Annotated in this window: 55 protein-coding genes and 1 pseudogene (2 of these 56 running past the window's edge); 27 read left to right on the top strand and 29 right to left on the bottom strand. The window is 69.6% G+C overall.

All coding sequences use genetic code 11. From position 1 onward, the window contains the following. Positions 1–189, bottom strand: the 5' portion of a protein-coding gene (locus OG331_RS43975; protein ID WP_406207859.1) for a snapalysin family zinc-dependent metalloprotease. It extends 375 nt beyond the left edge of the window; 189 of the gene's 564 nt are visible here — the first part of the coding sequence; its start codon is at positions 187–189; its stop codon lies off the left edge, out of view. Positions 190–425: 236 nt separating this feature from the next. Here OG331_RS43975 and OG331_RS43970 point away from each other — a divergent pair, with 236 nt between their 5' ends. Continuing rightward, on the top strand, positions 426–1,004 hold the full coding sequence (locus OG331_RS43970; protein ID WP_406207856.1) for a dihydrofolate reductase family protein: 579 nt from the start codon (positions 426–428) through the stop codon (positions 1,002–1,004). Between the two features lie 48 nt (positions 1,005–1,052). Here OG331_RS43970 and OG331_RS43965 read toward each other — a convergent pair whose 3' ends face one another. Further along, positions 1,053–1,616: an HD domain-containing protein gene (locus tag OG331_RS43965; protein WP_406207854.1), complete on the bottom strand. Its 564-nt coding sequence runs from the start codon at positions 1,614–1,616 to the stop codon at positions 1,053–1,055. An 11-nt stretch (positions 1,617–1,627) separates the two neighbouring features. On the opposite strand from OG331_RS43965, the gene OG331_RS43960 reads away from it, so the two are divergent. From OG331_RS43960 to OG331_RS43950, 3 genes and pseudogenes are all read left to right on the top strand, one after another. Continuing rightward, positions 1,628–1,939 (top strand): helix-turn-helix domain-containing protein, encoded by a 312-nt coding sequence (locus OG331_RS43960; protein WP_406207851.1) that lies wholly within the window; start codon positions 1,628–1,630, stop codon positions 1,937–1,939. 64 nt (positions 1,940–2,003) lie between these two features. Beyond that, entirely contained in the window at positions 2,004–2,972 is a 969-nt protein-coding gene (locus OG331_RS43955; RefSeq protein WP_406207848.1) for an alpha/beta fold hydrolase, read from the top strand. 16 nt (positions 2,973–2,988) lie between these two features. After that, positions 2,989–3,372, top strand: a pseudogene (locus OG331_RS43950) (maleylpyruvate isomerase N-terminal domain-containing protein); the annotation flags it as partial. Positions 3,373–3,482: 110 nt separating this feature from the next. Here the strand turns inward: OG331_RS43950 and OG331_RS43945 are convergent. Continuing rightward, positions 3,483–3,962, bottom strand: a complete 480-nt coding sequence (locus tag OG331_RS43945; protein ID WP_406207845.1) for a potassium channel family protein — start codon at positions 3,960–3,962, stop codon at positions 3,483–3,485. 326 nt (positions 3,963–4,288) lie between these two features. Here OG331_RS43945 and OG331_RS43940 point away from each other — a divergent pair, with 326 nt between their 5' ends. From OG331_RS43940 to OG331_RS43930, 3 genes are all read left to right on the top strand, one after another. Then, positions 4,289–5,650 carry a glutamate decarboxylase gene (locus OG331_RS43940; protein ID WP_406207843.1) on the top strand — a complete coding sequence of 454 codons (1,362 nt, stop codon included), beginning with the start codon at positions 4,289–4,291 and terminating at the stop codon, positions 5,648–5,650. A gap of 44 nt (positions 5,651–5,694) precedes the next feature. Next, positions 5,695–6,219 (top strand): hypothetical protein, encoded by a 525-nt coding sequence (locus OG331_RS43935; RefSeq protein ID WP_406207840.1) that lies wholly within the window; start codon positions 5,695–5,697, stop codon positions 6,217–6,219. 270 nt (positions 6,220–6,489) lie between these two features. After that, positions 6,490–7,626, top strand: a complete 1,137-nt coding sequence (locus OG331_RS43930; protein WP_406207838.1) for a PQQ-dependent sugar dehydrogenase — start codon at positions 6,490–6,492, stop codon at positions 7,624–7,626. A 78-nt stretch (positions 7,627–7,704) separates the two neighbouring features. Here OG331_RS43930 and OG331_RS43925 read toward each other — a convergent pair whose 3' ends face one another. The 3 genes from OG331_RS43925 to OG331_RS43915 all read right to left on the bottom strand — a co-directional run bounded on the left by OG331_RS43925 (position 7,705) and on the right by OG331_RS43915 (position 10,337). Further along, complete coding sequence (locus tag OG331_RS43925) at positions 7,705–8,187, bottom strand: GntR family transcriptional regulator (RefSeq protein WP_406207835.1); 483 nt, start codon at positions 8,185–8,187, stop codon at positions 7,705–7,707. Next, on the bottom strand, positions 8,180–8,974 hold the full coding sequence (locus OG331_RS43920; RefSeq protein WP_406207832.1) for a hypothetical protein: 795 nt from the start codon (positions 8,972–8,974) through the stop codon (positions 8,180–8,182). The genes OG331_RS43925 and OG331_RS43920 overlap by 8 nt, the downstream gene beginning before the upstream one ends. 109 nt (positions 8,975–9,083) lie before the next feature. After that, positions 9,084–10,337 (bottom strand): low temperature requirement protein A, encoded by a 1,254-nt coding sequence (locus tag OG331_RS43915; RefSeq protein ID WP_406207830.1) that lies wholly within the window; start codon positions 10,335–10,337, stop codon positions 9,084–9,086. Positions 10,338–10,568: 231 nt separating this feature from the next. Between OG331_RS43915 and OG331_RS43910 the strand changes: the two genes are divergently transcribed. After that, complete coding sequence (locus tag OG331_RS43910) at positions 10,569–12,212, top strand: protein kinase domain-containing protein (RefSeq protein WP_406207827.1); 1,644 nt, start codon at positions 10,569–10,571, stop codon at positions 12,210–12,212. Positions 12,213–12,286: 74 nt separating this feature from the next. Here OG331_RS43910 and OG331_RS43905 read toward each other — a convergent pair whose 3' ends face one another. Then, on the bottom strand, positions 12,287–13,132 hold the full coding sequence (locus OG331_RS43905; RefSeq protein WP_406207823.1) for a GntR family transcriptional regulator: 846 nt from the start codon (positions 13,130–13,132) through the stop codon (positions 12,287–12,289). Between the two features lie 277 nt (positions 13,133–13,409). Here OG331_RS43905 and OG331_RS43900 point away from each other — a divergent pair, with 277 nt between their 5' ends. From OG331_RS43900 to OG331_RS43880, 5 genes are all read left to right on the top strand, one after another. Next, on the top strand, positions 13,410–14,666 hold the full coding sequence (locus OG331_RS43900) for an extracellular solute-binding protein (RefSeq protein ID WP_406207820.1): 1,257 nt from the start codon (positions 13,410–13,412) through the stop codon (positions 14,664–14,666). A gap of 102 nt (positions 14,667–14,768) precedes the next feature. Then, positions 14,769–15,755 carry a carbohydrate ABC transporter permease gene (locus OG331_RS43895; RefSeq protein ID WP_406207817.1) on the top strand — a complete coding sequence of 329 codons (987 nt, stop codon included), beginning with the start codon at positions 14,769–14,771 and terminating at the stop codon, positions 15,753–15,755. Between the two features lie 74 nt (positions 15,756–15,829). After that, entirely contained in the window at positions 15,830–16,639 is an 810-nt protein-coding gene (locus tag OG331_RS43890; RefSeq protein ID WP_406207815.1) for a carbohydrate ABC transporter permease, read from the top strand. A 44-nt stretch (positions 16,640–16,683) separates the two neighbouring features. Then, on the top strand, positions 16,684–18,216 hold the full coding sequence (locus tag OG331_RS43885; protein ID WP_406207813.1) for a beta-N-acetylhexosaminidase: 1,533 nt from the start codon (positions 16,684–16,686) through the stop codon (positions 18,214–18,216). A 71-nt stretch (positions 18,217–18,287) separates the two neighbouring features. Then, entirely contained in the window at positions 18,288–19,721 is a 1,434-nt protein-coding gene (locus OG331_RS43880; protein ID WP_406207810.1) for a cellulose binding domain-containing protein, read from the top strand. Positions 19,722–19,798: 77 nt separating this feature from the next. Here OG331_RS43880 and OG331_RS43875 read toward each other — a convergent pair whose 3' ends face one another. Beyond that, on the bottom strand, positions 19,799–20,743 hold the full coding sequence (locus tag OG331_RS43875; protein ID WP_406207808.1) for an LLM class F420-dependent oxidoreductase: 945 nt from the start codon (positions 20,741–20,743) through the stop codon (positions 19,799–19,801). Then, positions 20,740–21,525, bottom strand: coding sequence for an ABC transporter ATP-binding protein (locus tag OG331_RS43870; protein WP_406207806.1), 786 nt, complete (start codon positions 21,523–21,525; stop codon positions 20,740–20,742). Before OG331_RS43870 ends, OG331_RS43875 begins: the two co-directional genes overlap by 4 nt. 220 nt (positions 21,526–21,745) lie before the next feature. Here OG331_RS43870 and OG331_RS43865 point away from each other — a divergent pair, with 220 nt between their 5' ends. From OG331_RS43865 to OG331_RS43850, 4 genes are all read left to right on the top strand, one after another. Further along, on the top strand, positions 21,746–22,771 hold the full coding sequence (locus OG331_RS43865) for an ABC transporter substrate-binding protein (protein WP_406207803.1): 1,026 nt from the start codon (positions 21,746–21,748) through the stop codon (positions 22,769–22,771). A gap of 38 nt (positions 22,772–22,809) precedes the next feature. After that, entirely contained in the window at positions 22,810–23,676 is an 867-nt protein-coding gene (locus OG331_RS43860; protein WP_406207801.1) for an ABC transporter permease, read from the top strand. A gap of 242 nt (positions 23,677–23,918) precedes the next feature. Further along, positions 23,919–25,040: a PP2C family protein-serine/threonine phosphatase gene (locus tag OG331_RS43855; protein ID WP_406210708.1), complete on the top strand. Its 1,122-nt coding sequence runs from the start codon at positions 23,919–23,921 to the stop codon at positions 25,038–25,040. Positions 25,041–25,133: 93 nt separating this feature from the next. Then, on the top strand, positions 25,134–25,376 hold the full coding sequence (locus OG331_RS43850; protein ID WP_406207798.1) for a hypothetical protein: 243 nt from the start codon (positions 25,134–25,136) through the stop codon (positions 25,374–25,376). Positions 25,377–25,517: 141 nt separating this feature from the next. On the opposite strand, the gene infA is transcribed toward OG331_RS43850, so the two are convergent. The 3 genes from infA to OG331_RS43835 all read right to left on the bottom strand — a co-directional run bounded on the left by infA (position 25,518) and on the right by OG331_RS43835 (position 27,960). Beyond that, the gene (gene infA, locus OG331_RS43845; RefSeq protein WP_406207795.1) at positions 25,518–25,742 is read right to left on the bottom strand and encodes a translation initiation factor IF-1; all 225 of its coding nucleotides are present in this window, start codon (positions 25,740–25,742) and stop codon (positions 25,518–25,520) included. Then, positions 25,739–26,530: a GNAT family N-acetyltransferase gene (locus OG331_RS43840; protein ID WP_406207792.1), complete on the bottom strand. Its 792-nt coding sequence runs from the start codon at positions 26,528–26,530 to the stop codon at positions 25,739–25,741. Before OG331_RS43840 ends, infA begins: the two co-directional genes overlap by 4 nt. Before the next feature lie 191 nt (positions 26,531–26,721). Further along, entirely contained in the window at positions 26,722–27,960 is a 1,239-nt protein-coding gene (locus tag OG331_RS43835; RefSeq protein WP_406207789.1) for an NlpC/P60 family protein, read from the bottom strand. Between the two features lie 244 nt (positions 27,961–28,204). Here OG331_RS43835 and OG331_RS43830 point away from each other — a divergent pair, with 244 nt between their 5' ends. From OG331_RS43830 to OG331_RS43815, 4 genes are all read left to right on the top strand, one after another. Continuing rightward, entirely contained in the window at positions 28,205–28,579 is a 375-nt protein-coding gene (locus OG331_RS43830) for a hypothetical protein (protein WP_406207787.1), read from the top strand. Positions 28,580–28,800: 221 nt separating this feature from the next. After that, a complete protein-coding gene (locus OG331_RS43825) occupies positions 28,801–31,296 on the top strand; it encodes a CHAT domain-containing protein (RefSeq protein ID WP_406207785.1) in 2,496 nt (831 codons plus the stop codon). 99 nt (positions 31,297–31,395) lie between these two features. After that, the gene (locus OG331_RS43820; RefSeq protein WP_406207782.1) at positions 31,396–31,617 is read left to right on the top strand and encodes a hypothetical protein; all 222 of its coding nucleotides are present in this window, start codon (positions 31,396–31,398) and stop codon (positions 31,615–31,617) included. Further along, positions 31,607–32,356, top strand: coding sequence for a DUF6338 family protein (locus OG331_RS43815; RefSeq protein ID WP_406207779.1), 750 nt, complete (start codon positions 31,607–31,609; stop codon positions 32,354–32,356). Before OG331_RS43820 ends, OG331_RS43815 begins: the two co-directional genes overlap by 11 nt. Before the next feature lie 68 nt (positions 32,357–32,424). Here OG331_RS43815 and OG331_RS43810 read toward each other — a convergent pair whose 3' ends face one another. The 4 genes from OG331_RS43810 to OG331_RS43795 all read right to left on the bottom strand — a co-directional run bounded on the left by OG331_RS43810 (position 32,425) and on the right by OG331_RS43795 (position 36,011). Then, positions 32,425–33,063, bottom strand: a complete 639-nt coding sequence (locus OG331_RS43810; RefSeq protein WP_406207776.1) for a flavodoxin — start codon at positions 33,061–33,063, stop codon at positions 32,425–32,427. Next, positions 33,060–33,911: an aldo/keto reductase gene (locus tag OG331_RS43805; RefSeq protein ID WP_406207773.1), complete on the bottom strand. Its 852-nt coding sequence runs from the start codon at positions 33,909–33,911 to the stop codon at positions 33,060–33,062. Before OG331_RS43805 ends, OG331_RS43810 begins: the two co-directional genes overlap by 4 nt. Positions 33,912–33,943: 32 nt before the next feature. Next, positions 33,944–34,972 carry a zinc-binding dehydrogenase gene (locus tag OG331_RS43800; protein ID WP_406207770.1) on the bottom strand — a complete coding sequence of 343 codons (1,029 nt, stop codon included), beginning with the start codon at positions 34,970–34,972 and terminating at the stop codon, positions 33,944–33,946. Positions 34,973–35,033: 61 nt separating this feature from the next. Beyond that, positions 35,034–36,011 carry an aldo/keto reductase gene (locus OG331_RS43795; protein WP_406207767.1) on the bottom strand — a complete coding sequence of 326 codons (978 nt, stop codon included), beginning with the start codon at positions 36,009–36,011 and terminating at the stop codon, positions 35,034–35,036. A gap of 218 nt (positions 36,012–36,229) precedes the next feature. On the opposite strand from OG331_RS43795, the gene OG331_RS43790 reads away from it, so the two are divergent. Beyond that, positions 36,230–37,138, top strand: coding sequence for a helix-turn-helix transcriptional regulator (locus tag OG331_RS43790; RefSeq protein WP_406207765.1), 909 nt, complete (start codon positions 36,230–36,232; stop codon positions 37,136–37,138). A gap of 24 nt (positions 37,139–37,162) precedes the next feature. Here OG331_RS43790 and OG331_RS43785 read toward each other — a convergent pair whose 3' ends face one another. Then, complete coding sequence (locus OG331_RS43785) at positions 37,163–37,384, bottom strand: helix-turn-helix domain-containing protein (protein WP_406207762.1); 222 nt, start codon at positions 37,382–37,384, stop codon at positions 37,163–37,165. After that, positions 37,384–37,875 carry a DUF2975 domain-containing protein gene (locus tag OG331_RS43780; RefSeq protein WP_406207760.1) on the bottom strand — a complete coding sequence of 164 codons (492 nt, stop codon included), beginning with the start codon at positions 37,873–37,875 and terminating at the stop codon, positions 37,384–37,386. Before OG331_RS43780 ends, OG331_RS43785 begins: the two co-directional genes overlap by 1 nt. 189 nt (positions 37,876–38,064) lie before the next feature. Between OG331_RS43780 and OG331_RS43775 the strand changes: the two genes are divergently transcribed. Together OG331_RS43775 and OG331_RS43770 are read left to right on the top strand one after the other, a co-directional pair. After that, positions 38,065–39,063 (top strand): RNA polymerase subunit sigma-70, encoded by a 999-nt coding sequence (locus OG331_RS43775; RefSeq protein WP_406207758.1) that lies wholly within the window; start codon positions 38,065–38,067, stop codon positions 39,061–39,063. A gap of 313 nt (positions 39,064–39,376) precedes the next feature. Continuing rightward, entirely contained in the window at positions 39,377–40,039 is a 663-nt protein-coding gene (locus OG331_RS43770) for a pyridoxamine 5'-phosphate oxidase family protein (protein ID WP_406207755.1), read from the top strand. A 100-nt stretch (positions 40,040–40,139) separates the two neighbouring features. Here the strand turns inward: OG331_RS43770 and OG331_RS43765 are convergent, their stop codons facing one another. Then, positions 40,140–41,258, bottom strand: a complete 1,119-nt coding sequence (locus tag OG331_RS43765) for an AI-2E family transporter (protein WP_406207752.1) — start codon at positions 41,256–41,258, stop codon at positions 40,140–40,142. Positions 41,259–41,499: 241 nt separating this feature from the next. On the opposite strand from OG331_RS43765, the gene OG331_RS43760 reads away from it, so the two are divergent. After that, positions 41,500–42,264, top strand: coding sequence for a dienelactone hydrolase family protein (locus OG331_RS43760; protein ID WP_406207749.1), 765 nt, complete (start codon positions 41,500–41,502; stop codon positions 42,262–42,264). Between the two features lie 12 nt (positions 42,265–42,276). Here OG331_RS43760 and OG331_RS43755 read toward each other — a convergent pair whose 3' ends face one another. From OG331_RS43755 to OG331_RS43720, 8 genes are all read right to left on the bottom strand, one after another. Beyond that, positions 42,277–42,861, bottom strand: coding sequence for a TetR family transcriptional regulator (locus OG331_RS43755; protein WP_363032063.1), 585 nt, complete (start codon positions 42,859–42,861; stop codon positions 42,277–42,279). Then, entirely contained in the window at positions 42,858–44,348 is a 1,491-nt protein-coding gene (locus tag OG331_RS43750; protein WP_406207746.1) for an MFS transporter, read from the bottom strand. The genes OG331_RS43755 and OG331_RS43750 overlap by 4 nt, the downstream gene beginning before the upstream one ends. A 127-nt stretch (positions 44,349–44,475) precedes the next feature. Continuing rightward, on the bottom strand, positions 44,476–44,910 hold the full coding sequence (locus OG331_RS43745) for a VOC family protein (protein ID WP_406207744.1): 435 nt from the start codon (positions 44,908–44,910) through the stop codon (positions 44,476–44,478). Between the two features lie 29 nt (positions 44,911–44,939). Beyond that, positions 44,940–46,361, bottom strand: a complete 1,422-nt coding sequence (locus OG331_RS43740; RefSeq protein WP_406207742.1) for a glucoamylase family protein — start codon at positions 46,359–46,361, stop codon at positions 44,940–44,942. Between the two features lie 134 nt (positions 46,362–46,495). Beyond that, entirely contained in the window at positions 46,496–47,701 is a 1,206-nt protein-coding gene (locus OG331_RS43735) for a glycoside hydrolase family 1 protein (protein ID WP_406207740.1), read from the bottom strand. A 104-nt stretch (positions 47,702–47,805) separates the two neighbouring features. Then, a complete protein-coding gene (locus tag OG331_RS43730; RefSeq protein ID WP_406207738.1) occupies positions 47,806–48,675 on the bottom strand; it encodes a carbohydrate ABC transporter permease in 870 nt (289 codons plus the stop codon). Then, positions 48,672–49,640, bottom strand: a complete 969-nt coding sequence (locus OG331_RS43725; protein ID WP_406207736.1) for a carbohydrate ABC transporter permease — start codon at positions 49,638–49,640, stop codon at positions 48,672–48,674. The genes OG331_RS43730 and OG331_RS43725 overlap by 4 nt, the downstream gene beginning before the upstream one ends. A 17-nt stretch (positions 49,641–49,657) precedes the next feature. Beyond that, the gene (locus OG331_RS43720; protein WP_406207734.1) at positions 49,658–50,902 is read right to left on the bottom strand and encodes a sugar ABC transporter substrate-binding protein; all 1,245 of its coding nucleotides are present in this window, start codon (positions 50,900–50,902) and stop codon (positions 49,658–49,660) included. 850 nt (positions 50,903–51,752) lie between these two features. Between OG331_RS43720 and OG331_RS43715 the strand changes: the two genes are divergently transcribed. Then, a complete protein-coding gene (locus OG331_RS43715) occupies positions 51,753–52,055 on the top strand; it encodes a hypothetical protein (protein ID WP_406207732.1) in 303 nt (100 codons plus the stop codon). A gap of 145 nt (positions 52,056–52,200) precedes the next feature. Here the strand turns inward: OG331_RS43715 and OG331_RS43710 are convergent, their stop codons facing one another. Then, complete coding sequence (locus OG331_RS43710) at positions 52,201–53,766, bottom strand: oxidoreductase (RefSeq protein ID WP_406207730.1); 1,566 nt, start codon at positions 53,764–53,766, stop codon at positions 52,201–52,203. 71 nt (positions 53,767–53,837) lie between these two features. After that, positions 53,838–54,923 (bottom strand): LacI family DNA-binding transcriptional regulator, encoded by a 1,086-nt coding sequence (locus OG331_RS43705; RefSeq protein WP_406207728.1) that lies wholly within the window; start codon positions 54,921–54,923, stop codon positions 53,838–53,840. A gap of 766 nt (positions 54,924–55,689) precedes the next feature. Here OG331_RS43705 and OG331_RS43700 point away from each other — a divergent pair. Beyond that, positions 55,690–56,061: the 5' portion of a hypothetical protein gene (locus OG331_RS43700; RefSeq protein ID WP_406207726.1), read on the top strand. Its footprint extends 438 nt past the window's final position; the window shows 372 of its 810 coding nt (coding positions 1–372); it begins with the start codon at positions 55,690–55,692; the stop codon falls past the right edge of the window.

The raw sequence follows: 56,061 nt of genomic DNA, 5'->3' as shown, positions 1-56,061 counted from the left end.
CCAGATCGCCGCGCCCCGGTCGACGGCGCTCCTGAACTCCGCGGAGCCGCCGGCGTCGTAGGTGAGGACACGGGCGGCCAGAGGGGTGTCCGCCTCGTCGAGCGGACCGGCCACCGCCTGGCCACCCATCAGGGACAGGGACACCACACAGGCAGCGGCCAGGCCGCCGGTCATCCTGCGTACGTGCATGATCGACCTCCTTGTGGGGGAAGAGGAGTCGTGCTCATGACATTCCCTGACCCATTGCCCGGCGGGAGTGGACGTGAATCCGTCAATCCGAGGCGGTCTCCGACCTGTTTCCGGCGCGTGCGGGTCACGCTCTTCTTCTCGCCCGCCGTGTCGCGTCGCCGGTCACGCGATGAGTGTCGTCCTGGTTGCCAGTCTGTATTTCCAGCAGGCGATCACCCGCACGCAAGGAGGGCATCATGACCGCGACGTACACCTTCGACGTCTTTTCCAGCCTCGACGGCTACGGCGCCGCCGGCGGCGACTGGACCGGCTACTGGGGCAAGCAGGGCCCCGAACTCCTCGACCACCGCCTCGCCCTGTACGGCGAGGAGCAACGGATGATCTTCGGGGCCAACACGTATCGGCTGTTCGCGCAGATGCTGGCGGCGAGCACCGAGGAGTCCGAGGTACGTGACCCCTGGGTCACGCGGATGCGGAACATGCCGACGACGGTCGTGTCGACCAGCCTGGAAGGACCCCTCGACTGGCCGGACGCGACCGTTGCGAGCGGCGACGCCGTCGACGTCGTCGCCCGGATGAGGGAGGAGTCCGACGTACCGTTGCGCTCGCACGGCAGCCTGTCGATGAACCGTGCGCTGATGGCCGCCGGCCTGGTCGACCGCGTCCAGGTGACGCTCTTCCCTGTGATCACCGGCCGTACCGGGCTGGACCCGATCTTCCAGGGTGCGGCCGACTTCGACCTCGAACTGATCGAGCACCGGACACTCGACGGCCACATCCAGGAGCTCATCTATCGCCCCACGCTGCATGCCTGAGCGCGTCCAGGCACCCCAGCCCCGCCGCGCTGCCGGGCGCACACCCGGCTACTCGGGCCACTCCGAGTTCTGGATGACCTCCACGAAGTCACCGCGTACGAAGCCGGGCGAGAAGTGGGCCAGCACGTCCGCCTTGACGTTGCCGAACGTCGTTTCGGGGCGGTCCTCGATGCCCCCGGTGAAAGCGGCGAGGATCTCGTTCTTGAAGTCGGGCCTGGGGTGGGCCGCGACCACGGCCGCGCGTTGCTCGTCGGAGACGGCGTGGTAGCCGATGCCCAGGACGTCCAGCTCCACACCCCGGGTGACCAGGGCCACTTCGGGTGCCATGTGCAGGGGGATCTCCGGGGTGGTGTGCAGGGCGATGGCCGTCCAGACCCGGTCGGCCGGCCCGCCCGTCACACCGTGGGCCCGCAAAAAGCGGCGGGCCTCGTCGGCACCGTCGATCTCGAAACGCCGGTCGGTGCGCCGGAAGCGCTCGGTCAGCCCCAGGTCGTGGAACATCGCCCCCACGTACAGCAGTTCAGGGTCGAAGCGGAGCCCCTGCTCCCGCCCGCGCGCAGTTCTCCACAGCCCTGGCCACCCCACCGGCCCGCAGCGACCTGCTGAACTCACTGACCGCGTCCGTGCTCGCGGACCCGGCCGCCGACCACAGCCTGCCCGCCATGGCCGCAGCGGCCACCGTCAGCACCCGGCACCTGACCCGGCTGTTCCGGACCGAACTGCACACCACACCCGCCCGCTGGGTCGAACGCGTCCGCCTCAACCGCGCACAGCAACTCCTCCTCGACGGCCACAGCGTGACCTCGGCGGCGCACCACAGCGGACTCGGCACGGACGAAACCCTCCGCCGCGCCTTCGCCCGCCACCTGGGCACGACCCCGACGGACTACCGACGGCGCTTCGCCACCACGCGCCCGCCGCACACCCCCGCGTGACCTCGCGTATCTCGCCCGGGACCGGGACAACTGCCCGAACAACACGGCACGTACGCTCGTGCACATGGTTGCGCACCGCATGATCGACGTGAACGGGATCCAGCTCCACATCGCCGAGCAAGGCGAAGGCCCCTTGGTGGTACTGCTGCACGGCTTCCCCGAGTCGTGGCACTCCTGGCGCCACCAGTTCGGCCCCCTGGCCGACGCGGGCTTCCGCGTGGTCGCCCCCGATCAGCGTGGCTACGGCCGCAGCGACCACCCCGACGCCGTCGACGCGTACACCATCCTCCACCTGGTCGGCGACGTCGTCGGCCTGATACACGCCCTCGGCGAGGAGCAGGCGTTCGTCGTCGGGCACGACTGGGGCGCGCCGGTCGCCTGGCACACCGCACTGCTTCGGCCTGACGTGGTCCGCGCAGTGGCCGGCCTCAGTGTGCCGCCCCCGTCCCGCGGGGTCGAGCCACCGCTGGCCGCCATGGACAAGAGGTTCGGCGGACGCTTCTACTGGAACTACTTCAACCGTCCCGGTGCAGCCGACGCCGAGTTCGCCAAGGACACGCGCACCGCGTTGCGGAAGTTCTTCTACTCGGCTTCCGGCGACGCTCCCGGCGCCGTTTCCGGCGAGATGAAGCAGCCGCTGGTCGACCCGGACCGGGGCTGGCTCGCAGCCATGCCGGACCCGGAGGTACTGCCGGACTGGTTCACCGAGGAGGACCTCGACGCACTGACCGACAGCTTCTCCCAGGGCTTCACCGGCGCCCTCAACTGGTACCGCAACCTCGACCGCAACTGGGAACTGACCGCACCGTGGCACGGCGCGGTCGTCACCCCGCCCGCTCTGTACATCTACGGCGACCGCGACCTGGTCCCCGCTTTCCCCGGCACCCCCGAATTCATCGCAAGCCTCCCCGACCGGATGCCCAACCTCCGACGCGAGCCCCTCAAGCTGGCGGGCTGCGGACACTGGACACAGCAGGAACGCCCGGCGGAAGTGAACGCGGCGCTCATCGAGTTCCTCAAGGCCTGTTCCTGACGGTCGCGCGTCCGCCGTGGCGGCTGTGCAAGTCGCCCCGGCTGCACCTCGGGAGCGCGAGGCCCTGCCGGCCTGGCCGGCCGCATCGACGCAGCGGCTGCCGGACGCCCTACGGGAGGCCGGCCCGGATCGCGGTTGCTGGACGTGGTCCACCTGCTGCGCGGGGACGGCCGCCTGGCCGCACGAGCCCACCGTCGTCGACCACCACGCCGCCGAGGGCCGCTCCTGGCGCCTGACGCTCTCCGCCGACGGCACACGGGTCACCCGTCTCCCGATGCCCACCGCAGCCGGCGAGGCCCCGGACGCGGCCGCCGCCTCCGCCCGCGGCACGGCCGGTGAACTGGTCCTCGCCCTGTACGGCCGTATCCCGGTGGACTCGCTGAAGCTCGACGGCGACCGACGTGTGTTCGACCTGCTCCTGGCCTGGGCGCCGGAGGACCAGGACGTGCCGATGCGCCGGCTACTCGTCTGCTTGGCCGACGGACGTCGATCACCGTATGGAGGGTGCAGTCACGGCCTCCTGCCGTCGCCCTCCAGCATTCGTTCGAGGCGATCGAAACGCTCGTGCACCGCGTGGGTCACCTCCGCATACGTCTGCTCCACCGCTTGCTCCGCCTCGTGCATGCGTCGGTGTCGGCGTTCCTCGTCCCGTCCCACGAACCAGGTGGCCAGGGCCGCGGTGACCATCCCGTAGGCCGTGATCCCGACGACCATCACCACCACCGCGATCAGCCGCCCCGACAACGTCACCGGATAGAAGTCGCCGTACCCGACCGTCGTCGCGGTCTCCACCGACCACCACAGCGCCCGCGGATACGAGGTCAGCCGCGCCCCGGGCGCACCCCGCTCGGCGGACACCACGAGGCCCGAACCCACCAGGATCACGACCGCGAGGACGACCGTCGCGGCTCCGGCCGCCCTCACATGCAGCGAACGCCCCTGACGGCCCGACAGGAGCTCGACCACCCGGGCCAGGAAACCGGGAAACATACCCCGCATCCTGCGCCACCCCCCAAGCCGGCCCCACGAGAACGCGCCGCGCGGCAGGAACCCCGACCCGAACAGCGGCCCCGGTCGACGGACAGGAGACACAGCCGGACCTGAACGGCGCCACGGCCCCGGAGCGACTGACGTATCGCCGCCGAGGAGGGCCACCGCGTTCCGGCGACGCCAGCAGTATGCACAAGGGAAAATCCAGTTCATCAGTCTGCAAATCGGTCACCGGATCGGTGTAATCGGCACGGATGGCGGGCCGCCCATGGATCTAGCGTCGGAGTGCACGGGGTCACACAGGCCAGAAAGGCATCCACGTACTCATGTCCATCCCGCAAGCCGACGCCCTCCCCGCAAGCGAGTCCGACACCTCCACCTCTTCGCCCCACCCCGGCCACCCATCCACCGACACCCTCGTGCTGCCGGTCGACGAACTCCCCGAGTCGGCGTCGTCACCGGAACTGGTCGGCCGCCGCGTGCGGGACGAGCTGATGCTCGACGGCAATGCCCGGCTGAACCTCGCCACGTTCGTGACGACATGGATGGAGCCACAGGCTCAGCAGTTGATGGCGGAGACCGCGGAGAAGAACCTCGCCGACCGCGCGGAGTACCCGCAGATCACGGCGATGGAGGAGCGCTGCGTGCGGATGCTGGCCCGGCTCTGGCACGCGCCCTACCCGGAGCAGGTCCGCGGCTGCTCCACCACCGGTTCCAGCGAGGCAGCCATGCTCGGCGGACTGGCTCTCAAACGCCGCTGGCAGGACCGGCGGCGCACCCAGGGCAAGGACACGGCCCGCCCGAACATCGTCATGGGCGCGAACGTCCAGGTCTGCTGGAAGAAGTTCGCCAACTACTTCGAGGTCGAGCCCCGTTTCGTCCCCATGGAACCGGGCCGCTACCACCTCACCCCCGACACCCTCACCGCCCACTGCGACGACAACACGATCGGCGTCGTGACCGTCCTCGGGTCCACCTTCGACGGCTCCTACGAGCCCGTTGCCGACATCTGCGTGGCCCTCGACGGGTACCAGGCCGCCACCGGCACCGACATCCCCGTCCATGTCGACGGGGCGTCCGGCGCCATGGTGGCCCCATTCCTCGACCCGGGGCTCATGTGGGACTTCCAGCTCGAGCGCGTCGCCTCCATCAACACCTCGGGCCACAAGTTCGGGCACGTCTTTCCCGGCCTCGGGTGGGCCCTGTGGCGCAATGCCGAAGCCCTCCCCGACGACCTGGTCTTCGAGGTCGACTACCTCGGCGGCCGCTCCCCCAGCTTCACCCTCAACTTCTCCCGCCCGGGCGCCCACGTCGTCGCGCAGTACTACAGCTTCCTCAGGTACGGCTTCGAAGGACTGCGCAACCTGGCAGCGAAGAACCGCACGACGGCCCGCCTGCTCGCCACCCGCATCCAGGCCATCTCCCCCTACGAACTGCTCACGGACGGCTCCGAACTCCCGGCCTTCGCCTTCCGCCTGACACCCGGCACGCCGGGCTTCACGGTCTTCGACGTCGCCCAGGCGATGCGAGCACGAGGCTGGCATCTGCCCGCCTATGCCTTCCCCGCCCCCTGCCAGGACATCTCCGTCCTGCGCCTGGTGGTACGCACCGGGTTCACCGCCGAACTCGCCGCAATGTTCATCGCCGACCTGACCGAAGTCACCAAGCAACTCCACACCACGTACTGACACCCGACCGGTCCGGTGCGGAACGTGCATGAGGGTGTCGTGCGATGCTCGGCCCGGCATCCGAGCTGTGCCGGGATACTTCTGGGGTGCTGTTGACATGGATCGCCGAGGTGGCGGACGAGCCGGTGGTGCTGGAGCCGAACGACCGGCGGGTGGAGTGGGAAACCAACACCTGGTCGCTGAGTGCGGAAGCTGAGGACGGAGAGGCGTTGTCCGTGCCGGAGGTGGTCTCCGCCTTCGAGCGGACCGCCGACGGCATCCGGCGCCGTATCCGCGAGATGGGCTTCGCGGGCGTGGCGACGTTCTACGTGTGGCACGACGAGCAGGCTGGGCAGCTCCGGTGCTCAACCGGGTCGGTGACCACTGACGAGCTGCCTTTTGGCGGCGCCTACGTGCCTTGCGGCGATCTCAGTGCTGTCGTTGAGGGCTTCCTTTGCCACCGGGAGCCGGGGGTGGTTGCCTGGTCGGACCTTGCGGAGGCGCGCGACCAGTCCGAGCAGACCGTGCCGGAGCCGGAGGCCGCACCCTTCCCCGTGTGGGTGCGCCGCGTCGGACCGGTCTCACGCTGACCGGCCCCGCCCGCCGATGCGGGTGAGGCGGGGTGAGCGGGAGTTGTCATCACGGCCCGCCAATCGAGACACCGTCTTCGCGGCGACTTCTGACGCAGCTGGTCTATACCAAGCGGTGCTGTCTCAGTATCCTCATCCGTAGCGAGCCAGTAAGCACACCGTTCTCTCCCCCCACCCCCCCACCAGGTTGCGTGCTGACGCGAGCGGCGCCCCACGACACGCCCCGGCAGCCGCGTGACCTGCCGATTCACCGCCTCTAGGAGGATCTCGGTGAGAGTTCGCACCAGAAGCACGGCGATCATCGGCACCGTCTGTCTCGTCGCTACCCTCGCCTTGACCGCGGCGTCGGCCGACGAGCCCACCTCGCCACAGCAAGCGGCGAAGGTCACCCTCAAGAACGTGACCACGGCCCAGAATCCGACGGCCGGCGCCGCCGGTCCCGGCGGGAAACTCTGGATCGCCGAACGCCCCGGCACCGTAAGGGTCCTGGACAGCAACGGACTCAGCCAGCCCGTCCTCGACATATCCGCCGAGACCACCACCGACGGCGAACGCGGGCTGCTGGGCATCGCGTTCGACAAGAGGTTCGCGCACTTCTACATCTCGTTCACGAACCTCGAAGGCACCAGCACCGTGGACGAGTTCGCCGTACGGAACGGCAAGGTCCAGCCGCAGACCCGGCGTACGGTCATCACCCAGACGCAGCCCTATGCCAACCACAACGGCGGCGACATCAAGTTCGGCCCCGACGGCTACCTCTACATCGCGCTCGGCGACGGCGGCTCGGGCGGCGACCCGCACGGCAACGGGCAGAACCTCGACACACTGCTCGGCAAGCTCCTGCGGATCGACCCGAGGGGCGGCAAGCCGTACGCCATCCCGTCGGACAACCCGTTCGTGAACGACCCGAACGCGAAGGACGAGATCTGGGCGTACGGGCTGCGCAACCCGTGGCGGTTCTCCTTCGACTCGGGAACCGGCGACCTCTTCATCGGTGACGTCGGCCAGAACGACTGGGAGGAGATCGACTGGGCGCCGGCGAGCAGCAAGGGCGGAGAGAACTACGGCTGGGCCCAGATGGAGGGCACCCATCCCTTCCGTGGCGGCACGGAACCCGCGAACCACGTGCCGCCGGTCCATGAGTACGACCGCGCCAACTTCGGCTGCTCCGTGACCGGCGGCTTCGTCTACCGGGGCAAGGCGATCCCGGCGCTCAAGGGTCAGTACGTGTACAGCGACTACTGCGACGGCACCGTCCGCTCCCTGCAGTTGAAGAACGGCAAGGTGACCGCCGTGAACGACCTCGGTGTCAACGGCGGTGAGGTCATCTCCTTCGCGCAGGGCGGCAACGGCGAACTGTACGTGCTCGCGATCGGCGGCAGCGTCTTCCGTATCGACCCGGCGTAACGGCTACCGGGAGGAGCGCTCAGCCCGCGGACGCAGAAGCCGCCGCGGCTTGCGGCGTTCGTCGGCTACGGCTGTCGCTCAAGCCTGTGCCTCACGCCTGCGACTCACGCCGGTGACTTTCACCGACGCCTCGGTCGTCCTGTGGCCGCCCGCCCCGCTGTCGGTGGCCGAAGCGGAGGCGGGTTCCGAGCCGAGGGCGTCGCGGACGGCGGTCAGGATGTCCTCGGTGTCGGCTCCCAGTGCTCGGGCGGCGGAGGTGAAGTCCCGGGCCAGAGTGCCGAGTTCGGGGGCATCATGGGTCTGCGGCCCGGACGGCGGTGCCGCCACCCTGGTGCCCGCCCCTCGGCGGGTGCGGATCAGCTCGACGGCCTCCAGCTCGCGGTAGGCGCGGGCCACGGTGCCCGGTGCCAGACCGAGGTCGGCAGCGAGCTGTCGCACGGTCGGCAGGCGCTCGCCCTCGGTCAGCCGGCCGGTGCGAATGAGCGCGGCCAGCTGGGCACGGATCTGCTCGTACGGCGCTACCTGGCTGGTGGTGTCGACGCGAACGGTGCGGTCACTCATCGGCGAAAGTCCCATCGTCTGCTACCTCGTCGTCAACCGCCCGCGGTGCCACCACGGTTACCAGGGACCACCCGAACGTGAACAGGCTCAGCAGACCCAGGGGGCAGATCACCACGACGGTGGCGGCGCCGAGCGGGCCTGCGCAGGTCGTTTCCGTGAGCGCGACGAGCAGCATCAGGACGACGAGCAGGACCTGACTCGACACCAACAGCCCCCAGGCTCCCGTGATCGCCCACGCGCGGTCGCGGCGCTGCTGGTAGTCGCCCGGCCCGTAGGCGATACGGCGCAGGGCCCAGAAGCAGGCGGGGGTTCCGACCGCGAGGGCGGCGAACATCGGGCCGCTGTAGTACAGGCCGGGCCAGGGACCGAGGGATGCGCCCATCCCTTGGCAGGCGACGTTGATGACACGGCCCGCTCCGCCTGTCCGGTCGGGGCCGGAGGAGGCCGTGAGGGCGCCCATGACCAGCAGAGCGACGAGGGAGGCGGCCTGCAGGAGAAGCAACGGCGCCATGCGGGGCGGTACGTGGTTTCTGACCAGACGCGGGGCGAGGCTCGCGGTGCGTACCGCTTCCTGGGGACGCAGGGTCAGGGCGTCACCGAGCAGGACACCGACCACGGCGCACAGGCCGAAGGCCGTGATGGCGAACACGAGAGGGATCGTGATGTCGCCGCTCTCCATCATGACCAACTGCTGTGCGGCCACGATGCCGATGGCCAGGCCGGACCAGCGGGCGTAGTGGTCGGCGTGGTCGAGGAGCCGGGACTGGAGCGGGACGGTGTCGAGCACGTGGAGATCCCCCAGGGCATCTTGTACCAAACGGTGGGTACAAGATGCCCTGGTCGGAATCTTGTGTCAAACAGTCGATACAAGAAGACGCCGAACAGGCGGAGCGGTGTCAGTCGGCTGGGATCTCGTTGATCAGGGAGCCTTGTCTCAGCCATCGAACGAATGCGAAAACCCAGGTCGCGGAAAGGAGGAGCAGCAGGATGAGGGCCAGGAGCCAGGGGGCGGGACGGGACCAGCCGGCAAGGAGGGCGCCGACGGCCGCTGTGACGAGCACGGCTTGCACCGACTTGTAGACGGCGGGGAAGCGGTCGTAGTCCGCCAGGGTGGGCAGAAGCACCACGGTGGTGATCAGCATGACGGCTACGGACCCGCCCATCAGCCAGCTCAGGGCGACTGGCGTCCGGTGATCGGTGGCGTGGTCCACGAGCCCGACCATGCCCGCGCCGGCTGCCGCCACGGCCATGGCCATCGGCAGGTGCGTGAAGATCCACGTCGCCAGCGAGTGGCCGGACTCGCGAGGCAGTCGTCGGGACACCAAGTCGGCGTAGTTCCACCAGAAGCCGAAGCCGATGGCGAGCCCGAGCAGGCCCGCCGTCGTGACGAGTGTGCTGCGTTCGGTGTCCGTCAGGCCGTTCACGACACCGATGACGACTTCGCCGAGCACGATGATGATGAAGAGTCCGAAGCGTTCGACCATGGGTTCGGTCACGACGTCATAACTCGGCGCTCTGCGCCAGAAGATGAGAATGACGCACTCCACGCTGCACCACGCGACAACGAACACCGCCCAGAGAACGAGACGGCCGTCGGCCGACAGAGGTGCCGATGCAGCGATCAGGACGATGCCCGCGACCATGACGGTCAGATAGCGACGGGGCGTCCTGCGCAGCTCCGGTTCGTCCTGTCGATACACGGAATACCACTGGTAACTCAGCAGGGCCAGCAGCAGTGCGTAGAGTGCCGCCAGGGTGCGGCCGTCGTCGCCGTCGGCGTGGCCGACGTAGACCGCCATGAGGGACAGCAGCAGCATCTGCACGAAGATCAGCGAGCGGGTGTGACCGTCTTCGCGGCCGTGCAGTTCGTAGAAGAGCGTGCCGTTCAGCCAGGCGATCCAGATCAGCCCGAAGACCACGGCGAACGTTGCCGTACCCCGCCAGGAGAAGTCCTCGGCGAAGGTGTGGGCCGCCTGCCCGACCAGGACGACGTAGACGAGGTCGTAGAAGAGCTCGAGGAAGCTGACGCTGCGACTGGTGTCGACCTCGCCGTGGCGCCGGGGCGGGCGGAAGAGCCATCGGCGGGTGCCGGTGCCCAGGGGGACTGCGGCTGCGGTGACAGGACGGGGCTCGGGGGCACTGTCGGGCATGTGAGGCTCCTGTATGGCGCGGCCGAACGTGTGACGCAGTGCTGGTGACGGCTGCACTCGGGGACGTTCATGCCGCGGGCGGCAGAGCCGTGGAGCCGGGCTCCGCTGCCGCTGCCGCGGTCCCGTCCCGCCAGGTACTCAGCATATGAACTGATATGAATGCATCGCGTGCAGGACAGACCCGCGTGTCACACGGGCGATGTCCGTCCCCAGCAGTGCCCGGAGAGGTTCATGCGACGTCTGGATCCCACCGATCCGCCGGCCATCGGCGGCTACCCCCTGCTGGCGAGACTCGGCGCCGGCGGCATGGGGCAGGTGTTTCTCTCCCGGACCGCGTCCGGTCGTCCGCTGGCCCTCAAAACCGTACGGCCCGAGTTCGGCCTCGACCCCGCGTTCGAGCAGCGCTTCGCCCGCGAGATCGCCAGCAGCGACCAGGTGCGCTCGCCGTGGACGGTGTCGGTCGTCGACTACAGCCCCGCGGGGCACCGGCCGCAATGGCTGGCCACGGAGTACGTGGCCGCGCCCTCCCTCGCGGACTGGGTGACGTCCGACGGCCCGCTGCCCGAGTCCGCCGTCCGGGCTCTGGCGGCGGAACTCGCCGAGGGGCTACGGGCCGTTCACCGGGCGGGGCTCGCGCACCGCGACGTGAAGCCGTCCAACGTGCTGCTCGCCCGCCGCCATCCGCTGCTCATCGACTTCGGAATCGCCCGAGCGACCGACGACACCCGGCACACCCGCACCGGCGGTGTCATCGGCTCCCCCGGTTACATGGCACCCGAGCAGGTCACCGGGGGCATATCGGCCGAGCCCGGCGACATCTTCGCGCTGGGCGCGGTCCTGGTGTACGCCGCCACCGGGAACGGGCCTTTTCTGCACCCGGGCGAGGATCCGTCCGCCGCCCAACTGCTCTACCGCATCGCACACGAGGAGCCCGCGCTCGACGGCGTGCCGCAGCCGCTCGCGCCGTTGCTGAGGGCCTGCCTGGAGAAGTCACCCCAGGACCGTCCCTCCGCGGACGAGTTGCTGAAGGGGCTCGAGGCCGAACCCGGCGTCTGGGCCTCGGCACGGCCGCCGGGCCTGGAGGCGGACATCACCGCGCGGGAAGCCGAGCTGGCGGCCCTGCTGGAACACTCGGCACCGCTCCCCCCGGAGTCACAACCAGCGCCGAACCCGGCACCGCAGACCGGGTTCGGGCCACCGACCGACTACGGCTCCCCGATCGTGTACGGCCCTCCACGCGCCCTCCCGTCGGGTCCCGCTCCCGGCCTCGTGCCGGACGCCCCGTCCGGTGCCGGTGCCACGCCCGGCCGGCGGTCGGCGCGGGCGTGGACGGCCGCCGTGGCCGCGGGCACGGTGGTGACCGCGGCCGTCATCACGGCGCTGGCCTGGGCCAACGGCGCTGATGACGCGGCGGGCGGGAACGGTCGTACGACCCCGCCCGCCTCCACCTCTCCTTCCGCCACCGCTGCCGGGAACGCTCTGCCCGTGTCCTGGGTGGGCACTTGGAAGGGCACAGGACCCGGCAGCCCCGCCGGCGACGGCATCGTCAACGCGCGCACGACGCGGGTGGCCGTGACCGTCACCCTCCATGCTGCGGAACGGGGCGAGATCGTGGGCAGACAGATCAGCCACGTGACCGAGGACGGCACAGGCCGGGACCTCGGGTGCACCGAGACGCTGCGCCTGCGGGAGACGCATCGAACGTCCATGGTCTTCGAGGCGGTCACCAGCGCACCCACGGATCCGTCGGCCGGCGTCCTGTGCACGCGAGGCAACCTCTACACCCTGGCGAAGACCGGCGCCGACACCTTGGCCCTGAAGGACGAGGGCAGTCAGACGACGGGGTCGCCCTCCCGGCTGACCCGCTCCTCCTGACACCTGACCGGCCGCACATCCAATCGGCTGCATACCTGATCGGGTGCAGGTGAGGGCGAGATGGACCTCGCCCGTCACCGGTCGGCATGGACGTCTCCCTGAGCCGTGAGAACGACGGCTTCTTGCTGAGGGAAGGCACCGGGCGGGATGCCCGGGATGGATTCCGTCCGGGTCGCCTGCTCATCGCCGGCCGACGGACCCCCCAGGGTCAGGCGGGTGACGATGCGGTAGCGGTCGCCGCGGTAGATGGAGTGGACGTACTCGACGGCCCGGCCGTTGGTGTCGCTGGTGAGGCGCTCGAACAGGAGCGCCGGCGACAGATGCGGCACCCCGAGGATCTTGGCCTCGGCCTGGCTGACGACGGTCGGCTCGATCGTCTGCACGGCTTCGCTCACCCGGACTCCATGGCGGTCGTGCAGGTGCTCGTACAGGTCGCCCGTTTCGAGTTCCTGCGCGGTCAGCGTGGGCACCAGGCTCGCGGGGATGTGCAGGTGCTCGATGGCGATGGGGACGCCGTCGACGAGCCGTAGCCGCGCCACGTAGACGATGTCGGCGGCGGGAGACAGGTGCAGTTTGCGGCCGACCCGGGCCCCGGCGGCGATGGTGGTGAACTCCAGCAGGCGGCTCGTCCAGGCGCCGGATGCCCTGGGGACGACCATGGTCCGGTGGTCCGACACCAGCTCCTGTGTGATCTTCTCCGGTGCCACGAACATGCCTCGGCCGTGCTCGCGCACAAGGAGTCCTGCGGCGACCAGTTCGTCGACGGCTGCCCGCAGGGTTGGCCTGGAGACGTGCAGATCAGCGCACAGGGACCGTTCGGAGGGGATGGCGTCGCCGGGGTTGAGCGATTCCATGAGTTCGAGGATGTGGTCCCGGACGCGTTCTCGCTTGAGAACCGTCCCCGACTCGTCAGCGTTCATGCTGCTGCTCCCGCCCCGCGTCCGTGACTTCACCTGACCAGTCTTCATTCCTTCTTACCACTGGTCGGGTACTGGTCAGGCGGAGTGTAGCCATCAACCGTCCACCACGGCACGGCTCAGCGTGAATCGTTCCACCAACAGCCAGGCCAGCGCGGAGGGTTGACGCCTCGATTGGTCTATGCCACCTTCATCGACCAACAAGAGGTCACCTGACCAGTCGATGAACTGGTCAGGTGGCGTGGTGCTTTCCTCCCAGGGGTGAACTGTGAAGCTCCGCATGCTTGCTGGTGTTTCCGCGCTGATGCTCGCCGGCGGCCTCAGTGCCTGCGGCGGCGACTCGGACTCGTCCGGTGAATCCGCCGACGGCCGGACGACCATCGATGTCTGGCTCATGCGCGACAGCGTCTCGGCGCAGTTCCAGAAGGAGTTCGTCGCGGGCTTCGAGGCAGCCCACGCGGACATCGACGTGAAGGTCCAGATCCAGGAGTGGGACGGCATCGGCGAGAAGGTGACCGCCGCCCTCGCGAGCAATGACGCCCCGGACGTCATCGAGACGGGCAACACCCAGGTCGCCCAGTTCGCGCAGAGCGGCGGGCTGCTCGACCTCAGCGGCAGGGTCGACGAGCTCGGCGGCGGCAACTGGCTCAAGGGGCTGGCCGAACCGGGCGCCTACGAGGGCAAGCAGTACGGCATCCCGTACTACGCGGCCAACCGGGTCGTGATCTACCGGACCGACCTGTTCGAGAAAGCCGGCATCGACCCCGCCGCCATCAAGACCCGCGACCAGTGGATCACCGCGACCGAGAAGCTGAACAAGGGCGGGACTCAGGGCATCTACCTGCCGGGCCAGATGTGGTACGCGCTGGCCGGGTTCATCTGGGACGAGGGCGGCGACCTCGCCACGCGGTCCGGCGACACCTGGACAGGCGCGCTCGACAGCCCTGAGGCCGTACGCGGCATGAGCTTCTACGAGCAGTTGCAAGCCCTCGGCAAGGGCCCCAAGGACTCCGACGAGGCAGAGCCCCCGCAGGCCGAGGTCATGGCCAAGGGGCAGGTGGCGCAGATCATTTCGACGCCCGGCGGGGCCAGCGTCGTCCTCTCGAACAATCCCGAACTCAAGGGCAAGCTCGGCTTCTTCCCGATCCCCGGCAAGACGGCCGAACGGCCCGGTTCGGTGTTCATCGGCGGTTCCGACCTGATCATCCCGGTGGCATCGGGCAAGCAGGACGCCGCCTTCACGTTCATCAAGGCACTCACCGGTGACGCCTGGCAGCGCAAGCTCGCCGCAGCCATGAGCTACGTACCGAACAAGACGACCCTGGCCGACGCGGTCGCCGCCGACCCGGGTGCCTCCGCGATGGCCGTGGGCGCCGCCGTCGGCCGGGCGACACCCAACACCCCCGGCTGGGCCGCCGTCGAGGCGAAGAACCCCATCAAGGACTACATGACCGCCGTGCTCACCGGCGCCGATGCCCGGGCCGAGGCCGCGAAGGCGTCCGCGTCGATCACTGCGGCCATGGCGACCGGATCCTGAGCCGTCGTCGCCGCCGCGTTCGCAACGCCGCCCGTACCCCTGGACCCGCCGCCACAGCGCGAGTCGCACAGAGCGAGCCGCACACCGAGAGGAGAGGACATCGTGACGGTCGCCCGTGAAGCCGGTGCGCCACCCACCTCGCTCCCCCGACCGGCAGGCGGCTCCGCCCGGCCGGGCCGCGGGGGCAGGCGCGGGCCCGTCGGGAGCGGAGCCTGGCCCTATCTGCTCGTCGCCCCCGCGATCCTGGGCATGCTGTATCTGCTCGCGTACCCCCTGGTCCGCACGGTGCTGATATCGCTCCAGGACTTCCAGCTGCGTCAACTCATCCAAGGCGACGCCCGGTTCGTGGGCCTGCGGAACTACGAGACCCTGCTCACGGACGCCCACTTCTGGCAGGTGGTGCGCCGCACGTTTCTCTTCATGGCCGTCAACGTCACCCTGATCATGCTGCTCGCCACCCTCGTCGCCCTGGTGATCGAGCGGCTGGGCCGGGTGGGCCGTGTCACCGTACTCAGCGCGCTCGTGCTGACCTGGGCCATGCCGGTGATCGCGGCCACGACGGTCTTCCAGTGGCTGTTCCACTCGGAGTTCGGCATCGTCAACTGGGCCTTGCAACAGCTGGGGTTCACGTCGTTCGACCGCTATCCCTGGCTCGCCCACGGTCCGGCCGCCTTTACGATCCTGGTCGCGCTGATCGTCTGGCAGTCGGTGCCGTTCGCGGCCATCACCCTGTACTCGGCCCTGGTCACCGTGCCGACGGAGTTGTACGAGTCGGCACGCATCGACGGCGCCTCGGCACGGCGCATCTTCCGCGCCATCACGTTTCCCATGATCCGGCCGATCTTCATGCTGGTGTTCTCGCTGGAGGTCATCTGGACCTTCAAGGCGTTCGTGCAGATCTGGGTGATGACCAACGGCGGCCCCGGCGACGCCACCACCATCCTGCCCGTCTACGCCGTGCAGACCGCTCTGTCGAGTCAGCGCTACGACCTCGGCTCGGCCGCCTCGATGGTCACCGTGCTGATGCTGGCCTGCGTGCTCGTCTTCTACTTCCGCCAGATGTTCCGCCAGGAGGGCGAGGCCCTATGAGCGTCCCGCGAGGCGTCACCAGCGGCACGGCGGGCCCCCGCTCCCGGCTTCGGCTTCGGCTTCGGCTTCGGCGCATGCCGTTGCACATCGCCGCCGGAGTGATCGTCGTGGTCTGTCTCTTCCCCGTGTACTGGATGGTCGCGACCGCGTTCAAGCCCAACCGGGACATCCAGTCCGACAGTCCCCAACTGCTGCCCCGGACCTGGACGTTGGACCACTTCCGTGCCGCTGTGGACGCCGAAGGCTTCGGACTGTTCTGGCGCAACAGCATCCTCGTGACCCTGGGCGCCGTCCTGCTCTCCCTGCTCGTCGCGCTGGGTGCGTCGTTCGCCGTGGCGCGCATGCGGTGGCGCGGCAGACGCCAGTTCATGCTGATGGTGTTCATCGCGCAGATGGCGCCGTGGGAGGCGCTGATCATCCCGGTGTACATCGTCTCCCGCGACACCGGCATGCTCGACCGGCTGCCCACCCTGACGCTGGTCTACTTCATGATGACGCTGCCGTTCACCATCGTGGTGCTGCGCGGGTTCATCGCCGCCATCCCTCCGGAGCTGGAGGAGGCGGCACAGGTCGACGGCTGCACGCGACTGAGGGCCTTTCGGCACATCGCCTTCCCCCTGCTCGCTCCCGGGCTGATGGCCACTTCGCTGTTCGGCTACATCACCGCCTGGAACGAGTTCACCTACGCCAACTTCCTGATCATCAAGCACCAGGACAGCCGCACCCTGCCCGTCTGGCTGTCCTCCTTCCAGAACGTCTTCGGCACGGACTGGGGCGCCACCATGGCCGCTTCCACGCTCTTCGCCCTCCCCGCGCTGGCCGTGTTCCTGCTGCTCCAACGCCATGTGACGGCCGGCTTCGCCGCCGGCGCCGTCAAGGGCTGACGCTCCCCTGCCCGGTCCCGCACCCCCGACCCCCGGAGACAGCTGTGCCCGCCCCCCTGCCCGTGGCCTTCTCCCTGCTCCCCCACCCCACCAAGGCGCATGCCAGAGCCGGACACTTCACCTTCGGCCCCGATACTTGCCTGCGCATCAGCAGCGGTGCCGAACCCGCCGCCCAGTTGCTGCGCACCCTGCTCGCCCCTGCCACCGGCCTGCCGTTGCGCTCCGCCGAGGACGCAGCCGTCGTCCTGGCCCTCGATCCGGCCCTGACCGGACTCGGCAGCGAGGGATACGGGCTGACGGTCGGACCGCACTCCGTGCTGCTGCGCGCCGCACAGACCACCGGCCTGCTGCGCGGAGTGCAGACGATCCGTCAGCTCCTGCCCCCGCAGGCCTTGGCGGCTTCGCCGCAGCGCGGTGCGCGTTGGTCACTGCCCTGTGTGGAGATCACGGACATCCCCCGGCACCGCTGGCGCGGAGCGATGCTCGACGTGGCCCGCCACTTCCAGCCGGTGTCCTACCTGCGCCGTTACGTCGACCTCCTCGCCCTGCACAAGATCAATGTCTTTCATCTGCATCTGACCGACGACCAGGGGTGGCGGATGCCGGTCGCGGCCTACCCCAAGCTCACCGAGATCGGCTCCCATCGTGCCCAGTCCATGACCGGTGCCGGCGGCGACGACCAAGACGGTGTGCCGCACGGCGGCGCCTACACCCGCGCCGAGTTGGCCGACCTGGTGCGGTACGCGGCTGCCCGAGGCATCACCGTGCTGCCCGAGATCGAAATGCCCGGCCACGTCCGTGCCGCCCTGGCCGCGTATCCGCACCTGGGCAACCGTCCCGACCGGGTGCTGGACGTGTGGACCCGGTGGGGAGTCTGCGACACCGTCCTCGGGGTCCACGAGGAGGTCTTCGACTTCTGCCGCACCGTGCTGGAGGAGGTCATGGACGTCTTCCCCTCCCCCTACATCCACATCGGTGGCGACGAGTGCCCCACCACCGAATGGGAGCAGAGCCCGGAAGCCAGGGCGCGCGCCCGCGCCGCGAGGCTGAGTGGTCCGGACGCACTGCACGGGTGGTTCCTGGGCCGCGTCGGAGTGTTCCTGGCCCGGAACGGACGCCGGCCGGTCGGCTGGGCCGAGTCCGGCACCGAGCTGTCCGACGACTTCACCGTGATGGCCTGGCGCGACCCTGCGCATGCCCTTGCGGCCGCAGGGCGCGGCCACGACGTGATCAACGCCCATTACCGCGCCACCTACTTCGACTATCCGCAGAGCGGCGGAACCCAGGAGCAGCCGGCACAGCCAGGAGCCGTCGTGGCGCTCAGGGACGTACACGCGCACGATCCCGTCCCCGCGGGTGCCGCACCCGAAGTCGCCGCCCGAATCCTCGGCAGTCAGGCGCAACTGTGGACCGAGTACGCCGAGACGCCCGCCCGCCTCGAGTACCTCACGTATCCGCGCCTGTGCGCCCTGGCGGACCGAGCCTGGAGCGGTCCCACCCCGTGGGAGGGGTTCCGCTCCCGTCTGGCCCGGCACACTCCGCGCCTCGACGCCCTCGGCGTCAGCCGCCGTCCCTGAAGCCGCACCACAGCACAGCCCTGATCCCCCGAGCACGACGAACCCCACATCCCGTCCCGGAAGGATTCAGCATGAAGTCCCGAACCACGCCGAACAGGCTGCGCGTCGCCGCAGCCGCCGCTGTCGCCATGGCCATGGGCACCGCCGGTCTCACCGCCCTGACGGGCACCGCGAGCGCCGCGGCGGCCGGCGTGACCGTCCAGTACCGGACCAGCGCCACGGGCGCCACGGCGGACCAGGCCGAACCCTGGCTCAAGGTCAGGAACACCGGCGACAGCGCCCTCCCGCTCAGCACCGTCAAGGTGCGCTACTACTTCAAGGCCGACTCGGCCGGCGCCGCCTACCGTTTCGCCTGCTCCTGGGCGGTCAAGGGCTGCGCCGACACCACCGGTACCTTCGGCACGCTTGCCAACCCCACGGCCACGGCCGACCGTTACCTGGACATCGGCTTCACCGCGGGGGCCGGCACCCTCGCTCCGGGTGCCGACACCGGGGACATGCAACTGCGCTTCCACCGGGCCGACTGGCAGCCCCTCAACCAGAGTGACGACTACTCCTTCAGCGCTTCCCGGTCGTCGTACGCGGACTGGCCGAAGATCACCGCCCAGGTGTCCGGCAGCACGGTGTGGGGCACTGCCCCCGAGGGTAACGAGCCGACCGATCCCCCGACCGACCCGCCCACCGATCCTCCGGCAGGCGGACAGAGCCTGTTCGACGACTTCAACTACACCGGCTCCAGCGACCCGAGGATCTCGGCGAACGGCTGGAGCGTTCGCTCGAACTCCGGCGGGCCCGGAGTGCCCGGTGCCACATGGTCCCCGGAGAACGTCACCTTCGCCGGTTCCGGCGGCAACTCGGTGATGAACCTGCGGACCTCGACCGCGGGAACGCCCGAGAGCACCAAGCAGACCGAAGTCCTCACCAAGAGCATGAAGTTCAAGAACGGCACCTACGCCGCCCGGGTCAAGTTCTCCGACGCGCCCGTGTCAGGACCGGACGGTGACCGCCTCGTCCAGACGTTCTTCACCATCAACGACCTCAAGGCGCCCATGGCCGACGACTACGCGGAGTACGACTTCGAGTACCTGCCCAACGGCGGCTGGGGCGAGCCCGCCAACATCCTGTACACGACGTCCTGGGAGACCTACAACCCCGATCCCTGGCAGGCCGTCAACCAGCACACCGAGTCCCGGCAGAGCTGGGCGGGCTGGCACGACCTGGTGCTCACCATCGACAACAGCACCATCAAGTACTACGTCGACGGCCGGCTCTTCGGCACGCACGACGCCGCCTACCTGCCCGAGCGCCCCATGTCCATCAACTTCAACCAGTGGCTGATCGACCTCGCGGGCCAGACCAGCACGACTCCGCGGTCCTACGACGAACAGGTCGACTACGTCCTGCACGTCAAGGACCAGGTCCTGAGCCCTGCTGAGGTCACGGCCAGGATCAGCGCCTACCGCACAGCCGGCACCACGTTCGAGGACACCGTCCCCAACAGCTAGGCCGCTTCCGTGGGCAGCAGGACTCAGGGGGTCGAACCGAGGGCCGGAGCCCTGCTGCCTGCCTCGGCACTCACGTGCTACAGCTGCGGAAGCACCTCGCCGGCGATGAGTTCCAGGTGGTCGAGGTCGGTGAAGTCGACCAGTCGGAGATGGAAACGCTCGGCACCGATGGCGCAGAACTCGCCCAGCCGCTCCACGAGTTGGGCCGGAGATCCGATCACCGGGTCCTCCGGCGGCAGGGCGCTCTTGATGTGCAGGGGGGCGGCACGCCGTTGCGCCTCCGCGGCGGTGCGGCCGATCGCGACCACGACGCCGGTCGAGAGCACCAGCGGTGGCCGGCCGGCGGCGGCCCGGCCGGTCCGTTCGCAAGCCTCGGCGACTCGTCGGTAGGCCCGGGCAGTCTCTGCCACCGACTTGAAGGGCATGTTGAACTCGTCGGCATACCGAGCGGCCAGCTGCGGGGTGCGCTTGGGCCCGCGGCCCCCGACGATGATCGGCGGCGTCGGCACCTGTACGGGCTTCGGCAGGGCGGGCGCGTCGAGCAGTCGGTAGTGGTCACCGTGGTGGCTGAAGTGCTCGCCGGCCGGCGTTCGCCACAGGCCGGTGATCACGGCCAGCTGCTCCTCCAGCCGATCGAAACGCTCCGGGGCGGGCGGGAACGGGATGCCGTACGAGGTGTGCTCGCGTTCGTACCAACCGGCGCCGAGGCCCAGCTCGACCCGCCCCCCGCTCATCCGGTCCACCTGCGCCACCGTCACGGCCAGCGGGCCCGGTAGCCGGAAGGTGGCAGAGGTGACCAGGGTGCCCAGCCGGATCCGGGAGGTCTCGCGGGCGAGCGCGCCCAGCGTGAGCCAGGCGTCGGTCGGGCCGGGCAGCCCGGGATCGGCACCCATCGCCTGGTAGTGATCGGCCCGGAAGAACCCCTCGAACCCGCAGGCTTCGACGTGTTGCACGAAGCGCAGCTGATCGTCGTAGTCGGCGCCGCGGTGCGGCTCGGTGAAGACGCAGATCCGCGCGGTCATCGCCCCTCCGTTTCGAGCGACGTGGATATGTCCCGTTCCATCAGCAGCTCGTGCAGATCGGCGGTGCAGCGGGCCACTTCGTCCAGGTGCGCAGTTCGGCCCAGGGTCCTCGGCCGGGGAATGGCGATGTCGACGGTCTTGCGGATCCGGCCCGGGCGCGGGCTGAGCACGACCACGCGGTCGGCGAGCAGCACGGCCTCGTCTATCGAGTGGGTGACGAAGACGACGGTGGATGCGTTCTCGATGTGGATGCGTTGCAGCTCCACCGCGAGGTCCGCGCGGGTCAGCGCGTCGAGTGCGGAGAACGGCTCGTCCATGAGCAGCACCCGGGGCTCGCCCATCAGCGACCGGCACAGTGCGACGCGTTGCTGCATGCCGCCGGACAGCTCGTGCGGCCGGTGCTTCTCGAAGCCGCTCAGTCCGGCCGTCTCCAGCAGCCGGTACGCCCGGTCGCGGTGCTCGGACTTGCGCCAGCCGAAGATCTCCACGGGCAGCAGGACATTGTCGAGGACGGAACGCCAGGGCAGCAGGGCCGGCCGTTGGAACAGCATGGCGACATCCCGCCTGGCTCCCTCGACCTGTTCGCCGCCGATCGTGATCTCGCCCTCGGTGACCGGCAGCAGCCCTGCGATCAGCCTGAGCAGTGTGGACTTGCCGCACCCGGACCGGCCCACCACCGCCACGAATTCGCCCTCGGCGATGTGCAGGCCGATGTCCTGGAGCGCCACCGTCGAACCGGACCGGCTGGTGAAGCTCCGGGACACACCGGTGAGTCTGATCATCCGGCGGTCTCCCCATCCACTGGCGATCGTCGTGCCGGCCGGTTCGTGACGCCCGGTCAGGCTACCCGTGGCGGGCCGCTCAGCGGTACCTGTCGTCCGTCTCTGAATGCCCCACTGCCGCACACCTGGCCCACAACTGCCGTGCACTCGTAGGCTGTTGCCTGCCCCAAGTGTCATGCCCTCGCCACGGTTGGCGGTCGGAAAGGACAACACTGTGCGCATGAACAGGTTCGCCCGTACGGTCGCGGCGACGGCCCTGGCCACAGCGCTGGCACTGGTCTCGGGGTGTGGCGGCTCGGATTCCGGCACAGGTGACGGTGACGACGACAAGGCACTCAAGAAGGTCACCTATCTGACTTCGTTCGGCAACTTCGGCCGGGACGCGTACGCCTGGGTCGCAAAGGACAAGGGGTACTTCGAAGAGGCCGGCTTCGACGTGGACATCAAGCCTGGCCAGGGCACCGGCGGCATCATCCCGGCCGTGGTGGGCGGGCAGGCGCAGTTCGGCCCCATCGACCTCACGGGCGGTCTGCTGCACATGGGCAGCGGCCAGGCGAAGGACTTCGTCGCGGTGGCCGCCATCCAGCAGCACACCATGGCCGCGATCGCCACCACCGAGGGCAACGGCATCGCCGCACCGAAGGACCTCGAGGGCAAGCGGCTCGCAGACACGCCCGGCTCCGTCGTACGCAACCTCTTCCCGACCTACGCCCGACTGGCCGGAGTGGACGCCGGCAAGGTGACCTGGGTCAATGGCGAGGCACAGACGCTGATGGGGACGCTCGCCAGCGGCGCGGTGGACGGCATCGGCCAGTTCGTGGTGGGTAGGCCGACCATCGAGACGGTGACCAGGAAGAAGGCCGTCCTGCTGCCGTACAGCGACGTGATACCCGATCTCTACGGGAACGTGCTGATCACGTCCACGAAGATCGCCGAGCAGGACCCGGAGATGGTGAAGCGGTTCAGCAATGCGCTGCTCAAGGGTTTGGAGTACAGCCTCGCCCACACGAAGGAGGCCTCCGAGATCCTCAAGCGGAACGTGGACGCCACGAACCCGGCCGCCGCGGCCGCCGAGTTGGAGTTGATGGCCGAGTACGTCACGCCGGACGGTGCCGGCACGGCGGTCGGGACGCTGAACTCCGCGCGGGTCGCGAGGAGCATCGCGATCCTGGAGGACGCGGGCGCGCTGCCCAAGGGGATGACCCCTGATCGGATCATCGACTTCGACCTCGTGCCGAAGGGCTGATCGCGCCGCGCGGGGAGCAGGACGGGGAGAAGGATGGGATGACCGACCTCTCGAAGCCGCCGCCCGCCCCGGCGGCGGGCCCGGAGCCGGTGCCGGTGCCGGTGCCGGTGCCGCGAGTCGGACCGGGAGCGCAGCGCAGAACCGGCATCGACGCCGTACTGCTGCCGTTGGCCGGGCTGCTGGTCGCGCTCGGCGTGTGGTGGCTGCTCACGTCGGCGCTGGAGGTGATCCACCCGGCAGTACTGCCTCCGCCGGGTGCCGTGCTCTCGGCGTTCACCGCAGCGCCGGGCCGGTTCCTGGAACACACCGGCGACACCACGGTGGAGACCGTCGTCGGGTTCGTTCTCTCCAGCGTCTGCGGGGTTCTGATCGGACTGTCACTGGCGGGCTCGCGGGTACTGGAGCGGATGTTCATGCCGCTGCTGGTCGCCGTCAACGCGGTTCCGAAGATCGCGCTCGGGCCGCTGCTGGTGGGGGCGCTCGGCTGGGGGCAGAAACCGGTCCTGACCATGGTCTTCCTGCTCTGCTTCTTCCCGATCGTGCTGTCCACCGCGACCGGCCTCACGTCGACCCCCGCGGACCTGGCCGAGTTGGCGCGCTCGCTGGACGCCTCCCGCTGGCAGGCGTTCCGGAAAGTACGGTTGCCCGCCGCACTGCCGCAGATCTTCGTCGGGCTGAAGGTGGCCATGCCGCTCGCCGCCATCGGCGCGGTCATCGGCGAGTTCCAGGCCGGTGAGAGCGGGCTGGGCTTTCTGATCGTGCAGGCAGGCGGGGTCGGCGACACCGCCACCGCCTGGGCCGCGATCATCCTGATCGGGCTGATGAGCATCCTGCTCTACTTCGCTCTGGTGGTGTTGGAACGGTTCGCGCTGCCCTGGGTCAGGGAAACCACCTCGCGCGGCTGACGTGTTCGCGGTTCTCGTTCTTGGCAACCTGTCGTTCCCCCTGTCGCCCACGGCCGCCTCCCGCCGCTGGCATGGCCTCGACAGCAAGGTCACCGGCCGGAACGGCGTCAATCCCGATCTCGGGCCAAGAGGCGATCAGGGCTGGGGGCGCGGGACGGCGGGACGGCGGGACGGCGGGACGGCGATCAAGGCTGCGGGCGTCGGTGCGGGCGCCGGGGCGCGGCGGGGTGTATCCAGAATGTATGGTTCCGCGACGCCTCAAAGATCATCGTTGGTCACAGGAACCACCTCAGTTGCTGCTGACGGTGCCGATCATGATGATTGTGATCGTCACGGTGGTCGACATCCTGGCTCCGCCCAGCGTCCACCTCGGGCCGTTCCTCGTGGCCGCGCCCGCCGTAACGGCGTCGTTCGCCGGTCCTCGCACGACCGCATGCGTCGGCGCGATCGCCGTAGCGGCCCAGGCCGTGGTGGCGGTGGTGCGCACGAGCCTCGCCGATCTGAACCACTCCTCTCAGCTGATCATTCTGATCCTGATGTCAGCGTTTGCGACCTCTTTCGCCGCCCGGCGTGAGCGCCATGAAAGGGAAGTCAGTCAGCTGCGGTCGGTTGCGACGGCTGCGCAAGAGGTGGTGCTCAAGCCGCTTCCCCAACGTGTCGGCTCGTTGCGGATCGCGTCGGTCTACCTGGCCGCCGAATCCGAGGCGCAGATCGGCGGCGATCTGTATGCCGCGGCTCGTACGGCGCACGGGACCCGGATCATCATCGGCGATGTCAGGGGCAAGGGCCTGGAAGCCGTCGGGGATGCCGCCCTCCTGCTCGGCGCTTTCCGGGGCGCAGCCCACAGGCAGGCCGATCTTCCGGCGCTCATGGCCTTCCTCGAGGGAACCGTCTCTTCGGACCTGGACGACCCAGCCGCTCTGGACGCCGCGACCGAGGATCGAGGCGAGGCGTTCATCACTGCCGCCGCGCTGGACATCCCGGACGACGAGCCGGTCCTTCACCTGATCAACTGCGGCCACCCCCCGCCTCTGCTGCTGCGTGGCGGGCAGGTCAGTCCCCTCGAAGTGCGCGACCCGGCTCCACCTCTGGGTCTCACCGATTTCGTGGAGACCGAGCTGTCCGAAGAACAGTTCGCTTTCGAGCACGGAGACATCGTCCTGCTCTACACGGACGGCGTCATCGAGGCCCGCAACCGCGAGGGCGCCTTCTACCCTCTCGCGGAACGGGTGGACGGCAAGGCCGACACAAGTCCCGACGCTCTCCTGGCCCACCTGTGCAGGGACCTGATGCGGCATGTCGGCGGACATCTGGGAGACGATGCCGCCATGGTGGCGATCGAGCGCATGCCGCGGCACCCCTGAGGATGCGGGTTCGCCGGCGGACCCGGTGCCCGAACGCTCCGCCAAAAGGGCGGGACAGAAGATCCTGACGCGGATCTCTTCGTTGAGTCGGGCATGAAGATCATCACTGCCGCCGTGCTCGCAGGAGCAGCTCTCCTCACAGCCGCCCTCCCCGCCTCGGCCGACGACGGGCCCATTGACTTCGGCATCTTCCAGGGGGTCAACGACACCAAGGGCTCAAGTTCCACGGACTCGAGCCCGACCTGGAGGCAGACCGACAGCGACACGAGCGGAACCGTCCCGAAGTCGGCTCTGGCGATGCTGGTGGACAACCTGGCCTCGCCCGGCCCGCAGTGACGCCGAGACGGCGCGACCGCCGCGCCGGGAGCGAGTCCCGCGCGGCATGAGCCACGAGGCACAGCCACCATCGGGGCCCCGGTCACGAAACGTCGTGACCGGGGCCCCGGGATCAACTACCGCGGAAGGTGCCGACCGCCGCTAGTTCCGGTACCGGAACACGATCCGGCCGCGCGTCAGGTCGTACGGCGGGAGCTCCACCAGCACCCGGTCCTCCAGCACGATCTTGATGTAGTTCTTGCGGATCTTCCCGCTGACGTGCGCCAGCACCTGGTGGCCGTTGTCGAGCTCCACGGTGAACATGGCGCTGCGCAGGCACTCGACGACCTTGCCCTCGACTTCGATGACATTCTTGTTCCTCGTCATCGCACCAGCTCCAGGTTGCTGCTCATCGGGCGGGCGCCGATGCCCTGGAACAACGCCGAGGCTGCTTGATTGGACTCATGGACTTCGGTCCAGGCCTCGGCGTACCCGGACCGGTGCAGCGTCCCCAGCGCGTGGGCCAGCAGCGCCCGCGCGATGCCACGGCGCCGCTCGCCGGCCCGGACCGCGACCAGCCCGATGCGCGGCCGGTTCGCCGTCACCACCCGGATCAGACCCAGGTAGCGGTCCGGCGCCGCGGCCACCGCGTATTTCGACGGGTCGACGATGGTGTCGCCTTCGGGGCGTGGAATCACCTCCGCAGGCATCGACCGCCACCCGACGGTCGCCTCGACTTCGTCACGGATCGCACGGTCCACCGCCCGCAGCAGACTCTCGTCGGCCTGACCGGCGGGCACGATCGTCAGGCCCGAAGGCGGCAGGACTGCTTCCAGCCCGGTGTCCCCCGGGTCGGTCGGCACGACGTATTCCCACTCGCGGCGCCGGATCGTGAACCCGGCCCGCCGCCAGCCGGCCGTCAGCTCGACGTCGGCTTCGTCGACCACCGTGTACAGCGGCGCGGGCAGTTCCGCCAGCATCGCTTCGGCGAGCCGGTCGAAGGTGGCGTCGCGCCAGGCGTCGATGCTGACGAACAAGCGTCCGTCGGGCCGGTGCGCCGCATGCCCCCGACCGACCACCAGGTCGTCATCCAGTGCATGCCATTGCCTGTCCGCCACGCGCGTGATCACCACGGCGTTCTCGCTCGGGCCGGACGTGAAAGGCTTTGTGCTCATCGGAGTATCCCTCCAGGAGTGCCTCGATCTCAGGCGCTCCTGGCGACACCGAACGTCAGCCGCCGGACCGTGACGGGTTGAGGGAGCACCCATGGGTAACTGTGTTCACGGGTCTCACCTCCATACGACGACTTCACGGTCCGACACGAAATTAGCGACGGGGCGCCCCCTCGCTCAAATCCTTTTCCGGGTCAGAACCAGCCGGTGCATTCGATGCCGCCGCCCGGGCCGTTGGTGCCGCAGGCTCGCATGACGAGACCGGCGTCGTTCCACTGAGTGGTGTACGCGTCGTTGCCCGAGGTGATGGTGGTGAAGCCGAGCATCGAGTCCCAGGTCTCGCCCCCGTCGGCGCTGCGGTCGACCCAGATCTCGTCGCCGACCGTGCCGCCGATGATGCGACCCCAGGCGCACTGGGTGGTGCTGCTGTAGCGCAGCTCCACGGTGCGGCCGAAGACGGTGGTCGACTTGGCCGTCCAGGCGCCCGCAGAGTTGGGCTCCGTACCGTCGCCGCAGGACGTGTTGTTCTCCGCGCCGGCCATTGTGCCGCCGATCTCCGGGTAGTCGCCGCAGGACGGCACGTCCTTGAGCACGGCCGGACCCTGTACGAAGAGGTTGCTGATCCAGCTGTGGTAGTCCGGCAGGAACGACCAGACGTTGTTCACCATGCCGTCGACCGTGGCCCGCTCGCCCACCCGCTGGCACAGCACCCGCACCTTCACGGAGATGCCGTTGCCGTTGGTGAAGTTGATGCCGCTGCCCGTGTTCGAGTTCTGCCGCAGGTTGGGCTGCCCCCAGGTCTTGTGGAAGGAGCCGCGGCCGTCCCAGGACCAGACCATCGGCGTGACGTCGGCGTGCGGGCGGAACGCGCCCTGGTAGCGATCCCAGCGGGCACTGATGTAGTTGACCTGGATCTTCATGCCCGACTGCGGTGCCTCGACCATCTTGCCGTTGCCGAGGTAGAGCGCGACGTGCGTCGGGCCGAAGCCCTCACGGCCGAAGTACATGATGTCGCCGGGCAGTAGAACGCCCGACCCCTGCGACTTCAGGAACTTGGTGTGTGCGTACCCCGGTGCCGCGAAGGTCGCCTGCGTCGTGCGCTCGGTGATGAGGTCCCGGCCGGTCGCCTTGTACCAGGCCCAGCGCACCAGACCGATGCAGTCGAAGCTCCACAGTGTCGGGTCCGCGTACGAGTCGGTGTCCGTGGGGTCGACTTGGCCCTGACTCGGACCGGGCAGGCCCTGTGCGTGGCCGCCACCCCACGCGTACTGCTGACCGACGGACCGGCACGCGACCTCGACGGCCGCCTGCGCTGCCGCGCTCGCACCGGACTGGAGCGGCGCGCACCCCGGGGCGGCGGCCGCCGGAGTGGCCGAGACGGCCGGCAGGCCGAGACTCATCACGGTCACGAGCGCGGCCACGAAGAGTCGCACCCGGCGACCCCATGACCGTTCTCCCCACCCCGTTCTTCCGGACCCCGTTCTTTCAGTTTCTTGGATTCTGCGAACTCTGTTGATCACAGGACTCCCCCTGGGCTCGGTGGTCTCCCGCGAACGTAAGGACTCCGCCGACCCATCGGTCCCAGTCATGTGTCAGGGTGCGACCCGCCTGCCCGCTCCATACGGTTCCAGCGATCGGGCATACGCCCAACGCTCACCAGGAGAGGCAGAAACCCATATGCGCAACATGCTGAGGCGCGCCGCAGCGCCGGCCTTCGCGGCCGTCACCGCGGCCCTGATCACAACGGGTACCGCTCAGGCCGCGCCGGCCGCCGACTGGGCCGGTTGCCCGTACGGCGCGGTCTGTGTCTACCCGCAGAACCAGAACCCGGCCGTGTCGCCGAGCCACATCTACTGGACCTATGGTGCGCACAACCTGAGCAACCAGTACGGCAACCACTGGGTGCTGAACAACCAGTACGACGGCGCGGTCGTCGAGCTGTGCCTCAGCTACAACGCGAACGACTGCACGTCCTCGATCGCGGCGGGACACGGCGAGTACCGGGACCTGTCGCCCATCAACTCGCTCCATCTGAGGCCGCATTACAACTAGGGTCCGGCTTCGAATGCAGCCAGTTGGTCACATTTACTGATTCCGTCACTCTCGTCGCTCTCTGTCCGTAAGCTCAGCGTCCTACCCGCACAGGCAGGCCGTGGGGCGGGGCCGTGGGGCGGAGGCCGGGGGGCGTCGTGACGCAGGTTGGCAGGGGCCAAGAGAAATCCGTCGAGAGGGTTCCAACTCGCTTCTCGTGGAAGGGATTTGTCGGGGCATCGGTGTTCTCGTACCTCGTCTCCCGCGCCATCATGGGTGGTTCGTGGTATCCGCCGGTCGTGTTCCTGGTCGTGGTCGTCGTCGTATTCGCGGTGAGGCACGGCCGGCAGGGGCCGATGGTCGGCGTCAAAGAGGTCCGCCGCGAGGCCGTGCATCTGAAGCCGTTGACCGACCGGCTGCAGCGGGCGATGGAACTGGGCGAGGCCGGAGATCTTGCCGCCGCCGTGGAACTGATCGACTCCGTCGCCGCGCATCCGGCCACAGAGCGGCTGCCGCTGATTGCCGCGAACGTGGCCATGCTGCGCAGCGACATCGCGGTGGCGCAGGGCGACCTGCCCACCGCCGAACGGGAGGCCGTCACCGCGGTCCGCCACCACGAGCAGGGCACGAACCGCTCCACCTGGTCCGAGGCGCTGGAGAAACTCGGCAGGATCCAGCTCACATTGGGCCGGAACGAGGACGCCCACCGCACCCTGACACAGGCTTTGGAGGTCGGCGGGGGATTCATGTTCCGGCTCAGCCGGGTCCGCGTGGAGCTCTACCTCACCAACATCGCCCTCGACGCCGACGACATCCCCCGCGCCGTCGAACACGCCACGGCCGCACGGAAGTTCGCCGCCAAGTGGCGCTGCAGACCCCAGCACGCGATCGCGTGCGACATGCTCGCCATCCTGGCCCTGGCGGAGAACCGCACCGACGACGCCGCCCGGTGGACAGCCGAGGCGGCACGAGTCCTGGGGCACGACGACTGCGCCCTGCCCCAACGCGTCCGCCACCTGATCTCCACCGCCCTGGTCGCGCACGCACACGGCAACGACCAGGAAGCCCTGGCCGCTTACCTGGCAATGATGCGCGGCGTCGCCGAACTACGCGCCGGCTGGGGCTGGCGCGACGCGCAGACGTTCTACGTCGACCTCTACAGCGAGCACGAGTTCGCGGCGTACGCCACCGCCCACAGCCTGCACTTGAGCGGCGACCAACAGGCCCTGGAGGCCTTCGCGTTGCTACTGGAACTCGGCAACCGGACCGCCCTGCGCCGCATGCTCCGCGGCGAACTGATCCTGCGGACGCCTGACGACATCGAGCAGGAAGGCATGGCCGAGATCGTCGGGCTGCTGAGCACGCTGGCCGGCGCCGAGGGCACGACGCCACCGGGGGCGGCGCGGGCCGCCGAGGTTCACGCGCCGGCCTCGCCTCCGCGCGCTGGGCAGCAGCAGGTGGCGCGGGCGTACGAACGTCTGGAGACGCTGGTTTCCCTACGGTTTCGGTGGGCGCTGAGCGCAGGCGACGAGGGACGGACTGGCGACCCGCGTGCGTACGCGCAGCGCTGGAGCAGCCATGTGCTGCAACTTCGGCTCGTCGGAAACGGCCGGACGAACTGCGTCGCCGGGCTGTGGACGGACCCGGACGGCATACAGCATCCGTTCCTCCACCCGGTCGAGGGCGCCGCGGGGGTCCTGCTCGGCGAGGTCACCGGCGTCGAAGACCTGCGCCAGGGCCCGGCGCTTCCGACGCCCGCCCAGAGCGTGCCGGACAGCGCAGACGGCGAAACGGAGGGTGTCCGCGCGGAAGCTCCCGATTGGCGGACGACACCGCGCTTCCGCCATCTGACCGCCCGCGACACCACACCCTGGGCGGCCCTCGCCCAACTCCTGCTGCCCAGCGGCCTGGTGGACCTGCTGCGCAACACCAACCCCGCAGGCGCGGTGCCAAAGTTGCTGATCGAACCCGACTCACGCCTGTGGCGGGTGCCGTGGGCCGCGCTCAGCGTCGAACCGGACGATCCCGAGGGCTACGTGCTGGACCGTGCGGTCCTGGCCATGCTGCCCAGCCTGTCACTCGCGGACAGCGCGGCCGCAGGCGGCGACGAGCGAGCAACCGGCGCCGTCGAGAACCGTGCATTCGCTTATCTCGCCGGCGTCAACGCCGAGGGCCTGGACCTCGAACGGAACGCTCTCGACGCCGCTTACGGCACCGAGGTCGTCCATGCCCGCACCGCCGCGGAACTGCTGACGGTGCTCGGTCCGGACGGCGCCGGTTTCTCGGTCGGCGCTGCCTCCGTGCACGGCAACGACAGCCCCGGACTGGCCCACGCGCTTCGCCTGGACCGGCGGACTCAGCTGTCGGCGGCCCGCATGCTCACCCTGCGTTTCCCGCGGACTCTGCTCATCAACGCCTGCCTGTCCGCCGAGCTCGACGAGCGCCGCGGCACCGACCCGCTCGGCATTCCCACGGTCGCCCTGTGCCGCGGTGCCGAGACCGTCATCGGTGGGATCTTTCCGCTGCCGGACGGGAGGGCAAAGAACCCCCGGTACAGCCACCCCACCGCCCGCATCCTGGCCATCCTCTACCGGCTCCTCGCGGAGGGCGTCCCGCCGTCGACTGCCCTGCGCACCGCCCAGCGTCGGTACCGCGCGGAAGTCGGCCCGGTGCCGCCACGACTGTGGGCGGGGCTCGTCAGCATCACCACGACGTTCGAGGACCCTCACCGGCCTTGAAGAGGACGCTCACCGGCCTTGAAGAGAACGCTCATCGGACTTGAAGACGACCGACACCGCATGTGAGCAGCGCACCCGCACAGGAAGGACGCACGCCCCATGGCGACCGAGCGCCACACGCCCCCGTACGGACCCGGACCTGACGGGACCGGTGGGTCCGGCAGCGACGACTGGGAGGACGAGTTCGGCTTTGACGACAGGCATTTCGTCGTGGAGGACCTGATCGACGAACCCGACCTCGAACTGCCGCCCGCCGTGACGAGCGCGCCGCCCGCCCAGCCTCCGGACGCCGGCGCGCAGGGGCAGCCTCGTGCCCAGTAGCGTCATCGCCGCGGTGATCCTCCTCGCCGCGATGACGCCGGGCTTCGCGTTCCACCAGGCACTGCGCCGCTACCGTCCACAGGACACACGGTCGTCGACCATCGAGGTCGTCCAGCTGTTCAGCGTAGGTGCGTTGGCGACCTCCGCCGGACTGCTGCTGACGCTGCTGGCCGGGGAACTGGTCACCTTCCTCGTACCGGTCGACGCCCTGCACAGGGCGGCGGCCGACTTCCGGGACCGCCCCTGGTCGTGGATCGGTGCCGCGCTGGTGACCATGACGCTGAGCATGGTGCTCAGTTCGCTGGCCGGGGTGTACGCGGGACGGACGTCGCCCAGGCGCACGGGCGCGGGGCTGCGGGACGGCACGGTGGCCGTGTACGCCCTCACCGACCGGGCCGGCCCGGACCGGCGGAAGCCCTTCGTGGCCGTCGAACTGTCCGACGGGCGCCTCGTGGAAGGCTATGTGCGCTACGTATCGACCGACCCCGACCCGGCCCGGCGCGATCTCGTGCTCCAGCAGCCGATCGCCTGGACCGGGCCGGATGACGTGCCCCGCACCCGCTCGAAGGCGGTGTGTGTCTTCGTGCCGGGTGCGCTCGTGCGTGTGGTGCACATCAGCTACCCACCACAGCCGGTGACTCAGCCGGCTCCCGGCGCCGCGATCGTGCCCCCACCGGCCGGAGGGGCCGCGTCCCCGCCGGGCAACAGCGCGGCGCCCGCTGCGGGAGGCACGACGTAGTGAGGGGGCCGGAAAATGAGGCGGACCTTCACCTCACGGCTCAGCCGCCCCGCCACGGTGGAACTTCGTCACGAGCCGGCGAGTCCGCGCTCGCGAAGCCAGGTCTGGATGTCGGTATCGGCGTCTGCGACTTCTTCGCCGCGCACTGCGAGACCCGGGGCGATCCTCGCGCCGAGGCAGGAGCGCGCGTAGTCGCGTGCGGTCGTGCCCAGGCCGCTCATGGCGTGCGTGGTGAACGGGACGACGGTCCTGCCGCGGAAGTCGAGTTGTTCGGCGAACGTGGTCATGATCATGGGCGCCCGGACGTTCCAGATGGGGCTGCCGAGGAGAACGGTGTCGTAGCCGTCGAGGGAGGGCAACCGGCCCTTGATGGCCGGGCGCGCGTCATCGTCCTGTTCGCGAACGTTGCGGCGGACGGTCTCGTCGTAGTCCCGCGGGTAGGGATCGGCGGCCTCGATACGGTGTACGTCGCACGGTATGAGACTGCTGATCCTGCGCGCCAGGACCTCGGTATTGCCGACCCGCAGGACGGTGCGTCCGCCGTGGTGGTAGTTCTCGCCCGGACGCGAGAAGTAGACCAGCAACACCTTCCCCCTGCCCTGCCTCGCAGGGGAGGAGCAGCCGGTGAGTTGGGCTCCGGTCACAGCGCCGAGTCCGGTCATCAAGGTGGCCCGCAGGAAGGCGCGTCGTCGTGGGGCGGCGGTCATGCGTCGAGGCGACGCTCGGCGAGCCAGGTGACGACCTCCGGATCGCGGTGGTCGAAGAACAGTGAGCTGCCGGTGTCCAGGGTGGAGATCCGCGCCATCTGCTCATCTGTGAGCTGGAAGTCGAAGACGTCGATGTTCTCCGCCATCCGCTCGGGCCGCACGGACTTGGGGATGGCGATGACGCCGCGCTGGGTGAGCCAGCGCAGAACCACCTGCGCCACCGACCTGTCGTACTCCTTGCCGATCTCGGCCAGCAACGGGTTGGTGAACAGGTCATTTCTGCCTTCGGCGAAGCCGCCCCAGGACTGGATCCGCACACCGTGCTGGCACATGAGGTCCTGGTAGTCGGCGCGTTGGAAGAACGGGTGGGTTTCGATCTGGTTGACCGCCGGGGTGATCTCGTTGTTGACGATCAGGTCGACCAGCCGGTCGGGATAGAAGTTGGCGACCCCGATCGCCTTGGCCAGGCCCTCGCGGTTGAGAGCTTCCATGGCGCGCCACTGACCGTAGACGTCGCCGAAGGGCTGGTGCATCAGGTACAGGTCGAGGTGGTCCAGACCCAGCTTGGTCAGCGACATCTCGAACGCCCGCCTGGTGTTGCCCTCGGCCGGGGCGTCCTGGACCCACAGCTTGGTGGTGACGAACAGCTCCGCGCGGGCGATGCCGCTGGACTTGATGGCGCGTCCTACGGCCTCTTCGTTGCCGTAGGCGGCTGCGGTGTCCAGCAGGCGATAGCCGGCGGCGAGCGCGTCGGAGACGGCGCGTTGGGTGTCCTCGGCCGGGATCTGGTAGACGCCGAAGCCGAGGAGGGGCATCTCGATGCCGTTGTTGAGCGTGACGGTCTGCATGAGCGGGGTGTCCTTCGCTGTGCGGGTGGGAGTCAGGGGCGGATGAAGGCCTTGAGGACCTGGCGGTCGGCCATGGCCCGGTAGGCGGCCGGCGTCTGGTCGAGGGTGAAGGTCTGGTCGAAGACGCGGCCGGGGGCGATCGTGCCGTCGAGGACGTCGCGCAGCAGGTGCTCGATGTACGCGCGGGCGGGGCTGGCGCCGCCGGTCAGGGTGATGTTGCGCATGAACTCGGCCGAGCCGATCGGTCCCTGCTCGTACTGCGGGACGCCCAGGCGGCTGATGGTGCCGCCGTCCAGGACCGCGCCCAGCGCGGTGTCGAGCGCCTGGCGGGTGCCGACCGCTTCGATCACCTTGTCCACGCCGCCGGTCAGGTCACGGATGCGGGCGATGCCCTCCTCGCCGCGCTCGGCGACGACATCGGTCGCGCCGAACGTGCGGCCCAATTCGGTGCGCGCCTCGTGGCGGCCCGCGACTACGATCCGCTCGGCGCCCAGCCGCTTGGCCGCGATGACCGCGCACAGGCCCACCGCACCGTCTCCGACGACCAGGACGGCATCCCCGCGCCCGACGCCGGCGGTGACCGCGCCGTGGTGCCCAGTGGTCATCACGTCCGACAGCGCGAGCAAGGAGGGCAGCAGCGCGGAGTCGGCGGCCACCGGCAGCTTCACCAGGGTGCCGTCCGCGTACGGGACGCGGACTGCCTCGCCCTGACCGCCGTCGACACCGTCGAAGCCGTACCGGCCACCGTTGCGGCACGAGATGTGCAGGCCCTTGGCGCAGTAGTCGCAGGTGTTGTCGCTGTAGGTGAACGGAGCGACAACCAGGTCACCTGCCTTCAGGCCGGTCACATCCGTGCCGGTCTCCTCGACGACGCCGAGGAACTCGTGCCCCATGGGCCGGCCGGTCTCGGTGGCGGGCATCGCCCCGTAGGGCCACAGATCACTGCCGCACACGCAGGAGGCGAGGGTGCGGACCACGGCGTCGGTGGGTTGCACAATCTTCGGGTCGGGCCGGTCCTCGACGCGGACGTCTCCGGCTCCGTACATCACAGCTGCACGCATGAGGGATACCTACTCCAGAACGGGGGTGGGACCGACCGGCGCTTCGGGCGGCGGGTGACATTCAGCGTTCGAGCATCTGCGCCTGGGCCTCGGTGTGGGTGTCACCGACGGCGGGCGGCAGGCCGGCGAGCCTGCCGAGTTGCCCGCTCGTCAGCGTGAGGGCGTCGGCGGCGCTGTTCTCCTCCACGCGGGCCGCCCTCTTGGTGCCCGGGATCGGGGCGATGTCGTCGCCCTGGGCGAGCAGCCAGGCCAGCGCCACCTGCGCGGGCGTGGCCCCGACCTCGGCGGCCAGGGCCTGCACCTCGTCGGCGATGGCCAGGTTGCGCTGGAAGTTCTCGCCGGAGAAGCGCGGATTGCCACGCCGGAAGTCAGAGCCGTCGAACTGGTCGGTGGAGCGGACGGTGCCCGTCAGGAAACCGCGGCCCAGCGGCGAGAACGGCACCAGGCCGATGTTCAGCTCCCGCAGCACGGGCAGGACACGCTCCTCGACACCCCGGGTCCACAGTGAGTACTCCGACTGCACCGCGGTGACCGGCTGGACGGCGTGCGCGCGGCGGATCGTGTCCGGGCCGGCCTCCGAGAGACCGAAGGCGCGGACCTTGCCCTCGGCGATCAGCTCGCCGACGGTGCCGGCGGTTTCCTCGATCGGTGTGTTCGGATCGACCCGGTGTTGGTAGTACAGGTCAATGTGGTCGGTGCCCAGCCGCTTCAGGGAGCCCTCGACGGCCGTGCGGATGTTGGCCGGACTGGAATCCAGATTCCAGGCGCCGTCCCCGCCGTGGGAGACCAGGCCGAATTTCGTGGCCAGCACCACCTGCTCCCGGCGCCCCTTCAGTGCCCGGCCGAGCAGCTCCTCATTGGTGTACGGGCCGTAGATCTCGGCGGTGTCGATGAGCGTGACGCCCAGCTCCAGCGCCCGGTGCACGGTCCTGATCGACTCGGCATCGTCGGTGCCCGCACCGGTGTAGCCGTGGGACATTCCCATGGCACCCAGTCCGATCCGGGAGACTTCCAGGTCACGCAGCTTGATGTAGCGCATTTCGCCCTCTCCGGTTCATGCCGTCGCCCGGCACTCTCACTCTCGCCCGACCAGCCAGTTCGTGCCTGCGGCGGCTCTGGCGGCGGCCGGTGCACCGGCGTCTTGCTCCTTCACCTTCGACCGGATTGCGCCGGGGTGGCAGGGCGGGCTCTTCGGGGGTAATGGCAGGGCCCCCCTCTCGCCTGCACGTCGGACGAGCAGCGGGTGAGACTGGAGGCATGGCATCCGAGAGCGCGCACAGCGAGGGCGCCGAGCTGGGCCGCTACCTGCGCGCCCGCCGCACCCAGACCAGCCCCGAACACGTCGGCCTCACCGTCGGCGCCGGCATCCGCCGCACCCCCGGGCTGCGCCGCGAGGAGCTGGCCACCCTCGCCGGCATCAGCATCGACTACTACGTGCGCCTGGAACGCGGCAAGGAGACCCGCCCCAGCCCCTCCGTCCTCGACGCGCTGGCCCGCGCCCTGCACATGGACGACCAGGAGCATCAGCACCTGCGCGAGCTCGCCGCTCGGGCCGCCCGCTACGCCCCGGAGCCGCCACCCGCCCCGAGCCGCACCGTGCGCCCCCACCTCAAGCTGCTGCTGGAGTCACTGCGCCCGAACCCGGCCTACGTCATCAGCCGCAGCATGGACATGCTGGCCTGGAACCCCGGCGGCCTCGCTCTCTACGCCGGGCTGGACGACTGGCCCGCCAAGCACCGCAACCTCGCCCGCTACCTCTTCCTCCACCCCGCGGCCCGGGACCTGTTCACCGACTGGGACCGACAGATCACCGCATGCGTCGCCCGCCTGCGCGCCACAGCCGGCACCGCGTCCGACGCCCCGGACCTGACCAACCTCGTCGGCGAACTCCTCCTCAAGAGCGCCGACTTCGCGGGCCTGTGGGAACGCTACGAAGTGACCGGGCGCAAGCCCGCACAGAAGACCTTCCGACACCCGCTGGTCGGCCAGGTCACCCTCACCTCGCAGTCACTGCACGTCGAAGGCACCCCCGGCCAGCGCATCGGCGTGTACACCGCCGAACCCGGCAGTCCCGACCATGACGCTCTGCTCCTGCTCGACATGACCGCACCCCGACCGACGCAACACCCCTCGCCCGCCCCCAAGAACACCGGTCAGCAGCGGTAAGCCGGTACGCCCACGCGGGGCACGTCATCCGCCTGCGGCGTCCTCGGTCTCCCAGCGCAGCAGGTCGCCCGGCTGGCACGCGAGCACTTCGCAGAGCGCGGCGAGCGTCGCGAAACGCACCGCCTTGGCTCGGCCATTCTTGAGTACCGCGAGATTGGCGGGCGTGATCCCTACGCGGTCCGCGAGGTCCCCCACGGACATCTTCCGCCTGGCCAGCATCACGTCGATGTCGACGACGATCGGCATCAGATCACCTCGTCCAACTCGGCCTGCATCTGCGCCGCTTCGACATCGCGCGCGACGGCCTGGGCGAGCAGCATCCGCAGCACGAGCACGATGAGCGCGACCCCCAGGATGGCCAGGCCGATCCCGCCCATGATGACGGTGACGCCCGGGTCGTCCCGCTGGCCCGGCGCGTTGATGCCCGTGACCGCAAACCACAGGAGGGCAGCCGCGACGATCGCGCCGATCACGGCGTCCACGTACCGGAACGCGGTATGGGAGAACACTGTTCCGCGTCGCACCATCGTCACCAGCCGCCATACGCCGACCACGGCGACCTGGGCCGACACCATGCCCAGGATCGCGATCACGCGCAGCGGGGTCAGTGGGAGCGACCCGTCCTCCGGGTCGCTCCCGGTGACCAACACCCACACCATGAGTGCCTGCACGAACACGGTGCCGGCGAGCACCACCACGAGCACGGCGCGAAGCGCACGCACTGCCAGCTTTCCCATACCCCATCCTTCCATCGAGTTGCGATGGGAATCTATCGAGTATCGATAGATTGAGCAAGAGCTGCACCGGAGGCTCCGTCGCTGGATCAGCCATGCCGTCGGCCATGCCGACGGACCCTGGTGATGAGTTGTCGCGCCCGCATCCGTCACACCTACGACGGGACACGACGAGACGGAAGGATGACGGTGATGAGTGCTGACATGCGGCTGGAGGAGCTGGGCGTGAGCGATCTGGGCGAGGTGGACGAGCCGGCGTTCTCGGGGCTGGCGGAGCGGCACCGGCGGGAGCTGCATGTGCACTGCTACCGGATGCTCGGTTCGTTCGAGGACGCCGAGGACACCGTGCAGGAGACGTTCCTCCGTGCCTGGCGGCGGCGGGAGACCTTCGAGGGGCGGTCGACGTTCCGGGCCTGGCTGTACCGGATCGCCACCAACGCCTGCCTGGACCTGCTGGCCAAGCGCCGCCCGGAGCCCGCGACCGGCGGCGAGGTGCTGTGGCTGCAGCCCTACCCGGACCGGCTGCTCGACGAGCTGCCCGCGGGCGAAGCGGACGAGCCGGAAACCATCGCCGTCGCGCGGGAGACGATCGAGCTGGCGTACCTGGTGGCGGTCCAGCACCTCGCGCCGCGCCCGCGGGCCGTGCTGATCCTGCGGGACGTGCTCGGCTGGCCGGCGAAGGACGTCGCGGAGGCCCTCGGGGACTCCGTCAACTCCGTGAACAGCGCGCTGCAGCGGGCCCGCGCCGGCATGCGGGAGCACCTGCCCGCCGAGCGGCAGGACTGGACCGGCGGCGAGGAGGACAGCGGAACGCGCGAGCTGGTGCGCCGCTACACCGAGGCCAGCCTGGCCACGGATGTCAGGGAGCTCGCAGCCATGCTGCGGGACGACGTCCGCTGCTCGATGCCGCCCACGCCGGGCCTGCACGTCGGCCGCGACGCGGTGGTGAACGACTGGGTCGAGAGCGGCTTCGAGGGCATGAAGGGCCTGCGCGCCGTCCCCACCTCCGTGAACCGGCAGCCCGCCGTCGCCTTCTACCTCTGGCAGAAGCGGGAGAGCGCGTACCTGCCGCTGACGATCGACGTCCTGCGCGTCACCGGCGGGGCGATCACCGAGATCATCACGTTCCACGACGACCGGTTCCCCCGGCTCGGGCTGCCGGAGCGCCTGCCGGCGGACGGCACGGAGTAGTCCCGGTGTGGACGCTCGCGCTGCGCGACGGCCGGCCCGGGCCCGTCCTCGGACGCGACTCCGGGTTCTGGCTCCGAGGCGGCGCGGACGGTCCGCTGACCAGCGCACTCAGCACGGCGGGGCGGCGAAGACGCCGCCCCGCCCGTTTGTTCTTCCCCAACGCCACGCCCGACGGTCGCGCTCTCGCCGGCCTCGCCTGCCTCGCCGTCTGCGCAGTCGGATACCTGTGCCGACCACGACAGCGCGCTCCATCCAGCGTTAGAGTGCCGTGGCGCCACGCCCAGTTGCAGGCAAGAGGAAGGCAGCGCGTTCCGTGAACCACACCCGCGAGTCCACCGGCTCCGTCGGCGAGCGCCGCCTGCAGCACCTTCTCGGCACGGCCGACCAGGCCGCCACCTTCTACGACCGCCAGGTGCAGGCCCGTCTGACACCACAGATGGCGGACTTCATAGGGCGCCAGACCATGGCGTTCCTGTCCACGTCGGACGCCGGTGGAGCCTGCGACGTCACCTTCCGTGCCGGTCCCCCGGGTTTCGTCACCGTGCTTGACGACGGGACTCTCACCTACCCCGAGTACCGTGGGAACGGGGTCCTCGCCAGTGCGGGAAACATCACCGAGAACCCGCATATCGGCCTGCTCTTCGTCGACTTCGCCCACGACCACATCGGCCTGCACGTCAATGGCGGAGCTCGGCTCCACCGGGACGACGAGCAGCGGCGGGCCTACCCCCACCTTCCTGTGGACACCGCTCCTGGACGCAGGCCCGAATTCTGGGTGCAAATCACGGTGGAGGAGGCGTATGTGCACTGCTCCAAGCACATCCCCCATCTCGAACCGGCGCCCCGTCCACGCCCGGGGGCCCAGCGGCCGAAGGATGCCGACTACTTCGTCCTCGGCGCCGAGCACCAGGCCGCGCCGCATGAGGGCGAGCGGACTGCGGGAACTCGCATCGGATCTGTGCCGGGCAGGGGTTGACCGGTGGCGGAGCCGGTGCGCGCGTAGGGCGGGTCGGGGCCACCGGCCCCGCTGAGGGTTTCGGCGTTGAACCGGGCAAGGGGTCGCTGCCAGGTGGGTGTCACATTTCCGGGACAGCGACACCGGTCTGCGACTTGTCGGCCTCCGGTTCCTGCGGCGGGTCGGTGAGCTGCTCCCGAAGGTAGTTCCAGATCACCGCGATCAGTGCGGTGACGGGCACGGCGAGAAGGCTGCCCACGATGCCGGCCAGACTGCCACCCAACGTCACCGCCAGCAGAATCACCGCGCCGTGCAGGCCGAGCCCACGGCTCTGGATCATGGGCTGGAACACATTGCCCTCAAGTTGTTGCACCACCAGGATGATCGCCAGCACGATCAGGGCGTCCGTCGGACCGTTCGACACCAGCGCGATGAGACACGCGACGAAACCGGCGAACACCGCGCCCACGATGGGCACGAACGCAGAGACGAAGGTCAGCACCGTCAGCGGGAGCACCAGCGGTACGTCCAGGATCCACAGGCCGAGGCCGATGAAGACGGCGTCGAGGAGGCCGACGAGTGCCTGAGAACGCATGAACGCGCCCAAGGTGTCCCAGGCTCGCTCGGCCAGGACCGGAACGTCCTTGGCGAGTCGTCCGGGCAACTGGCGGGCGAGCCACGGCAGGAATCGCGGGCCGTCCTTGAGGAAGAAGAACATCAGGAAGACCGCCAGGATGGCCGTGACCAAGCCGCTCAGCGTGGTGGCCACTCCCGTGGCGACAGTGTTGACCAAGCTGCCCACGCTGCCTTGGACCCGGGCGGCCGCGGTGTCCAGGGCAGTCGTGATCTGGTCGTCGCCGATGTTCAGCGGTGGCCCCGCGGCCCACTCGCGCATCTTCTTGATGCCCTCGACCACACCATCGCTCAACTCGCCCGACTGTGACGCCACCGGAACCGCGATCAGCGCCACGATGCCGAGGATGGCCAGGAGGAACAGCAGGGTCACCAGCAACGCGGCCAGCGCCGAGGGCCACCCACGCCGCCGCAGCGCACGAGTCATCGGCCAGGTCAGTGTGGTGAGGAACAGGGCAATGATGACCGGCCACACGACCGACCACATGCGGGCGAGACCCCACAGGGCCACCGCAACCGTCGCGAACACCAACAGCAACTCGACCGATACGCGCGCGGAAGTGGCAAGCGCGGCGCGGGTTTTCCCGGAACTCAACATGTCAGGCATGCGGTCACACTATTGGCACTCCAGTCACTGGCATCGCCCCTGTCCCGTGGGCTACGTTGTGCGGCGATGACTACCGGGACGGCATTGCGCCACACACGGATTGGTGACCCGGCGCTCCCCTGAGCGCCGTACGGGCCGGTGCCGGCCCGCTGTTGGATCGGGGATCCGGCGCTACTGCGCGGGCTCCGCCTCCCTGTCGTGTTGATCACCCTTCGACACGTCGACCACGACAGGAGAACTCATGCTCACCAAGATGTTGCACATTCCCACCGCGGACGGCCAGGCCGACGCGTTCGCCGCCTGCCCCGACCGAGGCGAGCGGCACCCAGGGGTACTGATGTACGCGGACGGCTTCGGCATCCGGCCCGTGCTGCGGGAGATGGCCTGCGAACTGGCCGGGCACGGGTACTACGTGCTTGTCCCCAACTTCTTCTACCGGCACGGGCCGGCGCCGGTGATCGAGCTTCCCGAGTTCATCGGAGAAGAGGCCCGGCCTGCGGTCTTCGCCCAGCTGATGCCTCTGATCGAGGCGCACACCGCCGAACGTGTCCTGAGCGACGCGGATGCCTATCTCCGGTTCCTCACCTCCCGGCCCGAGGTGGCCGCGGGACCGGTCGCGGTGACCGGCTACTGCATAGGCGGCCTCCTGGCGATGCGCACCGGCGCCGCCCACCCTGATCAGGTGGCCGCCGTGGCCGGATTCCACGGCCCCGTGGGCGTCGAAGGGCCCGACAGCCTGCGTCGCCTCCTCTCGACGCTCACGGCCCAGGTCCACCTCGGCCACGCCGAGACCGACTTGACTCCCGAGGCGCTCGGCGAGCTCAACCGGGCCCTGGACGCCGCGGGCGTCGGCTACACCTCCGAGATCTACCCCGGCACCGTCCACGGCTTCACCATGTCCGACACCGACGCCTTCAACCCCGGTGCGCTGCAGCGCCATTGGGACCGACTGCTGCCCCTCCTCGATCGGACCCTCACCGCCCGGGGAGCCACTGCCACGGACTGATGGGAGAGGCGCTCAGGGCGTGAGATACGCCTGCACCGCCGGCGCGTACCGGTCGACCAAGGCGTCGACCGTGCTCGCACGCATCTCGGTGCCGCGGGCGATGCCGTACATCACGCCCAGACCCAGCAGGGTGGCCACGGCCAGTTCGGCCCGCAGGCCCGCGTCGGGGCCGGTGAGGCGGGCGGTGATGCGGTCGGTGACCTGGGTGCGGAAGTTGGCGCGCAGGATGTCGCCCTGCTCACCGTGCAGGGGCGCGAACACGATCCGCAGCAGCGGGTCGGCGCCCTGCTCGGACTGGCTGACCAGGACGTGCCGGACCATGTGCGGGCCGAGTTCCGGGAGTGGTGCGGCCAGCAGAGCGTCGGCGTCGGCCTCGAAGGACATGACTTGGGCGAACAGCGTGTCCTTGTTGCCGAAGTACTTCAGGATCAGCGGCGGGCTCACCCCGGCGCGGTCGGCGACAGCCTTGAGCGTGATGTCGGCGTGGGCGTGCCGGGCCAGCAGATAGCGGGCCGCCCTGAGGATGGCCGCCCTGGTCGACTCGGCGTCCCTGCGGGCCGGTCCGGGCGTGACGGGTGGAGTGCTCACGGCACTCATGCTCCCTCCATCGCCTCGTCGCGCGCGCCCCGGGGGCTGTCGCCGGTTCGCTCCGGCCGTTCCGTGACCGCCTGTGCGGGGTCGCCGGGGATGCACAGCGCCGCGGCCGCGGCTCCGAGTGCGACCACGCCCGCTGTCGCGAACACCACCTGGTAGCCGTGCAGGGTGGGCACCGGCGCTCCACCGACCCAACCGGTGTGGTGCACGAGGACGGCGGCCACGGCCGCGCTGGAGCCGGCCTGGCCGATCGTCCGCATCAGGACGTTGACGCCGTTGGCGGATGCGGTCTGCTCGGCAGGCACGGCTCGCAGGATGAGCGTGGGCAGCGCCGAGTAGGCGAGGGTGGTCCCGGTGGCAACGATCGTGGCTCCCGTGATGATCATCCACAGGTCGCGGCTGTCGGCGATACGGACCGCGTAGCCGGCGGCGATCACTGCGGCCCCGAGCGCGAGCGTGACACGCGGCCCGCGTGCGGCGGAGATCCGGGCGGAGACGGGCGACAGCAGGAGCATGACGACGCCGCTGGGCAGCAGACACAGGCCGGTGGCGACGATCGACAGACCCAGTCCGTACCCGGTGGCCGTGGGGGCCTGCACCAGCTGGGCGGTGACCAGGGTGTTGGCGTAGAACGCGAACCCGGCAAGCAGGGCGGCCACATGAGACAGGCCGACCCTGGGCTCGGCGACCAGCCGCAGGTCCACCAGCGGCTCCTTCGTTCGCAGCTGCTGCCTGCACCACAGGGCGAGCACGACGAGGGCTCCGGCGAACAGGCCTACGACCCGTGCGCTGCCCCAGCCCCACTGCCCGCCCTGGGACACCCCCAGCAGCAGGCACACCAGCCCGACGGCCAGGCCCAGCGTGCCGGAAACGTCGAACCGGCCCGGCTGTCGCACCGGCGATTCCCGTACCGCCCACCAGACCAGCGTCACGCCCGCCACTCCGAGGGCGCTGGTCACCCAGAACATGGTGTGCCAGTTCGCGTACTGCACGATCACGGCTGCCAGCGGCAGGCCCAGCGCGGCCCCGGTGCCGACGGTGGCACTCATCAGCGCCACGGCCGATCCCCGGCGCTCCGGCGGCAGCTCGTCGCGCAGGATGCTGATGGACAACGGGACGACCGCGGCGGCCGCTCCGGACAGCGTCCGGGCGGCGATCAACACTCCGATGTCGGAGGTCAGGGCACACACGACCGAGCCCAGGGTCATCAGCCCCAGAGCCGACATCAGGACCCGCCGCTTGCCGTACATGTCGCCGGCCCGACCCAGCACCGGGGTGAGGACCGCGCCGGACAGCAGAGTGGCCGTGACCATCCACGAGACCGTGCCCGCCGAGGCGCCGGTCAGCCGGGGCAGGTCGGGCAGCAGGGGCACGACCACGGTCTGCATGACGGCCATGAGGATGCCGCCGAACGCGAGCACCGGCACGGTGAGCCGGTCTCGGAGGGTGCTCACGCAGGGCGGCTTGCCTATCGCGGCGGTCTGGTCCATCGGCACTCCAGCGGGCAGCGCCTGGCGAGGCAGCGGGTGAATGACTATTCACCATAGCTGGTGAATAGTCATTCACCCAAGCCGGCAATTTCTGACCGCCTCCCCGCTTCGCCGTCCCGGAGGGTGCTCAGTCGATACAGAACTCGTTGCCCTCGACGTCCTGCATCGCGATGCACGACTCGTTCTCGTCGTCGGCAGGCAATAGCTGCACGCGTACCGCGCCGAGCGGGACCAAGCGTGCGCACTCGGCCTCAAGCGCGGCGAGGCGCTCTTCACCCACGAGCCCGGTGCCGACCCGCACGTCGAGATGAACCCGATTCTTGACGACCTTCCCTTCGGGAACGCGCTGAAAGAACAGTCGCGGGCCGACACCCGAGGGATCACTGCAGGCGGCCCATGCACCCCGATCCTCAGGAGGCAGCGAGCGGTTGTAATCGTCCCAAGTGGCGAACCCCTCCGGCGGCTTCGGCAGGACGTACCCGAGCACCTCGCACCAAAAGCGAGCGACTCGCTCAGGTTCTGCGCAGTCAAAGGTGACTTGGAACTGCTTGATCGACGACATCGGCGCACCCTAGCAGGGAGATTCTCGGCTCAGATCGAGAACCGCTCCTTACGCAGCAAGGGCCGCACCCGGCCGGTGAAGCCGCCTGTGCGGAAGGGGGCTTGGAGCAGACCGGGCCGCAGGTGCTGGGCCAGGGCCGCGGTAATCATGCCCTGGTCGAGGGCGAGGACGAAGTCGCTGACGCGGCCGGTGGTGACGTCGACCGAGTCGCGGAAGCCGTAGCGGTCGTCGTAGGCACCGAAGGCGCTGTCCAGGCCACGGAGGTTGGCGACGGCCTCGGTGGGCGCCTGGGGAAGAGCGAGGAAGTTGGCGTGCGGGGTGACGACCCCGAGCGAGTGGTAGCCGTCCTCCTGCATGCCGATGGCGTCGACGCCGTACTCGCGGTAGCCGCCCTCGGGAATCGAGGCCGGGGAGAAGCCCCAGTAGCCGTATCCCTGCTCGTCCAGGCCGTGTTCGAGCTGGCTGCGGACGAAGCGCTCGTGCGTGGTTCCCCAGGAGTTCGGGGACCACTCGGCCTCGGGCACGAAGAGCGGGACCATCAGCGCCTCGAACATCGAGCCGCCCCAGGTGGGGACGAGGTCGCGGCCCCGGTAGGTGTAGTGGCCCTCCCACACCCGCACGCCGTCGATCTCGACGTACGCGCCCTCGGGTTCCTGTTCCTGGCCCGCCCCGGGCAGCAGGGTGCGGAAGAGGTGCCAGTAGTGCTCGGTGGGCAGCGAACCGTCGGCGATGCCCAGATAACTGGCCATCCGGGGCTCGGTGTTGAGGGCACCGTAGTGGTGGCCGGTGGGTTCGCCCTTGCCGGGCTTGTCCGGCCAGTAGCCGCCGCGCAGTTGGCCGGGCCCGGCGACGGGGTCGGCCTGGTCGTAGGGCGTGTAGTAGTACGACCAGTCCGCGTCGGCGAGGAGCGCGCCGACGCGTGAGCGCAGGGTGGGGTCGGCGTGGGCGGCGATGCGCAGGCCGGTCACCAGCCAGGCGTTGTCGACGGTGGACAGGAACGGGCGTATCGGGTCGCCGGTCTCGGGCCAGGTCGTGAGCAGGGAGCCGTCGTGGGCGTCGTACCAGTTGAACCAGAACCCGTGGGCACGTTCCAGGCGCTCCACGGCGCTCAGTGCGCGGTCGAGGCGGCGGTGCATGGTCGTCTCGGAGATGACGCCGAGTCCGGCGGCGGCGACGGTGGACCACAGGCCGCAGCCGATGTTCGTGGGCGAGGTCTGGGCCGAGGGCGCCGGGGTGCCGCTGCCGCTGACGTCGATCTTGTCGGCGGCCAGGCCGAGTTCGGTCGTCATGGCCTCCATGGAGCGGTGCGTCGCGGTGAACCACTCGTGCAGCAGGCGGCGGTCGGTGGCGGAGCGGGATGCGGGGGCGGCGTGGGCGGTGAACGGAGTCGCGCAGGTGACGGCCGCAGCGGTGGTGGCGGTGGCGGCGGTCAGGAAGCTTCGACGGTTCATCGGGACTGGCTCCCTTGCGTGGGCGGACGGGTGTGCGGGTGAGGTGGTGCCGGGGCGTGCCGAGGAGTCGAACGGGGTGTGTGGCGGGGGCCGGCCGGTGTCAGGGCCGGCCGGCCCTCGCCCGTCCTGGTGGTTCAGCCGCCGATGCGGGGCAGGGTGCGCTCGCGGCCGAGGGCGCCGAGCCAGGCGGCGGACGGCTTGGCCGTGCGCGCGAAGGTGTCGGGGTCTACGGCGATGAGTCCGAAGGTGGGCTTGTAGGAGCCCCATTCGTAGTTGTCCAGGGCACTCCAGGCCAGGTAGCCCTGGATGTTGAGGCCGTCGTCGAGGCAGGCGGCGACCGCGTCGAGGGCGCCTGTGTAGTAGTCGACGCGACGGCTGTCGTCGGCGGTGGCGATGCCGTTCTCGGTGACGATCAGCGGGGTGTCGTCGCCGATGACGTCGGCGGTGTGGCGCAGGGCGTGGCCGACTGCTGTCGGGTAATACTCCCACTGAGTGAGGGTGCGTTCGGCGTCCTCAGGGGCGGGGATCGGCCCGTCGGTGCCGATCTTGGTGCGGGTGTAGGACTGCACGCCGATCCAGTCGTCCCCGCGGGCGGCCTCGATGAAGACGTCCTCGCGCGGGTGGCGGTAGCCGGCGGTGATCTGCTCCGCGCCGGGCAGCGCCTGGTACACCTGGTTGGCGACGGTCCAGCCGACCTTGATGGCGGGGTGCCGGGCGCGCAGCGCCTTCACGGCCGCGTGGTGCGCGGCGATGATCGCGTGGGTGGTCTCCTCGTCCGGGGTGGGCAGGCCGGCCGGCGGGAAGCCCTGGTCGCCGGCCTTCGCGGCACCGGCCATGACGGCGATCATGTTGGGCTCGTTGATGGTGCACACGTACGGCACGCCGTCGGTGATGATCGGCGCGCAGTGCTCGACGTAGCGGACGAAGAGGTCGACGGCGCCGTCCGCGGTCCAGCCGCCGAAATCCTCGAACCACTGCGGGACCGTGAAGTGGTGCAGGGTCACCATCGGGCGCAGCCCGCGGGCGAGGGCGCCTTCGACCATGCGCCGGTAGTGGGCGATCTCGGCGTGGGAGAAGGTGCCGGGGACGGGTTCGATGCGGGACCACTCGATGCCGAAGCGGTAGTCGGTGAAGCCGAGTTCGGCGAGGAGGTCCATGTCCTCGTCCCAGCGGTGGTAGCTGTCGCAGGCGTCGAGGCTGGGTTGTTCGATGCCGGCCGCCGGATCGTGCTCCTTGCGCCACCAGTCGCTGTTGACGTTGTTCCCCTCGATCTGGTGACCGGCGGTGGATGCGCCCCACAGGAAGCCGTCGGGGAAGGGGGTGGCGGTGCGGTGCGTCATCTTGTGTCGCTGTCTTTCCGGTAGGCGGTGGGGGTGTGGGCACGGCGGCCCGGCCCCGGGGCGGTGAGGGCGGGCGCCGGGGTGGGTGACGTGGTGGTCGGGGGCTACTTGATGCCGGCGGTGGCGATGCCCTGGGTGAAGTGCCGTTGCAGGACGGCGAAGACGAACAGGACGGGAAGGACCACGAGCAGGGAGCCGGCCATCAGCATGCCGTTGCCACCGGCGACCGTGCGGTTGGGATCGTTGGCGAAGGTCGCCAGAGCCACCGGCAGGGTGTACTTGTCGGGGTCGTTGGTGGCGATCAGGGGCCAGATGAAGTTGTTCCAGGAGCCGAGGAACGTGAAGATCGTCAGCGTGGCGAGAGCCGGTTTGACCAGGGGCAACACGATCCGCCAGAAGATGTACCACTCCCCCGCGCCGTCCAGTCGGGCCGCCTCCAGCAGTTCGTCGGGGACCTGGAGCATGAACTGCCGCATCAGGAACACCCCGAAGGCGCCCGCGGCGAACGGCAGGACGAGACCGGCGTAGGTGTCGATCAGGCCCATGCCGTTCATCAGCACGTACAGCGGCAGGATCATGAGGTTGCCGGGGACCATGAGCGCCGCCAGGACCACGCCGAAGACCTTGGAACGTCCGGTGAAGTCGAGCTTGGCCAGCGCGTAGCCGAGCATCGAGCAGAACAGCAGGTTGCTCACGGTCACCAGGACGGCCACGATCAGCGAGTTGAGGAAGTACCGCGGCATGTCGAGCTGGTCGAGGAGAGCGGTGAAGTTCTCCAGCGTCCAGTGGGTGGGGATCCACACGGGCGGGTTCGCCGTGAGGTCCTGCCGGCTCTTGAACGCCGACAGGACCATCCACAGGAACGGGGTGGCCATCACCAGCAGTCCCACCGAGGCGACGGTGTAGAGCAGCGGCTTGCGCACGCGTCCGGTGCGGCGCGGGCGGTGTGCCTTGACGGCTGTCTCGGCGGTCATCGGGTGTTGTCCTTCAGCAGGCGGAGCTGGAGCACCGTGATGCCCATGATCACGACGAACAGGACGTACGCCATGGCGCTGGCGTAGCCCATGTGGAAGAAGTTGAAGCCCTCGCGGTACATGTCCAGGGAGACCGTCAGGGTGGAGTCGGAGGGTCCGCCCTGGGTCATCACGAACGGTTCCTCGAAGACGTTGAGGTAGCCGATGGAGGTGATGACGGTGGCGTACAGCAAGGTGGGCCGCAGCAGCGGGACGGTGATGCGGCGCAGTTCCTGCCACGCACCCGCGCCGTCCAGGCGGGCGGCCTCGCGGACCTCGGCCGGGATCGCCTGCAGGCCGGCGATGCACAGCACCATCACGGTGCCGAGGTTGCGCCATACGGCCATGGCGATCAGGGAGGGCATGGCCCAGGTTTCGGAGCCGAGGAAGTCCGGCGCCGTCAGGCCGGCTTCGGAGGCGAGGGAGGCGATGAGGCCGTCAGAGGGGTCGAGCACGAACCGCCAGACAATGGCCACGGCCACGATGGTCGTGACGACGGGGGCGTAGAAGCCGATCCGGAAGAATGTGCGTGCCCGGTCGATGCCGTTGTTCAGCAGGATCGCCGCGAGGAGCCCCAGGACGATCGTCGCGGGTACGCCGACGACGACGAAGTAGGCGGTGTTGAACAGGGCCTTGAGGAAGGTGTCGTCCTGGAAGAGCCGGGTGTAGTTGTCCAGGCCGACGAACTCCGCCTCCAAGGGGCGGGTGACGTTGCGGGCACCGAAGTCGGTGAAGCTCATCAGGAGCGTGGCGACGATCGGGAAGAGCATGAACAGGCCGAACAGCACCAGGAAGGGTGTGGAGAACAGCCATCCGGTCAGGTTGTGCCTGCTCAGGGAGCGGCGCCCGCGGGGCGAAGGTGTGCCGGGCTCGGGGCTTTTGTCGACGGCCGCGTGGGGTGCGGCAGGTCCTGTCGTGAGGGACATGGGGAGGGCACGCTCTCTTACTGCACGAGGCCTTCGATCTCGGACTGGGCCTTGTCCAGGGCGGCCTTCGCGCCGGACTTGCCCTGGGTGACCGACTCGACGGCCGCGTCGACCTTGGAGGTGATCTCGGTCAGCTTGGGCTGGGAGGGAGTGCTCTTGGCGGAGTCCATCTGCTTGCGCCAGATCTGGAGCGTGGGGTCGGTGGCCAGGTCGCCGGACTTCCAGGCGGCCGTGTTGGCGGGCAGGTCCTTGGTGCGCTCGAACCAGTCGGCCTGGCCCTTGGTGTCGGTGAGGTAGGAGACGAACTCCTTGGCCGCGGCCTTGTGGTCACTGTCGGCGGACACAGCGAGGCTGGAGCCGCCGGCCATGGAGACGGATGCCTGGTCGACGGGGACCGGGGCGACGGCCCACTTGCCCTTGATGTCGGGGTAGTTCTCGTCGAGGAGGCTGGTGATCCAGGGGCCGCCGAAGAACATGGGCACGGAGCCGGTGTTGAAGTCCTTGGTCACGTCGTAGCCGGGCTGGACGGACTTGTCGCTGAGGTCCTTGCTGAAGAAGCTGCCGTAGTTCTCCAGCGCCTTGACGGCGGCGGAGGAGTTCACGACGGCCTTGCCGTCGTCGTCGATGATGGCGCCGCCCGCCGAGAACAAGAACGGGTAGAAGCTCTGCACGGTGTCCAGGCCGCGGGGCTGTATGGACAGACCCCACTTGGAGCCGGCCTTCTCCTGGTAGGCCTTCGCCGCGCCCTGGAGCTCGGCCATGGTGGCCGGGGCCTTCTTGATGCCGGCCTTGGCGGCGAGGTCGGTGCGGTAGAACAGCACGCGGGTGTCCACGTACCAGGGGACGCCGTAGGCCTTTCCGTCGTAGGAGCCCTGCTCCCAGGCGGCGGGGAAGAAGTCGTCCTCCTTGAACGTCTTGGTGTCGACCGGTTCCAGGACGCCCATGTCGGCGAACTCGCCCAGGTAGGTCCCGCCCATCTGCACCACGTCGGGCAGCTTCCCGGCGGCGGCCGCGGCGACCAGCTTCTGGTGCGCGACGTCCCAGCCGATCGGCGTGACCTTGACGGTGATGTTGGAGTGCGTCTTCTCGTACTCCTTGGCGACGTCGCCGAGCTTCTCACCTTCCGTGCCCATGGCCCAGACGGTCAGGGTCTGCTCGGCATCGGCTGCCACGCCCGCACCACCCGAGCCGCCACAGGCGGTGAGGGTGAGCGCGGACGCCAGGGTGAGGGCGAGCGACCCGGTTACGGCGGCGCGGTTCATGGAGGGCTCCTCCTTGAGCTCTGATGAAAATGTATGCGCTGCCTGTAAGCGCATACATCACTCTGTTGCAGCGCTTCGGGGCCTGACAAGAGGGGCCATGGTCACACTCCGATAACGGGCGCGACACCCGGCGGACGGTCCGCGGGGCACCGGTGGCACGAGGCCTTGCATGACCGACCGGTGCGACAGCAACGTAAAGCGGATCAATGCATAGCGAAAGAATCTGTGACAGATGCCGCTGTCCGCGCATCCCCCAGGCGCCCGACGGTGTGGCTCGCGCGGGGTGATTGCAGGCGCCGCACGCCGCTCCCCAGCCGCCCTTGACCTTCGGCCCCTGGCACGGCCACACCCCCGATGACCTGCTGGTCATCGGCGGTCCCGCCGCGCCGCCTGACTCCGACGCCTTCTGGTGCGACCGCCGAGGCGGTGTCCGACGGCCGGTTCGTCGGGGAGCGCGACGGCTGTCAGGTGCGGGAGATCTCCTACGTCATCCTCGCCGGGCGCGCTGCGCAGCTTTGCTGCCGCTACCGGTCGAAGGGCCCCGGCGTCATGGCTTCGCGATCGGGCAGGGCCACGGCGGCAGCGCGGGTGTCGGAGCGGAGCGGGTGTACCGCTGCCGATGCCGCTGTCGCTGCCGCTGCCGCTGCCCGGATCGGCGACGGTGCCGAGTCGCTCGCGCACGGGCTCCCGGAGCTCGGCCGCACGGATCTCGCCACACCTACGTCCTCGACGACTGCGTGGCCGGTCTGTGGGGTGCCGCGGCATCCCTCCTGGAACTGGTGTCCTCGCTCGACAGTTTCGGCGGGATCGGGGCACTCGCGCTGCCGTGGGACCGCCGGTTCGCGGCGGCATGGCTCACCGTGCCCGGCTTCGGCAGCCACCCGTTGCACTGGCACTCTCCCGCACCGGCAGTGGCGAGTCGGCGCGCGGTCACGTCCGCACGTATCCGGACACCATGGATGTCCTGGCCTACTTCGAGGCGGCGAGGGCGACGTCGCGCGTACGGGCCCCTGTGCAGGCGACCCGCGCCCAGTTCGGCACCGCCGCCCTGCCAGTTCGAGGTCTATGGGGTACTGGCCGGGCCATGGCAGTTGGAGGGCTGGAGGCGGGCCACTACGCCTATGACGGCGAGGCGGAGGAGCGGCGGCGTTGAACCGCGTCACGGGCGATCTCTTTCGCCGGTGGCCGGCGGGATTCGACGGGAACGAGGCGCTGGTCGATCCAGGTGCACGAGAATGGCGCGCCGGTCGCCCTTCGGCGCGTCGAGCACGGCTCAGGGCTGGTCGGCCAACGGCCCGCTAGTTCTTCTGGAGGGCGCGGGTGACACCCGCGATGACGGTGGTCGTCAGCACCCAGCCGAAGGCGATCAGCAGGTAGGCCAGCCCCTGGAGGCTGTCATTCGACCAGTACCAGGTCGTGCGCTGCCCCAGGCCCCCGATGGGGATCAAGAGGTCGAGGGTGTAGACGAGGGGCTGGAACGGGGAGCCTTCGCCCGGTTTGGCCGGCTTGGGGGAGTCGGTTCCGAAGGCCAACGTGCCCAGCAGGATCAGCGCGAGGAGCCAGACGCCGGCCAGCCAGGGGCGGTAGCCGTAGCCGACAGTCACGTCGAGGAGATGGCCCCACACGCGGGCTGTCGGGGACAGGGCGCGGCGCCGGTGGCGTTGCTTGGCAAGGAGGACGCGGCGTGCGTCGTCGTCGTGCCCGGCCTTGCGGTACCAGGCCGCCAACTGCTCGTACGGTTGTGGGTTGTAGCCCGGGCTGCTGCGTATCCATGCCACACGTCGGGCCACGGACTCACGGTCCCCCACGGACTCCTGGCGCTCGTCGTTCGCGTTCGCCGTCTTGATGGAGCCGTAGACGAAGCCGTCCAGCTCCACCCTCTCCGGCCAGCTGAACTCGTTCTCGTGGAGGTATGACACCTGGGCGCCCCGCAGGTCGAGGGTGCCGGATGGGGGTCGGGCGAGGGTGAGATCGAGGTCGACGGCCTGCAGGTGCATGGCGATCAGGGCCGGGGCGTTTCCGTCGTCGGTGGGCGGGCCGTTCAGGACGGCTCCGTCGAAGGTCACATTGTCCGTGACCTGGGTGCCGCGCAGCCGGACCGTGCCGTTCGCGGTGAATCCCTCGGAGAACTTGAGCGACGAGGCCGTGGCGTTGTCGAGGGTGAGCGCCACGCCGCGTGGGCCTGGTCCTTCCAGTCGGGCGCCCTGCATGGCCAGGGTGCCCGGCAACTGCGCACCCATCAGCCGGACTTCCCCGTGTGCGACGAACCCGTTTCGGCAGAACATGCCCCCTTCCAAAGCCAGGCCACCGGCCGACAGGGCCCACCCGTCGGGTGCGATCAACTCGGCGCCGTTGAGGAGCAGTCCGCCGCCCACCCGGGCGTCGGTGAGCGACAGGGCGGTGCTCAAGCGGTTGAAGGGGGTGGGGGCGCCGCCCTCCACCACGGCGTGCCGCAGGGAGAAGTTTCCCTCGATGCGGGCCGAGTCGGCCTCGATGCCGGGTATCCGGCTGCCCGTGAACACAAGGGTCTGCGTCGACGCGCCGAGGAGATTCACCGCCTCGTCGAACCAGCATTCCTCCAGCCAGAGGGCATGGGCGATCTGCGCGCCGGCCAGGTCCAGTTGTCCGCGGATCCGTGCCCCGGTGAGCCTCAGACGCGCCACCGCGCCTGGTTGCCCGATGTTCGCGCCGAGCAACAACGCGGCGACCACCGCCGCCCGCACCGTCCGCTCGGGTCCCCACCGTGCGCCGTCGGCGACCCGGTCCTCCTCCGGCGTACCTGTACGCAGGTCCACCCGCCGCCCTTCGGGGAACGCGTCCCACAGCTCGCGCTCAGGTGACGTCAACTCGTCGTAGGAAAGCACTCATGCAGAGTAGTGATCTTCCTCGGTGCTCGCCCGGCCTCATCACACAAGTGCATCGCGCACGGCGTCCCTCAGACCGCCCCGAACGTCCCCGACCCCGCATCGGCGCAGCCGCAGCTCGCCCGGCGGGCCAGACTCACCGGAAGCACCAGGGACACCGGCTCCGCGCTGCCCTCCTCGCGCAGACGTCGGATCAGCAGTTCGGCGGCTGCCTCCCCCAGGCGCACCATCGGCTGGCGCACCGTGGTCAGGGAGGGACGGACGATGCGGCTGAGGGGGATGCCGTCGAATCCGGTGACGACCACCTCGTCCGGCACCCGCACACCACGCCGTTCGAGCGCCTGGAGCGCGCCCACGGCCATCTGGTCGTTGGCGAACACGAAGGCCTGGGGCCGCTCGCCGCTCGCCTCGCACAGCAGATCCGCGGCTCGGGCGCCCTCCGCCTGCGTCATCATCGGCATGCGCAGCGCGGGTTTTGCCCCGGTGTCGACTCCGGCTTCCGTGCACGCCCGGCGAAAGCCCCGGAACCGGGCCTCCACGTCGGGCGACGTGTCGTCGACTCCGACATAGGCGAGGCGGCGTAGTCCGTGATCGTCGAGGAGGTGTCGGGTCAGCTCGTACTGGCCGTCCTCGTTGGCCACCTCCACATGGTCGAGGTGGTCCAGGGACGGGTCCGCGCGCGGGCCGGCGAGCAGGACGACCGGCTGGCGCCGGGAGATCACCTCCAGCTCCTCGGTCGGCACGGTCCGCGCGAGCACCGCGAAGCCGTCGACCCGTCCGGCCACCTTGGCGACGAGGCTCTCCGGGCCGCCTTCGAGCGATGCGGCGATCAACAGGGCGTAGCCGTGACGGCGGGCGGCGCGTTCCATGCCCCGGATGATCTGGTCCGAGTAGAGCATCGCCGCGTCGTCGTCCTCGATGTCCGCGGTGTCCGGGTCCGCGTAGTCGGGGAAGCACAGGCCGAGGACGCCGGTGGAACGGCTGGCGAGACCACGGGCGTTGCCGCTGGGTACGTATCCCAGCTCCCGGGCTGCGGCGAGGACACGCTCACGGGTGGCGGCCCGCACGGAGTCGGGGTTGCGGTACACCCTGGACACGGTCGCGATGGACACGCCGGAGCGCTCGGCGACGTCGTACACCGTGGGTGTGGCGCTCACGATGCGGCGCCCTTCATGATCGATCCCCCGTTCCGTGCTGGTCGTGCGATGCGCCGACACGCGAATGAAAGCGCATTCATCCTAGGGTCGGGGTGGGCTGGGAAGCAACCGTGGGTGCCGGTCGGGCCACGGGGGCGAGCGGCGGGATCGTTAGGGCGGGCGGCAACTCGGGGTCGGTGCGGGCGAATGCCGGGCGTGATCGTTTGCGGCGTGCCTGCGCTTGCGGCCCGGCTTCGGGGAGTCGGGTTCCGTGATCACTCCGGCCGGCACGAGCCTGGATCGCATGTATGGGGCTGGTGGAATCAACTCGCCTTCCGGCAATGCTCGTTCACGCGAAATCCCGGGGCTCGCGCCTTCACACCGTGCCATGCTGTGCGCACGCTCTGCGACGTTGCCGAGCCGGCTTCGGGGGGAAGAAACATTGGCGCGCAACGATCCCGGTCGACCGTCGGCGGATCCGCCGGACCCACCGGACCCGCCGAACCCGCCGAACCCGCTGTCGGGCGGCACTGCTTGCGGGTCCGGGTCCGGGTCCGCGTCCGCGTCCGCCAACCGTCCAACGCCTCAGCCCGATCCGGCGGTGCCGGAGCCCTCTGCTCCCGATCCTCCGTCGACCGATCCGTCGTCCGGTGGTGGGCCGCCCGGTGATCCATCGTCCGCTGGTCCGACGCCCGATGATCCGTCATCGGGTAGTGCGGCGTCGGGTGATGCCGACGACGAGGGGGACGGCGAGGACGGCCGCCCCCGCAGCGGACGCGCCCGTCTGGTGGGCATCGCGGTCGCGGCTGGTGCCGCGCTCGGGACCGCCGTGATTTCGGGCTTCGGCGCACACTTGATCTCGGGCGTCATGGGCCTGTTCGGCGACGATCCTTCGGCACGGTCCGCGGTGGCATGGGACGCGACGTGGCGCGACCCCATGAACGGGTGCGAGGCCGGGAAGGGCAGAGTCCAGCCCGTACGGCCGAGCAGGCTGGGGCCACCGGGCGACCTGGCCGCCACAGGTGTCATCGCCCGCGGGAACGTCCTGGTGGTGACCGTGCAGAGCCCGTCGGCGGCGGCCGTCGTGCTCACAGGGGCTCGCGTCGAGGTGGTCGCCCGCAGGAGCCCGATCGCCGGGACCTTCGAACCACCGGCCGAG

This window comes from Streptomyces sp. NBC_01017, assembly GCF_045162795.1.
Classification (GTDB): Bacteria; Actinomycetota; Actinomycetes; order Streptomycetales; family Streptomycetaceae; genus Streptomyces; species Streptomyces machairae.
Note: the sequence above shows the minus strand (reverse complement) of the source record. Positions and strands in the feature narration are given on the sequence as shown.

What these genes read in the sequence shown, in the direction of transcription:
- OG331_RS43805 (WP_406207773.1), bottom strand. Translation starts at nt 33,911, where the DNA reads ATGCAGACCGTCACGCTCAACAACGGCATCGAGATGCCCCTCCTCGGC.
- OG331_RS43925 (WP_406207835.1), bottom strand. Translation starts at nt 8,187, where the DNA reads ATGAGTGACCGCACCGTTCGCGTCGACACCACCAGCCAGGTAGCGCCG.
- OG331_RS43795 (WP_406207767.1), bottom strand. Translation starts at nt 36,011, where the DNA reads ATGCGCTACATCAAGCTGCGTGACCTGGAAGTCTCCCGGATCGGACTG.
- OG331_RS43800 (WP_406207770.1), bottom strand. Translation starts at nt 34,972, where the DNA reads ATGCGTGCAGCTGTGATGTACGGAGCCGGAGACGTCCGCGTCGAGGAC.
- OG331_RS43970 (WP_406207856.1), top strand. Translation starts at nt 426, where the DNA reads ATGACCGCGACGTACACCTTCGACGTCTTTTCCAGCCTCGACGGCTAC.
- OG331_RS43900 (WP_406207820.1), top strand. Translation starts at nt 13,410, where the DNA reads ATGCTTGCTGGTGTTTCCGCGCTGATGCTCGCCGGCGGCCTCAGTGCC.
- OG331_RS43785 (WP_406207762.1), bottom strand. Translation starts at nt 37,384, where the DNA reads ATGCCGATCGTCGTCGACATCGACGTGATGCTGGCCAGGCGGAAGATG.
- OG331_RS43755 (WP_363032063.1), bottom strand. Translation starts at nt 42,861, where the DNA reads ATGAGTGCCGTGAGCACTCCACCCGTCACGCCCGGACCGGCCCGCAGG.
- OG331_RS43810 (WP_406207776.1), bottom strand. Translation starts at nt 33,063, where the DNA reads ATGACCGCCGCCCCACGACGACGCGCCTTCCTGCGGGCCACCTTGATG.
- OG331_RS43850 (WP_406207798.1), top strand. Translation starts at nt 25,134, where the DNA reads ATGAAGATCATCACTGCCGCCGTGCTCGCAGGAGCAGCTCTCCTCACA.
- OG331_RS43875 (WP_406207808.1), bottom strand. Translation starts at nt 20,743, where the DNA reads ATGACCGCGCGGATCTGCGTCTTCACCGAGCCGCACCGCGGCGCCGAC.
- OG331_RS43775 (WP_406207758.1), top strand. Translation starts at nt 38,065, where the DNA reads ATGAGTGCTGACATGCGGCTGGAGGAGCTGGGCGTGAGCGATCTGGGC.
- OG331_RS43760 (WP_406207749.1), top strand. Translation starts at nt 41,500, where the DNA reads ATGCTCACCAAGATGTTGCACATTCCCACCGCGGACGGCCAGGCCGAC.
- OG331_RS43790 (WP_406207765.1), top strand. Translation starts at nt 36,230, where the DNA reads ATGGCATCCGAGAGCGCGCACAGCGAGGGCGCCGAGCTGGGCCGCTAC.
- OG331_RS43935 (WP_406207840.1), top strand. Translation starts at nt 5,695, where the DNA reads ATGCTCGGCCCGGCATCCGAGCTGTGCCGGGATACTTCTGGGGTGCTG.
- OG331_RS43765 (WP_406207752.1), bottom strand. Translation starts at nt 41,258, where the DNA reads ATGCCTGACATGTTGAGTTCCGGGAAAACCCGCGCCGCGCTTGCCACT.
- OG331_RS43890 (WP_406207815.1), top strand. Translation starts at nt 15,830, where the DNA reads ATGCCGTTGCACATCGCCGCCGGAGTGATCGTCGTGGTCTGTCTCTTC.
- OG331_RS43880 (WP_406207810.1), top strand. Translation starts at nt 18,288, where the DNA reads ATGAAGTCCCGAACCACGCCGAACAGGCTGCGCGTCGCCGCAGCCGCC.
- OG331_RS43840 (WP_406207792.1), bottom strand. Translation starts at nt 26,530, where the DNA reads ATGAGCACAAAGCCTTTCACGTCCGGCCCGAGCGAGAACGCCGTGGTG.
- OG331_RS43955 (WP_406207848.1), top strand. Translation starts at nt 2,004, where the DNA reads ATGGTTGCGCACCGCATGATCGACGTGAACGGGATCCAGCTCCACATC.
- OG331_RS43715 (WP_406207732.1), top strand. Translation starts at nt 51,753, where the DNA reads ATGGCTCACCGTGCCCGGCTTCGGCAGCCACCCGTTGCACTGGCACTC.
- OG331_RS43740 (WP_406207742.1), bottom strand. Translation starts at nt 46,361, where the DNA reads ATGAACCGTCGAAGCTTCCTGACCGCCGCCACCGCCACCACCGCTGCG.
- OG331_RS43915 (WP_406207830.1), bottom strand. Translation starts at nt 10,337, where the DNA reads ATGCCCGACAGTGCCCCCGAGCCCCGTCCTGTCACCGCAGCCGCAGTC.
- OG331_RS43870 (WP_406207806.1), bottom strand. Translation starts at nt 21,525, where the DNA reads ATGATCAGACTCACCGGTGTGTCCCGGAGCTTCACCAGCCGGTCCGGT.
- OG331_RS43750 (WP_406207746.1), bottom strand. Translation starts at nt 44,348, where the DNA reads ATGGACCAGACCGCCGCGATAGGCAAGCCGCCCTGCGTGAGCACCCTC.
- OG331_RS43780 (WP_406207760.1), bottom strand. Translation starts at nt 37,875, where the DNA reads ATGGGAAAGCTGGCAGTGCGTGCGCTTCGCGCCGTGCTCGTGGTGGTG.
- OG331_RS43735 (WP_406207740.1), bottom strand. Translation starts at nt 47,701, where the DNA reads ATGACGCACCGCACCGCCACCCCCTTCCCCGACGGCTTCCTGTGGGGC.
- OG331_RS43945 (WP_406207845.1), bottom strand. Translation starts at nt 3,962, where the DNA reads ATGTTTCCCGGTTTCCTGGCCCGGGTGGTCGAGCTCCTGTCGGGCCGT.
- OG331_RS43720 (WP_406207734.1), bottom strand. Translation starts at nt 50,902, where the DNA reads ATGAACCGCGCCGCCGTAACCGGGTCGCTCGCCCTCACCCTGGCGTCC.
- OG331_RS43725 (WP_406207736.1), bottom strand. Translation starts at nt 49,640, where the DNA reads ATGTCCCTCACGACAGGACCTGCCGCACCCCACGCGGCCGTCGACAAA.
- OG331_RS43865 (WP_406207803.1), top strand. Translation starts at nt 21,746, where the DNA reads ATGAACAGGTTCGCCCGTACGGTCGCGGCGACGGCCCTGGCCACAGCG.
- OG331_RS43730 (WP_406207738.1), bottom strand. Translation starts at nt 48,675, where the DNA reads ATGACCGCCGAGACAGCCGTCAAGGCACACCGCCCGCGCCGCACCGGA.
- OG331_RS43855 (WP_406210708.1), top strand. Translation starts at nt 23,919, where the DNA reads ATGGTTCCGCGACGCCTCAAAGATCATCGTTGGTCACAGGAACCACCT.
- OG331_RS43830 (WP_406207787.1), top strand. Translation starts at nt 28,205, where the DNA reads ATGCGCAACATGCTGAGGCGCGCCGCAGCGCCGGCCTTCGCGGCCGTC.
- OG331_RS43905 (WP_406207823.1), bottom strand. Translation starts at nt 13,132, where the DNA reads ATGAACGCTGACGAGTCGGGGACGGTTCTCAAGCGAGAACGCGTCCGG.
- OG331_RS43910 (WP_406207827.1), top strand. Translation starts at nt 10,569, where the DNA reads ATGCGACGTCTGGATCCCACCGATCCGCCGGCCATCGGCGGCTACCCC.
- OG331_RS43860 (WP_406207801.1), top strand. Translation starts at nt 22,810, where the DNA reads ATGACCGACCTCTCGAAGCCGCCGCCCGCCCCGGCGGCGGGCCCGGAG.
- infA (WP_406207795.1), bottom strand. Translation starts at nt 25,742, where the DNA reads ATGACGAGGAACAAGAATGTCATCGAAGTCGAGGGCAAGGTCGTCGAG.
- OG331_RS43820 (WP_406207782.1), top strand. Translation starts at nt 31,396, where the DNA reads ATGGCGACCGAGCGCCACACGCCCCCGTACGGACCCGGACCTGACGGG.
- OG331_RS43745 (WP_406207744.1), bottom strand. Translation starts at nt 44,910, where the DNA reads ATGTCGTCGATCAAGCAGTTCCAAGTCACCTTTGACTGCGCAGAACCT.
- OG331_RS43940 (WP_406207843.1), top strand. Translation starts at nt 4,289, where the DNA reads ATGTCCATCCCGCAAGCCGACGCCCTCCCCGCAAGCGAGTCCGACACC.